The organism is Lysinibacillus sp. CTST325, assembly GCF_054665055.1.
This window is the reverse complement of the sequence record NZ_BAAFHO010000003.1, coordinates 57,672-115,342: the sequence shown is the minus strand read 5'-3', so window position 1 is coordinate 115,342 and position 57,671 is coordinate 57,672. Positions and strand designations below refer to the sequence as shown.

The window sequence follows — 57,671 nt, the reverse complement described above, 5'->3', positions numbered from 1 at the left end:
TTACCGTTAAGCAGAGCATTCGTAAATTGACCTAATATGCCAGGAATGCTAGCCATTGGCAAAACGTTTGTTACAAAGTTACGTGTATGGTAAGGATGTCCTTGCATTAATTGCGTTAAATCATTCACAACCTGATCAAGTCCGACACCTGAAGTTGGTACTTGATTTTCTTGCATTAACTCTTTATAGAAATTGTCAGAGCGCTCCTCCATTGGCCCAAGAGTTGTAGTTTTTGGGTTTTTTAACTCATCTAATGATGTAACAATTTTCTTTAATAGGGATAAAAAATTCTCTCTTTGTTCGATATTCCCATCTTCGCTTTGGAATAATTGTTGGATTTTTTTCATGTTCATCATCCTTTTTAGTTCGTTTTTCCCTTATTTTTTCATTTAACAAAAATAGGTCGTTTTACTAAAATTATAATAACATATTATAACAGGGAATGAATTTATATTTTGTAGGATAATTAATTTCAGTCATTTCAAAATAATCTGATTTAATTTTAAGCGAAATACACGGGAGAAATATTGTAAAAGAGTATGTTCGTAAATGTTGAATTTAAAGGGTTTTTATGACTTTTTTTGATAAATTATTGCAAAGCTAATGATGGGGAGGTGCTATAAGGAGGCCAACATTTTTATAATAAATACTATTCAAAAAATAATTTTAATTAATTTAAGAATGGTGAATATTTTAATACTTTATGACTATTAAGGGTGAAATATATATTAATCTACGTTTAGTTAAAGAAAAGTTCATTAACTTATATGTACCCACACCTAAAACAACAATGAATAATAGACCAAGACTTAAATAAGTCATTTTTTTTCAACATAAACACGCCTTACAATACCGATAATTTTTTCAATGATAAACCATACTAATATTGAGGTGAAAAAATGTATAAATTGCTATCGCATAATGATTTAGATGGAGTAGGTTGCGGGATTTTAGCCAAGCTTGCCTTTCAAGATCAAGTGAAGGTAAGGTACAATTCAATTTCAGCGTTGGACCGCGAAATTGAATATTTTTTAGACAATAACGAACAAGATACATTTTTATTTATTACCGATTTATCTCCAAATGAGGATAATGAAAGGCGATTAAATGATTATTATATCGCAACGGGAAATGTTCAATTGCTAGATCATCATAAAACGGCTTTTCATTTGAACGATTATGAATGGGGCAAAGTATTAATAGAAGATGAAAAGGGCTATTTAACATCAGCAACGTCTTTATTTTATCAGTATCTTGTTACACATGGATTTATAGAACAGAAGAATTCCATCACAGAATTTGTAGAGTTAGTAAGACAGTACGATACGTGGGAATGGGAAAAGAATGACAATCAGCAAGCACGTCGACTCAATGCACTCTTTTTTTTAGTATCAATCGAAGAATTTGAAGAAAAAATGCTGGAACGTTTAAAGACTAGCGAACATTTTGACTTTGATGAATTTGAAAAGAAAATTTTAAAAATGGAAGAGGAGAAGATAGAACGGTACATCCGCCGGAAAAAAAGGGAATTAGTGCAAACGTCGATAGGAGAGTACTTTACAGGTGTGGTTTATGCAGAATCGTATCATTCAGAGCTTGGCAATGAATTAGGAAAAGAAAATGTACACCTCGATTTTATAGCTATATTAAATATGGGGGGCAAAAAAATTTCATTTCGTACGATTCATGATCACATAGATGTTTCGGCAATTGCAGCCGAATTCGGAGGGGGAGGGCATCAAAAAGCAGCTGGTTGCTCTTTAATTGATGAAGCTTATGAGCAGTACGTGGCACAAATATTTCATATAGCACCAATACCAGAGGATGCGAAACGAAATCGCTATAATTTAAGGTTCTCTTCTTTTGGGACAATGTATAAAAATCTTAAACAAGAATTTTTCCTCCTATATTCAATAAGTGATTTTGATTGGGTAATTGAAAAAAATAAACTTCCATTAGATCAAATCTTTACAAGTTTTTATGAAGCAGAATGGTTTTTAAAAAGAAATTATCAAGCATGGTTAGTTAAAGATGAGTTATTTGTAGATTATTTAATGGACGAAGCCAAAAAGGTTCGGCATCAAGAGTAAGGGGATATATATTATTCCTTGTGAAAAAACTAAATAGTCAAGGGAATATGTAAATAAGGGTGATTTCTGTTCCGAATGGGCGACATAATTAAGAAAAAGGATTTACGCACAGTTTTGTGTGTGAATCCTTTTTTTACTCTTGGGAAGGTGGATGTCGATAAAATTCAGAAGTTGGTAGATAAAATTCAAAAGTTAGTCGATAATTCCCGAAAGTGTTTCGATAAAACTAAAAAGAATAGATACATAGTGAAATCAGCCAAACCTTGACATCGTTAGAGGTTATATAATGTCCAATTGAAAACTACAATAAATAAAAAGCATTTATTTTCATTCAACAAATGTTTTCTGTGCGAAAGCGTAGTGCTAACGTAGCGACAGCAAAGCGTCAGCTACAGTTACGCCAAGGCGAAATTGATGTAGACATACTTTCTTAAAATGAGGTGTACATGATGTCCAATGATATGCTTCTTGTCGAGAGTCAGCCTAAGGAAAATCGGGGGCGGAAAATATGGTTTATTGTAATGTTACTTTTATTGGTAGCTACTTGTGTAATTGTTTATTATTTTTTGTTTAAGAAGGAATTGAATTTTGAAGCCTACAAAACAGTAATCGATAAAACTACTGAAAATAGTCTCGGACGTTTAACGTTAAATGAAGTAATAATTGATGATAACCAAATACTATTGAATGCTACCTTTAAGCCAGTAAAAGGCTTAAATTTCGACTACCAAATCTTTTTCTTTCCACAGGTTTTGGTGAATGGAAAAGAGTTCACGGTTAGAAATGGAGGACAGACTATCCAACAATCTGATAAAACCTATACAATCTATAGTAGTGTGAAATTAAGTGAACTACCTGATGATAAAATAATAAACTTAGATATTCGTTATAACGACTGGAACAGTGAAAAAAAGATTGACGTGCCGTGGGAATTTCAATTGGAAGCTTCACAAGAGCATTTACAAGAAGATAGAAAGGTCTTCCCTGTTGAGAAAAAAGTAAAGCTTTTAGATGGTCAGGAAATAACAATAGAGGAGGTTGTTTCTACACCAATATCAACAACGATATACTTTCATTCTAAGAAAAGCTTACTAAATGAAGCATTGCATTTTAAAATCCAGTCAGCAACAGGGGAATCTTGGCCATTTAACGAAGCCTATCCTTTGAATGAAGAGTATACGAAGTGGGGTGTCCGCCTCGATGCATTATATTTAACAGGGAAGAGCTATGAGCTCATTCCGATAGCTGCAAATGGAAGTGAACTTGGTTCTGCCATCAAAATTGGAGATTAAGAAAGAAAACATGACTCCCTACGATAGCTATTTTTTTACCGGCATTTTTGCTAATAGTAGGGGCAATGCCTTTTTGGCTAGCTCTTAATCGTTTCGCTGGATTAAGAGGAGCGATGGCTAGTGCAAATGCAACAGTTGTAGGAATAGTAGCTGCAGCTTTTATTCATCCGATTCAAAATGGACTATGGTGCTTGATACGTTGGAAAGTTCAAGCCTATATGCTATGCTAGTCGGCATTTGCATAGGAATTGTATGCTATGAAGAAAACGACGAAAAAAATCAAAACCATTTTTTACCTTGGTTTTGATTTTTTATGGAAATGAATTGAATACCTAGGTAAACTCTTCTTTTCGAATGGCTAGTTTCTTCATATGATACTGCAAAGATTGGCGAGAAATATTTAATTGTTTAGCAGCGACTGAAATATTTCCTCCACACTGCTTTAAAGCTTTGCGGATATATTGCTCCTCATTTGTATGCATAAGTGCTTTTAGTGGACGTTTATTAGATGGGACGGTTTTCATTAATAGTTTATTTTTTAAATAGCGCGGTAGCATATCCTCTGTAATCCAATTTTCTGAGTTGGCTTGTATCACAAGATTTTCAATCAAATGCTCTAGCTCACGTACATTGCCAGGCCATTCATAATCTATTAGTAGCCGATGAAGCTCAGGTTTTATTGTAATATCTGCTTTCATGTACTTAAGAACATTTTTATGTAAAAAATGTTGGATAAAGAAAAGTATGTCATTTGGTCTCTCGCGTAAAGGCGGAATGTATATACTTGAATGAGCGATACGGTAAAATAAATCAAGACGCATTTTGCCGCCAGCTGTTAGTAGCTCAGGATCTTCGTTGGAGGCACTAATGACTGTACATTCGATGGGAATGAGTGTATTACTCCCTACACGTCTAACCGCTCGTTCTTGTAAAACACGCATTAATTTAGGTTGAAGTTCCATTGGTAAAGAGTTGATTTCATCAAGGAAAAGTGTGCCATCTTTCGCATATTCAAAAAGCCCTTCTTGATTTGTAGCACCTGTGAATGCACCTTTTACAGAGCCAAAAAGTGTGCTTTCTAATAGTGTAGATGGGATAGCAGCACAGTTTATAGCTACAAAGGGCTTTGCCATTCGAGGGCTCAAATTATGCATGCTCTGTGCAAATATTTCTTTACCTGTACCTGTTTCACCAATAATAAGTGTATCAGTATTATAACTCGCAATATTAGTGGCTTCATCAATAATTTGCAGGAGCTCTTGACTGGTCCCTTTTAAATCTTGAAATGTATAAATAGTGCCATTATTTCTTTTTACAACTTCTGGTACTTCCATAGATTCACGTTTTGAATTAATTGTTTGACGTAATTGATTACGCAGGCTTGTCTCAGTATGTGTAATGGAAAATACACCAATTGTTTTATTATCTTTCCGTATTGGGAATGAACTATAGCCAACACATTTCGGTTCATTTTCCGAATGGACAAGGGCTCGATATTTCGTATAGATTGGCTTCGCTGTTTTTAAAATATGAGAATGCTCCGATAAACGACGATCTTGATAATTGTAAGCATCCCAAAGCTTCTTTCCAATCATGTCTTCCTTGTTATACGCCTCCATTTTAGTAAGTGCCTCGTTGTAATAGACGATATCTCCATCTGCGTTACTGACAATAATTCCTTCATCTAAATGTTCTATAATTTCCTCCAGTACAAAAACTTTATTTTCTAATGAGTACTGGAAATCTGCTGAATTTTCTACTAAAACAAAATAATATTGCTCCGTAAAATAGAATGGTTCAATAGTAAAAGATAAATGCTGCTCATGCGTTAGTAGCTGTTGTGGGTGATGAAATAACATGACGTCAATGTCAGCGATTGCATCTATAGGCATATTGTTTTCTAAATCTAACGAGATACTATCGTTGAGATGCCACCATTTCACTTGAAAGGAACTATCTAATGCAATGATATTAGCTCCCGATATTGTTGCAAAGCGTCGTAACTCCTCGTTCACAAAAAAACCCTCTTCCTCGTTATTTTGCATGCAAAAAATTTCTGCTTTGTTCTAAATCGTATCACATTAATTCACTGAATAAAATCAATATACAGAAAATTCTACAAGTGCAAAATTTATCTGCACACAATTTTAAGGGGTTATAAAATTAGCGGTTAGCGAAAATTTTCGCAATTTATTATGTAAATACGATTCCTCATCACTTTTCAAAAGAATATTTAAAGAATTTTTAAAAGTTGGCATGCTATTTGCATTATTAAAATGTAGATACAAAGAGGAGGAATAGAAATGTCAACTACATTAAACATTACGAAAGAATTAGAGAAAATGGTTCCGCAAGTAATTCAGTGGAGAAGGTATTTACATGAAAATCCTGAACTGTCGTTTAAGGAATACTCAACTTCTGATTATGTCTATAACCAGTTAATATCTTTTGGGAATTTAGAGGTTACTAGACCGACGAAGACGAGTGTGTTAGCTGTTTTAAAAGGCGATATACCTGGAAAGTCCTTAGCTTTACGAGCAGATATGGATGCCTTACCTATACAGGAAGAAACAAATTTGCCATTCGCATCTAAAGTGCCTAATGTGATGCACGCTTGTGGCCACGATGGACATACTTCAATGCTACTAGGTGCGGCAAAAATTTTATCTTCTCTCAAGCAATCTATTAAAGGAGAAATTCGCTTTATTTTTCAACATGCAGAGGAAGTATTTCCTGGTGGAGCAAAAGAAATGGTGGCAGCCGGAGTTTTAGAAGGAGCTGATCAAATTATAGGATTGCATTTATTCTCTATGGTTCCTACAGGGAAAATAGGTATTTGCTCAGGTCCCTTTACATCAAATTCTGATACATTCGATCTTGAAATCATTGGCAAGGGTGGGCACTCTTCTGAACCGCATAATTCCATTAATCCTATTTTAATAGGTGCGCAAATTACTAATTTATTACATCAAATTGTACCACAGAAAATTGACTCAACAGAACGTGCTGTCATAGCTGTCACTGAATTTAATGCGGGGAGTGCTAAAAATATTATACCGGATCGTTCGCTTTTAGGAGGAAGTGTAAGAACTTTTTCGCAAGAAGTACGTGAGTTGATTGCGAAAGAAATTGAAACTCAAGTAAAGCACTTCACGGCGGTACTTGGTGCTGATTATAAATTTGACTATCACTATGGCTATTCATCTGTTGTAAACGATGAACATTTGACTTCTTTAATTGAAAATATTATTAGAGAAAATTTAGAGTCAGTAAATATTTTACACATTGATCCAATTATGGCTGGAGAAGATTTTTCGGCGTTTTTAACGAAAGTTCCTGGCGTATTTATAGGGATTGGTGCAGGCTTTGAGGATGAAACATTAAATTATCCACATCATCACCCTAAATTCAGAATCCAAGAGGACTCGTTAGAAGTTGGATTGAAACTATTAGTTTATACGGCGTTAACACTAAACTCTTAAGGAGGAGATACAATGCTTCAAGAACCAGTAATTGCAACAATGATCATACTAGGGTTAATTGCACTAGGGGAAATTATTTCAGTTATTAGTAATGCTAGAGTACCAATGCTTTTTGTGGCAATGGTAGGTTATTTAGTCTTATTATGGCTAGGAATTTTTCCGCAAGATTTATTAGCTAACTCGACATTTTTAACAGTAGGAGCAGTGCTAGGGACAGCACCGATGTTAGTTCATATGGGAACGTTAATTCCGTTAAAAATGGTTCGCTCGCAATGGAGAGCAGTCATTATATCAGTGTTAGGTATGTTCTTTGCGTCACTCTTTATTTTAACAATTGTTACTTTCCTTTTTGACTATAAAACAGCTGTTGCTGGAACTGGGCCTTTAAATGGTGGAATTATTGCTGTTTTAATTACTTCAGAAGGATTGAAAGAGCTGGGGTTTGTCAGTTTACTTACAATTCCAGCTCTTATCATGGCGCTACAATCACTAATAGGCATTCCTATTGCAAGTCTTTTGTTACGAAAACATGCTGTGAAAATTCAAGAAAAAATCCAAAATGGCTCTTTTATTGCTTCCAATAATGACAGCTTTGAAGAGGGAGAAGAGAAATTAATCGTTCCTAAAAAATACCGAACGCAATTAGTTTTATTGTTTATGCTGTTTATTGGAGGTGCGATTGCAGTTGCTTTATCTAAAGTAACTGGTATTCCTTACAGCTTATGGGCCTTGGCAGTAGGTATGATTGGTCGCTTAGTGAATTTCTATCCTGAACGGGTAATGGAAAAAGCAAATGGTTTTAATATTGGGATGGCAGGGGTTATTTTCATGGTTATAGGGATGATGAACGATATTACATTTGATATGTTTATCGAACAGCTACCTGCAGTTGCCACTATTCTTATTGTAGGGGTACTAGGTATTCTTTTAGGCGGTTTTATAGGGGCAAAATTATTTAAATTGGATTATTTTCTAGGTATTCCAGTAGCGTTAACAGCTACATTTGGTTTTCCGGGAGACTACATCGTATGTGAGGAAGTAAGTAGAAGTATTGGCAAAACGGAGGATGAACAGAAAAAAATCTTCAGTGAAATTTTAACACCAATGTTAGTAGGTGGATTCACGACTGTCACTATTGGAAGTGTTGTTATTGCGAGTATTTTAATCAAAACCATATAAAATAAGTAACGATATTATAAGTATTGGATATATGGACTATCCAAAAGAGAAAATAGTATGCTTGAAGGTGCCTTCTAGCATACTATTTTTTGCTATTAAGAAGTTTATGAAGCCTATTTCTGCTCGCGAATGGGCGTATAGCCAAAATTACATTTATATAGAGGGAAATCGTATTCATGTAAGAACAATAGGATGGGCTGTAAAATCTATAATTCCTTTCGTTTGCTTGCTGCTGGTATTCCTAACTCCTCTCGATATTTGCTAATAGTACGTCTAGCCAAATGGATTTGAAAAGAGCTGGCAAGGCATTCAGTAATCTTTTGATCAGATAAAGGCTTTTGTTTATTTTCCATGGTGATTATATGTTTAATCAATTCTAAAATTGAAGTTTGAGAATGCTCTGTTTGAGTGCTTTCAATTTTAGAAGAAAATAGATCCTTCCATAAATACGTTCCAACAGGTGTTAGTATTATTTTATTCCGAATTGCTCGACTTACTGTTGACTCGTGCATATCGATTTGTGTTGCGACATCCCTTAGAGATAAAGGTTTTAAATAAGCTAACCCTTTGTAGAAAAATTGTTGTTGTTGCTGTAGAACTACTGCCATGATACGAATAATGGTTTGTCGGCGCCGCTGTAAACTATGGACGAGCCATTCATAATGCTTATAATGCTGTTTTACATATGCTTGTTCGGCTATGGGTAGTATAGATGCGACATTTCTATAGCTATCATGAAGCCGAATCGATGGCAGTGAGCGATCATTTAAGCTGAATTGTAATGTGCTATCTTCGATCACAACAACAATATCTGGTGTGACATAGTCTATATTATCTAATGAGTTCAAAGTGCAAGGTATTGGTGTTAGTTGCTGTAGCTGATTAATTAGTGCTAATAACTGTTCCTTAGAAAGTTTAAGAGATTTCATCAATTCAGGAAATTTACGTTCAGCTAATAGGAACAGCCCTTTTTGAATAAGTTGCTGTAAATCATAATTATTCTCTTCAATTTGCAGCAAAAGACATTCTTGCAGAGTACGTGCACCAATTCCCGGCGGACCGATTTGTTGCAAAAGCTGAATACCATAATAATGTTGTTCATCTGTAACAGTAGAAAGGTGTGTTGGAGAATAGCCTTTGTTATCTAACTGTTCAATAAGAAACAGTACAATTTGTAAATCTTCACCTGTAAAAGTGAGTGTAGCTAGTTGTAACAATTCTTCTCGGTAGTTTGGTTCTACAATTTTTGTATATAAATCATTCTCAATTGTTCGAAAGGGAGCAGGAGAATTTCCGAAAATACGCTCTTGAAATGATGGTGGTTGTAAGTCGATTAACGGATTCTCTAATTGCTGTTCATACAGAAATTGCTCAAGTTCAAGTGTTGAATATTGTAGTAATTCAATAGATTGCTGTAATTGAGGTGTCATCATTATTTTCTGCTGCTGCTGTTGCTGTAAAGTTATGTCCATCATGATCACTCCGTTTCTTGCTTTTAATTAGCATAACATAAAGGCGTGAATTTTCAGACAATAATACGGATAAATAATGTTAATGCGAAATAGTTTTGATTTAGTTATTTTGCTAACTTGATTCATGGCGTTCCATGCCGCTATTGTTTATAATAGGGAAATGGAAAAGACTAACGAGAAAGAAGGGATAGCTATGGCACGAGGTGTTTACATTCATATTCCTTTTTGTCATCAAATTTGTAACTATTGCGATTTCAATAAATTTTATTTTAAAAATCAACCAGTAGATGAATATATAGAAATGCTTGGCAAGGAGATGGAGCTTGCGACCAAAAAATATCCTGAGAGTTTTAAGCAAATCGAAACGATATTTCTTGGTGGCGGTACACCAACAGCACTATCACCTCAACAAATAGAAAGACTTCTTGAGCTTATTCGTACGTATATTCCGATGGACAGTGTGACAGAATTTACATCAGAGGCCAATCCGGACGAGCTATCGGAAGCAAAAATGCATGCATTGTTTGATGGTGGTGTAAATCGCTTAAGTATGGGTGTACAATCCTTTGATCAAGAGTTGTTAAAGAAAATTGGTCGTACTCATAGCAACAATCATGTTTATGAAACAATTACCTTGGCGAAAAAGGTAGGCTTCAGAAATATTAGTCTAGATTTAATGTACGGTTTGCCGGGTCAGACGATGGCACAGTGGAAGGATACCTTAGAAAAAGCGTTCGCTCTTGATATACCACATTATTCTGCCTATTCACTAATAGTGGAGCCAAAAACAATTTTTTATAATCAATACACAAAAGGTAAGCTCCATTTACCAACTGAAGATCTTGAAGCGGATATGTACGATATGCTAATGAGCCAGATGGATGCGCATGGGCTTCGACAATACGAAATTAGCAATTTTGCTCAATCTGGTTTCAGTTCTAAACATAATAAAATATACTGGGAAAACGATGAATATGCAGGATTTGGTGCAGGTGCTCATGGGTATCTAGCTGGTGTACGGTATTCAAATCATGGACCATTGAAAAAGTATATGGATGCAGTAAATGCAGGGGAACTACCAATTGTATATGAACATGTTGTAACAAAGAATGAGAAACGCGAAGAGCAAATGTTTTTAGGTTTGCGTAAAACGGAAGGAATTCTACACTCTATATATGAAGAAAAATTTAAAGAATCAATGCAGAGGGATTACTCACATGTTATTGAAAAGTTAGTTTCAGAAGGTCTTTTAGAACATGATACTAAAGGAATTCGTCTTACGCGAAATGGTCGTTTTGTAGGTAATGAAGTATTTCAACAATTTTTACTAGAAGATTGAGCGATATCGTTGACATAAAATGTAGGATTTGATAACTTAATAATAGTATTAGCACTCCTCTTAGTTGAGTGCTAACAGAGGTGATAATCATGCTAACAAATCGGCAATTACAAATATTGCAAGCTATTGTAGATGACTTTATTATGTTTGCACAGCCGGTAGGTTCTCGCCAAATCTCCAAAAAGAAAGAGATTACATTTAGTCCAGCCACAATTCGAAATGAAATGGCGGATTTAGAGGAATTAGGCTTCTTAGAAAAAACGCACACTTCCTCTGGTCGAGTGCCTTCGGAAAAGGGTTATAGATTTTATGTAGATCATTTGTTGAACCCACAAGGCATTAATTCAAGGGATATTCAGCAAATCCAATCAATTTTCAACGATCGTTTAGTAGAAGTAGAGCATATTATCCGAAAGTCAGCCAATATTTTATCAGAGCTGACATCGTATACATCGATTCTTTTAGGACCAGACGTTCAAAGACATCGTGTTAAACGGTTTTCAATTGTGCCACTCTCTATCGATACAGCAGTAGCGATTATCGTAACGAATAACGGACATGTTGAAAATCGCATGTTTAGTTTACCACCTAATTTTACCGCTTCTGATTTAGAGAAAATGGTTAATATCTTAAATGAACGACTAGTAGGTGTGTCATTAGAGGATATTCATAAAAAACTCGAAGCTGAAGTGCTAACAGTATTACAACAGCATGTTCGATCAGCGGATGATTTTATTCACGCTCTCGTGACAGCGACGATGCATAATTCGGAAAGTAAAATTTTCTATGGTGGTAAAACAAATATGTTCAACCAACCGGAATTCCACGATTTAAATAAAGTCCGTATGATTTTGGACTTAATGGAAACGACTAGCCAAGTGCAGTCACTCTTCCATCCTAATGAATCGGGCATTCAAATTCGTATTGGTTCAGAAAATAAACAACTAGAAATGGAAAACTGTAGTGTCATTACGACCACTTATTCTATTGGTGAAGATCAGCAAGGGGCTATAGCAATTATTGGTCCTACACGAATGGATTATAAGCGTGTTGTTGCTTTACTAGACGTAATACGTATGGATTTAACACAAGCCTTTACGAAGAATCGTAGTGATTGATAATGAGGAGGATTAAAGTGACGGAAACAACTGAAAACAAAGACCTTGTACAAGATGTACAAGATGAAAATGTAGTAGAAGAAACAGAAGTAGTAGAAGAACAAAAAGCTGAATTAACAATCGAAGAACAGTATGAAGCAAAGCTAGCTGAGTTACAAGCAAAGCTAGACGACGAGGAAAATCGTCATCTACGCTTACGTGCTGACTTCGATAATATTCGCCGCCGCAATCAGCTTGATCGTGAGGCTGCTGAAAAGTATCGCGCTCAGAGCTTACTGTCTGATTTACTGCCAGTAATCGATAATTTTGAGCGTGCCTTACAAGTTGAAGCGACTTCTGAAGAAACTGCTTCCATCGTGAAAGGTATTGAAATGGTGTACCGTTCTCTGATAGAAGCTACTGAGAAGGAAGGCTTACAGATTATTAAAGCTGAAGGTGAGCAATTTGATCCTAATGTTCACCAAGCTGTCATGCAGGAGCAAGATAGTGAAAAAGAGACGGGTGTTGTCTTACGCGAGCTTCAAAAAGGTTATATGTTAAAGGATCGCGTACTACGCCCAACAATGGTATCTGTAAACGAATAGACTTAGTACTATTTTGTTAATTACATTTAGTTAGAAAACGCATCATTTGCGTTTAAAAATAGGAGGAAATTTTTATGAGCAAAATTATCGGTATTGACTTAGGAACAACAAACTCTTGTGTTTCTGTACTTGAAGGCGGAGAACCAAAAGTAATTCCAAATCCAGAAGGAAACCGTACAACACCATCTGTTGTTGCGTTTAAAAATGGCGAACGTCAAGTTGGTGAAGTAGCAAAACGTCAATCAGTAACAAATCCTAACACAATCATTTCTATTAAATCTAAAATGGGTACATCTGAAAAAGTTAAAGTGGAAGATAAAGAATATACTCCACAAGAAGTTTCTGCAATGATTCTTCAATACTTAAAAGGCTATGCTGAAGACTACTTAGGTGAAAAAGTAACAAAAGCAGTTATTACTGTACCTGCTTACTTTAACGACGCTCAACGTCAAGCTACTAAAGATGCTGGTAAAATCGCAGGTTTAGAAGTAGAACGTATTATCAACGAACCAACAGCTGCTGCACTTGCTTATGGTTTAGACAAACAAGATACAGATCAAAAAGTATTAGTATTTGACCTTGGTGGCGGTACATTTGACGTATCTATTCTTGAATTAGGTGACGGTGTATTTGAAGTATTAGCAACAGCTGGTGATAACAAACTAGGTGGGGACGATTTCGACGATGCTATCATCGAATATCTTGTAGCAGAATTCAAAAAAGAAAACGGCATTGACCTTTCTAAAGATAAAATGGCTATGCAACGTCTAAAAGATGCGGCTGAAAAAGCGAAAAAAGACTTATCGGGTGTAACATCTACTCAAATTTCTTTACCATTCATCACTGCTGGTGAAGCAGGTCCATTGCACTTAGAAATTTCTTTAACTCGTGCAAAATTTGACGAAATTACATTACCATTAGTAAACCGTACAGTAGGTCCAGTACGTCAAGCGTTATCTGATGCAGGTCTTTCAACATCTGAAATTGACCAAGTAATCTTAGTTGGTGGTTCTACTCGTATTCCAGCTGTACAAGAAGCTGTACGTAAAGAAACTAATAAAGAGCCACACCGCGGTGTAAACCCTGACGAAGTTGTAGCGATGGGTGCTGCTGTTCAAGGTGGCGTATTAACTGGTGATGTGAAAGACGTAGTTCTACTTGACGTAACTCCACTTTCATTAGGTATCGAAACTATGGGTGGCGTATTCACAAAATTAATCGACCGTAACACTACGATCCCAACATCTAAATCACAAGTATTCTCAACTGCAGCTGACAACCAACCAGCAGTAGATATTCACGTATTACAAGGTGAACGCTCAATGGCAGCAGACAACAAAACATTAGGTCGCTTCCAATTATCGGATATTCCACCAGCACCTCGTGGTGTACCACAAATCGAAGTAACATTCGATATTGATAAAAATGGTATCGTATCTGTTAAAGCGAAAGACCTTGGTACAAACAAAGAACAAACAATTGTTATTCAATCTGATTCTGGTTTATCTGAGGATGAAATCGAGCGTATGGTAAAAGATGCTGAGGCAAATGCTGAGGCGGATACTAAACGTAAAGAGGAAGCAGATCTTCGCAACGAAGCTGACCAATTAGTGTTCCAAGTTGACAAAACAATTGCTGACTTAGGCGAACAAATAACAGAAGACGAGAAAAAATCTGTTGAAGATGCTCGTGATGAACTGAAAAAAGCGCTTGAAGCTGGCGAATTAGAAGGCATTAAATCTGCTAAAGAAAAACTAGAAGGTGTATTACAGCCATTAGTTATGAAAGTATATGAACAAGCTGCAGCAGCTGCTCAAGCAGCTCAAGGTGGCGATGCTGGTACAGATGCTGGCGCTGGTAAAAAAGATGATATCGTAGACGCTGACTTTGAAGAAGTAAAAGACGATAAATAATAGTAAGTAACACAGTTAAGTGAAGAAGCCAAAGACCGCTTGCGGCTTTGGCTTTTCTCTTTATCTTTTAGATATATCCTACTCACATTTAACTTTTTTCAGCAAGTGTGTTGGTAGCGAAAGCGAAGCGTCAGCTACAATTATGCAAAGGTATAATTGATTCGTCTAGTTACATAGGCTAACTGCGAGAAAAGTGAAAAACATGTGTGTAACATTTTTAATGAATATTTAATAATAAAAATAGAGGCAGTTTTTTTAACTGCGTGATACAATAGATTTTATGCAAAAAGAGCGGAGTGTGAATCATGGAGAAACGCGATTACTACGAGGTGCTTGGTTTAACGAAATCGGCTTCTAAAGATGAAATTAAAAAAGCATACCGTAAATTATCAAAACAATACCATCCTGACCTTAATAAAGAGCCAGGTGCTGATGAAAAATTCAAAGAAATCGCTGAAGCTTATGAAGTGTTAAGTGACGATCAGAAAAAAGCACGCTATGATCAATTTGGCCACGAGGATCCAAATGCAGGCTTTGGTGGTGGCTTCGGAGGCGGCGGCTTTGGCGGCTTCGAGGATATTTTCAGCTCATTCTTTGGTGGTGGCGGTCGTCGTCAGGACCCGAATGCACCGCGCAAAGGTGATGACCTTCAATATCGTATGAATATTACATTTGAGGAAGCGATTTTCGGGAAAGAAACAGAAATCGAAATTCCAAAAGATGAATTATGTGATACTTGCCACGGTTCAGGTGCAAAACCAGGTACTAACCCAGAAATATGTTCAACATGTCAAGGTGCAGGTCAAGTAAACCAAGCTGTAGATACACCTTTCGGCCGTGTGATGAATCGTCGTACTTGTTCAACATGTCAAGGTGCAGGTAAAATCATTAAAGAAAAATGCTCAACTTGTCGTGGAGAAGGAAAAGTTCAAAAACGTAAGAAAATCAAAGTTAACATTCCAGCAGGTGTTGATGATGGTCAGCAAATTCGTGTGTCTGGTCAAGGTGAGCCAGGTATAAATGGAGGACCAGCGGGGGATTTATATATTATGTTCCGCGTTCAAGGACATAAAGAGTTTGAACGTGATGGCGATGATATTTATTACGAACTAAAACTGACATTCCCACAAGCTGCTCTAGGTGATGAAATTGAAGTTCCAACGGTTCATGGAAAAGTAAAACTACGTATCCCAGCAGGCACACAGTCAGGTGCACAATTCCGTCTAAAAGACAAAGGTGTCAAAAATGTACATGGCTATGGTACAGGGAATCAATATGTAACAGTGAAAGTTATAACGCCAGAAAAATTAACTGAAAGACAAAAGCAATTACTACGTGAATTTGCGGAAATCAGTGGTGACATTCCTGAAGAGCAAGGAAGCTCACTATTCGATAAAATTAAGAAAAAATTCCAAGGTGAATAATTAGAGGAGCTGAAGAGCTACGTGAAGTGGTCAGAATTATCCATTCATACAAAAAATGAAGCGGTAGAAGCAATTTCGAATATTTTGCATGAAGCAGGGGCAAGTGGTGTGGTTATTGAGGATTCTGCAGAATTTGCGAAGCCACGAGAGGATCAGTATGGTGAAATTTATGCGCTAAATGAAGCGGATTTTCCGAGAGATGGTGTTATTGTTAAGGCTTACTTATCGGAGTCTAGTTTTTTAAATGAAACAGTCGAAGAAATTAAGGCAGCTATAACAAATCTAACGAACTTCAACATCGATATTGGTGAAAATGTTGTATCGATTGTGGAGGTTAACGAGGAAGACTGGGCAACAGCATGGAAGCAATACTATCATCCTGTAAAAATTTCTGAACGCTTTACAATTGTGCCAACATGGGAAGAATATGTACCAGTATCAACAGATGAATTAATTATTGAATTAGATCCTGGTATGGCTTTTGGTACAGGAACACACCCTACAACTGTTATGTGCTTACAAGGGCTTGAGAAGGTCGTAAATGAGGGCGATACGGTTATCGATATCGGGACGGGTTCAGGCGTTCTATCAATTGGTGCAGCCTTACTAGGAGCTAAAAGCGTACATGCACTTGATTTAGACGAAGTAGCTGTACGTTCAGCACAAGAAAATGCTGCATTAAACAAAGTAGATGATAAAGTATCTGTATTCCATGGAAATCTATTGGATACAGTTAAAGAACCAGCTGATGTCGTTGTGGCTAATATTTTAGCAGAAATTATTATGTCCTTTACTGACGATGCATTTTCAGTTGTTAAACCGGGTGGATTATATGTCACTTCAGGCATCATTGGCGCAAAACGTGATGATGTAAAAGCAGCACTTGAAGCTTCAGGGTTTGTAATCGAAGAAGTATTACTAATGGAAGATTGGGTAGCGATCATTGCCCGTCGACCACAATAAATTGATTGAGGAAGCGCCAAATCGTGAGCCGAGTGCTGGCGATTTGGCGTTTTCTCTTCTTGCTATAAAGGAGTATGGTGACATGCAACGTTATTTTATTAAGACGACTATTGAGGAAGCACGTATTAGCGGAGAGGATGCGCGACATATTGAACGAGTAATGCGTATGAAAGAAGGCGACAAAATCGTTGTAGTTGCACAAAATACCGCCCATATTTGTGAAATTGTAGCCTTTGAAGCAGATGAGGTACACGTCCAAACTACAGGTGGAATTATTCCTTCTCCCGAGTTACCTGTTCATGTAACAGTGGCATGTGGTTTGCCAAAGGGCGATAAACTAGAACTTATTACACAAAAGGCAACAGAACTTGGAATGTTTGCCTTATTGCCTTTTGAAGCAGAGCGTTCCATCGTTAAATGGGATAAAAAGAAAGGTGCCAAAAAGCAAGAGCGTCTACAAAAAATTGCAAAAGAAGCAGCTGAGCAATCCCATCGTACACATATCCCGGAAATTTATGAACCAATCTCTTTTAAACAGCTAGTAGAACAAGTTGACAATTTCGACGCCGTTTTTATAGCGGATGAAGAGGATGCAAAAGCGGAACAACGCACAAGATTTGCGGAGAAGTTAAAAAATGTGTATGACCAGAAGTCGAAATCAATACTTATTATCTTTGGTCCAGAAGGCGGCATTGCTAGAAAAGAAGCAGATGTTCTGCTTCAAGCCGGTGCTCAAACGATGTCATTAGGACCCCGAATTTTACGAGCAGAAACAGCGCCACTATATGCACTGTCTGCAATATCTTATGAATTTGAATGAAATAGGCATTTAGCCTTGTCAAAAGAGGCTTTTCAAACAATGGCTGTGCATGGGTAAAGTGCAATGTAATTACGTGTAAGTGCAGTCATTGCAAGGTTTGAAGGAATAGGCAAAAACCACAATCAATGACTGTTTTTTATTAATAATCCTAACAAAAAGAGCCGATTTGAATCGGCTTTTTTACATTGTCGTCCAAATAAACTCGTTAGAATAGGTTTGATTTTTTAGTAAAATTCCCATTTAAATATTGTAGTATTCTTACTTAAATGGGGTGGATATTCGCCCTATATTTGTGATTATTTCATAAATCATATTTTTCAAAATATAGGGCATTCACCTTTTTGTATAGTTTAGTTTCGTCGCTACAAACATACCGAATTTAGGGAGAAGCCGTTTTTTATTGTTTTATCTCTCGTGATGAACTTAAGTAAATATCTTAATCATTTATTTTTTTGTAATTGCTTCTATGATCTATTCTGCAACCTTTATTGCTACAGGACTATATACTAATTCATTTCCTGAATTATTTAGTATTCGTTTACTTGAAGTAGGTAAAATACCAATTACCGTTTCAATATTAGCTTTAGTTAATGGGGTTGGATTTGGCATTTTACATATATGGGAAAATAAATAAAATACGTATTATTGGAAAAAGTAAGTGAATAATTCAGCGATCTAACTGTAGCGTCCAGATGAGGTCCGAGTTTAAAGAAAAGCTTTAAAACACAACAATGCTCAACTCAAAAATCCCATTTCTATATATAAGTAAAAAAACTAGTATACAAGTCCATGTATAGTTTTAAGTGCTTCATATTCTAATATAGAGCGCTCCCTAATACTAAAAAATGAAAAGAGGGAATTTTTTGAGTGATCAATTAGATAATCAAGTGAATCAAGTCGAACCTTGTCCAGTAACATCAACAGAACAAATACCATTAACTAATGATACTACTCCATTAGTCGCAACACCGTTAACGACTCCAACTATTAAAATTCCAGTTGTACTTGCAGAACCAACACTTCAAATTGTTGTGGAGTCGGATATTACGCTTAGTCCTGCGGCAACTGAAATCAAAAGAGTGAAAAAAAATGTATTCCTGAATCAAGTGAAACTAGTACCGGTTGCTTTTGCACGTATTGCTGGCACTGACTTTTTTAGGGTAACAAGAGCTAAATTATTTGTAGCGGGACATATTCGCAAAAATATAGAATATGCTTCAGCAGCATGTAACGCGGCACTCCAAGATAGAATTGCCGATGTTCCGTTTTCTGGTTTTACAGATCTTACTTTCCCACAAACAACAGGAGGCCCTACTCCGATTTTAGGAATTTCCGAGTTTGCCGAAGTGAACTTCCTTAATGAAACTACGCAAATGGATGCTCGTTTGGATAAAGCATTCTTCCAAAATCTAGTTAAATACAATGAACAACCATTTGGCGAGTTAGTAGCTGCAAACTTCTTTGAACTTGATTTTTCACCGGTTATGGCAGCACCAGAAGGCACTTTCGACACATTACGTGAAAAAATCGTGCTAGAGCTTACTGTAAAAGTATTGCAAGTTCAACAAATTCGCCTTGGAGCTGGTTCTAATGTAATAATTCCTGTTTTTTCAGAATTGACTCCTCCACCTAGTCCAACTATTACACCTCCTCCTTCTAATCCTTGTTGTTAATCACGGTTTTTAGAGGAGCAAAACCGATAAGAAAGGGCATTTCGAGAGCACTGAAAAAATCTAAAATTTATGTTGGCAGTTGAGAGTTCGGTTAAATCGAACTTTCAACTGCTTTTGTATTAAAAGATGCTATTAAATAATCGAGTTGAAAACAAAATAGTGGATAGATAAAATTTTGGGTGCTATCGTCTCTCAAACACATGGATATCTTAATTGCTACCTGAGATTTGGAGAGTACTCTGTGACAAAAGTGGAAATAAAGCATAATATGGATTGTAATTATAAGTGCAAAACTTAGATCAAAATAAAAGTAGCTCATAGTGATGTTGTTTGACAATATTCGAAAAAAGGGGGCATTCATTAAAAGCTATACACATCTATCATCTATTCGAACAAAAATAGAAGAAAAAAGTGTTTAGCTGTTATCAAACATTAGAAAAAATGAAAATGGCAATTTTTTCACCAATCCCTATTCATCATAGCAACGTAACGTAAGTAAATGAAAACGGGTTACTTCATGAGTTTTTTCCCTGAAGAAAACGATTTTGAACATGTTTCTCTTATCGTAGGATTTTACGAATGAAATGTTGCACAATATTTTTCCAAAACATTATTTGGGAGTGAACTAATGCAAACTCCATGGATTAACTATAAAGAGATGAAAGAGATAAGTTCCAAACAAAAATATAATTGTCAAATTGAACCCATCGAAATGGATCAAGCAACGCAACAAAATTCTCCTTACTCCGATTTTATAAATGATCTCCTTGATATAGATAAAGAAAATGAAACTAGCCTTGCATCACATTTAGATTCCGATTGTGAACTACTCATTTCTTCTGAAACTAATGTAGGGGATGAAATGAATGATCCTCTTGATACAGACGATGTAGATGAAACCAAGCCTGTGGAAGAACAGAATTATGCATCTCATCTAGATTCCGATTGTGAACTACTCATCCCTTCTGAAACTAATGTAGGGGATGAAATGAATGATTCTCTTGATACAGAAGAAGCAGATGAAGCCAAGCCTGTGAAAGAACAGAATTTTGTAGCCCATCTAGATTCCGACCGTGAACTACTTATCCCTTTTGATAATGATCGCCTTTATTCAGAAGATACAGACGAAAACAAGCCTGTGGAAGAACAGAATTTTGTAGCCCATCTAGATTCCGATCGTGAACTACTTATTCCTTTTGAAACTAATGTAAGGGATGAAATGAATGATCTTCTAGATGCAGAAGATACAGATGAAACCAAGCCCATGGAAGAGCAGAATTTTGTAGCTTGTCTAGATTCCGATCGTGAACTACTCATTCCTTCTGAAACTAATATAGAGGATAAAATGAATGATCTCCTTAATATAGAAGATGCAGAAGAAACCAAGCCTGTGGAACAGGATTTTGCATCTCATCTAGATTCCGATCGTGAACTACTCATTCCTTCTGAAACTAATGTAGGGGATGAAATGAATGATCCCCTTGATTCAGAAGATGCAGAAGAAACCAAGCCTGTAGAAGAACAAGATTTTGCACCCCAACTAGACTCTAAACGTGATATTTGCAGTCCTTCTGAATCCGATATTGGAAAGAAAATAATATGTCTTATGGATACAGAAGAGATGGAGAATAACAATTTTACAGATCGTGTTAATGCATTTCCTGAGTCGGTACAAGGGAAAGTATATTCTAAAACCAAAAAAAGCCCATTCTCTACTCACGTAGAAATTGATAATTTTCTTCATGCTCCTATCTGTGGTGAGGCTGTTAAAAATACATTTGATTTTCTTGATCCAGACAATCATCTTACTCCGCAATTTGAAACCAAACTATTTAGTACTACAACGGATTATCCTGAACAACCTGATTGTCGGTTGGTTCACTCAAAAATTAATCAAATTATATTTTTAATGAAAACTGATACTTATGATAAAAATAATCAGAAGAGTAATCCGTCTAAATCAGTTGTAGTTCCCTTACATAACACACAATCAATTAATAAAGGAGAAACCAATCATCACTCTTACAGTTCCGATGACTTTTTGCACATTAGAGCTCCAGTTGTAATAGGAGAATATAAAATAGAAATATGTCTTGAAGAGAATACCGTATTCGAAAAAGGAATTGTGGGAGTTAAAGATATCTCGAACGAGGTAGTATTAACCAATTGTAGATTCGTTCCTACTCAGTTTTCTCAATCATTAGGTAATGGGACATGTTCAGCGTTGAGGGGGAATTTATTTATTGAAGGGTATATTCATCAGAGTATTAAATATACAGCCTCTCACATTGGGAATGCAGTACCTGCACAAAATGAGTCATTAATTCATTCAAATCAAATGTGTCAAAACATAGTATTAGAAATAATCATTCACTTGCTACAGGCACAGAAAATTCGAGTGCCAAAGATCTAAAGGATGGTTGAACTTTTATCTCTGCTCAAAAAACTCTTTTTTAAAAAAACTAGTGTAAATGTCCATGTATGGATTAATTCCCTACATATTCTAGCGATATGAGTAACCTCATAAAAAAAATGAAAAGAGGGAACATTTTGAGTGAACAATTAGATAGTCAAGTGAATCACGTTAGTAAGGCCGAACCTTGTCCGGTGGCATCAACTGAACAAATGCCATTAACTAGTGCTACTACCCCAGTAGTAGCTACACCGATTACGGCTCCAACTATTAAAGTTCCAGTGGTACTTTCAGAACCAACACTTCAAATCGTTGTGGAGTCGGATATTACGCTCACTCCTGCAGCAACTGAAATCAAAAGAGTGAAAAAAAATGTATTCTTAAATCAAGTTAAATTAGTACCGGTTGCTTTTACACGTATTGACAACACTGATTTTTTTGCGGTAACAAGAGCTAAGTTATTTGTAGCGGGACATATTCGCAAAAATATAGAATATGCTTCATCGGCATGTAATGGGGCGCTTCGTGATAGAATTGCCGATGTTCCATTTTCTGGTTTTACAGACCTTGCTTTCCCACAAACACCTGGAGGCCCTACTCCAATCTTAGGGATATCCGAGTTTGCCGAAGCGAATTTCCTTAATGAAAAAACGCAAATGGATGCTCGATTGGATAAGGCTTTCTTCCAAAATCTCGTTAAATACAATGAACAACCATTTGGCGAGTTAGTAGCTGCAAACTTCTTTGAACTTGATTTCTCACCAAAAATGGCAGCACCAGAAGGCACTTTCAGCACATTGCGTGAAAAGATTGTGCTGGAGCTTACTGTAAAAGTACTGCAAGTTCAACAAGTCCGCCTTGGAGCTGGCACTAATGTAATAACTCCTAATCTTTTCGGACTTACTCCTCCTACTAGTCCTTAATAATCTCTAGTTTTTAGAGGAGTAGAACAAAGAAAAAAGGCACTTTACTGCAAAAAAATGTAATAAAAAAATGAACCATATAATATTAATTATGCACTAATAAAAATCCAATATTTGAGTAGGCAGTTGAAAGTTAGGTTGAATCTAATTTTCGACTGCCTTTTTACAATTTTATAACCAAAGGAATTGATTTCTTTCGAGGGTTTATTGGGAGGAGCTAGAGGGTTGTAAAATGATGTGGGGATAACAGGTGTCTTAATTGAAATAAATGGAGCAAGAAGGATAAAAAGGATGTTTTTGATTTTAGTGGAACAGCCTTTTAACAAGCAGGTACTCGATACTATGGTGCTTGTTTTTTTATTCAAAAAATAAGCTTAGCCAAAAAGCTAGGCTCATTATCTTTATTTGTGCTATTATAAGACACGTTAATAATTTTATTTATTGTAGTGTACTCTTGAAAGGATGATATATATTATGAGTAACGAGCGACCGAAAATCGTGAGTTTCCATACTCTAGGTTGTAAAGTAAATCATTATGAAACAGAAGCAATTTGGCAACTATTTAAAGAAGAAGGTTATGAACGTACGGAGTTTGATCGTCAAGCAGACGTTTATGTCATTAATACATGTACAGTAACAAATACAGGGGATAAAAAATCACGTCAAGTTATCCGTCGAGCTATTCGTCAAAACCCTGACGCTGTCATTTGTGTAACAGGATGTTACGCTCAAACATCTCCAGCTGAAATTATGGCGATTCCTGGTGTTGACATTGTTGTAGGAACGCAGGATCGTACAAAATTACTTGGCTACATAGACCAATATCTTACTGAACGCCAACCAATTAATGCTGTACGCAACATTATGAAAAATCGTGTTTATGAGGAATTAGATGTGCCTGCATTTACAGACCGTACACGCGCGTCTTTAAAAATACAAGAAGGCTGTAATAACTTCTGTACGTTTTGTATTATTCCATGGGCACGTGGGCTAATGCGTTCTCGTGATCCTCAAGAAGTATTGAATCAAGCCCAACAACTAGTTGATGCGGGGTATCTTGAAATTGTTCTAACAGGTATTCATACAGGTGGCTATGGACAAGACTTAAAAGATTACAATTTAGCTCAGCTACTACGTGATTTAGAGGCAAATGTGAAAGGCTTAAAACGTCTTCGTATTTCATCGATTGAGGCAAGTCAATTAACAGATGAAGTGATTGAAGTTTTACGTGAATCAAAAATCGTTGTGAATCACTTACACATTCCAATCCAATCTGGCTCTGATACAGTTTTAAAACGTATGCGTCGTAAGTATACAATGGAGTTCTTCGGTGAACGCTTAACTAAACTACATGAAGCTTTACCAGACTTAGCTGTCACTTCTGACGTAATCGTAGGTTTCCCAGGAGAAACAGAGGAAGAGTTCATGGAAACATATAACTTTATACGTGATCATAAGTTTTCTGAATTACACGTATTCCCGTTCTCTCCACGGACAGGTACACCAGCAGCGCGCATGGAGGACCAAATTGACGAAGACATTAAAAACGAACGTGTTCACCGATTAATCGCATTAAATGACCAATTAGCAAAGGAATATGCTTCTCGCTTTGAAGATCAAGTACTAGAAGTAATTCCTGAAGAATTCGTGCATGATGGAAGCGAAGAAGAAGGGCTTTTAACGGGTTATACAGATAATTACTTAAAAGTAGTCTTTGAAGGTCCTGAAAGCCTAATCGGTCAGCTTGTGAAGGTGAAAGTTACTCAAGCTGGATATCCGCATTCTAAAGGGCAATTTGTTCGTGTTTTAGAAACTGTAAAATAAAATAGAGTAACTACGAAGAGAAACACCGTTCGAACTTTGGACGGTGTTTTACTTTATTTTTGATTAAAGATATCACGTATTTATTTTATAGGTACTCTTATAGAAATCGCCTAACTATAAAAGAAATTAGACGGCACCGTTAAAAAATGTTATGATGCGAAAGAGGTACGTACAACTTGTTGATAGAGGAGAGTTTAATAAAAATGGAACAAAATTTCGCGCGTATGATTGATCACACATTATTAAAGGCTGAAGCAACAAAAGAACAAATCGAAAAACTGTGTGCAGAGGCAAAACAATTTAACTTTGCTTCTGTTTGCGTAAATCCAACTTGGGTAAATTATAGCAGCGAGCTATTACAAGGCTCAGAGGTTTTAGTTTGCACAGTAATTGGCTTTCCTTTAGGCGCTAACACGCCAGCTGTTAAAGCATTTGAGGCGAAAGATGCGATTGCTAACGGTGCTAAAGAGGTAGACATGGTTATAAATATAGGTGCGTTAAAGGATAAAAACTATGACCTTGTTCAAGCAGATATTGCTGCAGTTGTTGAAGCGGCGAAAGGCAATGCACTTGTAAAAGTAATTATTGAATCTTGCCTTCTAACTGACGAAGAAAAAGTAAAAGCATGTGAGCTAGCTGTGGCAGCAGGTGCTGATTATGTGAAAACATCAACTGGTTTTTCTACTGGAGGCGCAACAGCAGAAGATATTGCATTAATGCGTAAAACAGTAGGTCCAGATTTAGGTGTAAAAGCCTCTGGTGGTGTACGAAGCTTAGAGGATATGAAAAAGATGATTGAGGCAGGAGCAACTCGTATTGGAGCAAGCTCTGGTGTTGCTATTATGAACGGATTAATTGCAGATTCTAATTATTAATAGTAATGGAAATCCTTATATAGTAAGGGATACGGGGCTGTTCTTCACGAACTAGCCCCCTTTTCATTGGAAATTTGATAATGTCCAACCTAGCTGAAAGAAGTTAAAGCCTCCGTGTTGCAGATAATGCTTGGGGCATGTTTACAACTTTTCTTAGATACCAGTTAGAGAAGCAAGGAAAAAAGTTGTTTAAAATAGACAGATGGTTTCCTTCCTCCAAAACTTGTTCCAATTGTGGTTAAGTAAAGGAGTCTCTATCTCTTTCGGATTGTACGTTCTACTGTGAGTGTGGGTTTGTAGCAGACAGAGACTGGAATGCTGCTATCAACTTCAAATATGAAGGAATGCGTTTATTAGCGTTAGCATAATAAAAAGAACTTTTGGAACAAGAGGGATAGTTGGCTACTAAAAGAAACGATGAGTTGAGAAGCTCCCACTTCAAAAACTGTTAGGTTTTAAGTGGTGGGTAGTTCACCTTATAGTAGATGATGTATTATGAAGAGTGATTGCAAAAATGTATAGGGAGTAATATTATAATCTTTATGGTTTATCATTAAGATTTTTATAAATATAAGAATCTTGATGATTGGATCATTTTACAAGAACATTGTATAGATACGAACCGAATTCTTACATAACTTAGTAACATCGATAACATAAAATATCGTAAAATTAACGTGTCAATCATTCGTTAACTACTATATTTTAATCTAAATTGCCTCTCAATTTTTTAACTTCTTTCAACAAGTGTTTTGTAGCGAAAGCGAAGCTTCAGCTACAAAAGTCTCCCACCTCTATAGGTGGTGAGATCATGGGATTAGTTACTTTTTAGCGGGTGTACAAACATCTGTTATTATGTCGAGGCATAATGGATTCATCATTCCGGTGTTTAATAAGCAAAAATGGGGTAATATATGATATTTGAAAAAGGTAACGAATTGTATTAAAAAAAGGAGAAACTATTCGTGGAATTCATAAGCAGTTTTATAAGTCAATATGGATATCTTGCTATATTTTTACTTTTATCTTTAGGGATAATTGGCTTACCCGTTCCCGATGAGATCTTAATGACGTTTGTGGGATTTATGTGTCAAGAGGGGCATTTAAACTATCTATTGAGTATACTTTTAAGTTTTCTTGGCTCATCTACTGGTATGATCATTAGCTATTTAATTGGTAATAAATTAGGGAAACCTATAATATTAAAATATGGAAAATGGATTGGTCTCAATGATAAACGGTTTATTAAAGTTGAACGATGGTTTCATCGTTTTGGACCATGGACAATAATTATAGGATATTATGTTCCGGGTATTAGACATGTAACAAGTTATATGTCTGGAATAACCCAGATGAGCTTTAGGACTTATCTTGCTTTCGCTTGTTTTGGAGCGTTGACATGGGTAATTATTTTTATTTCTATAGGATATTTTCTTGGTGTAACTATATAAAAATGCATAAAAATAGGTACAAAATACAGCTCGCGTTTTCAAAATGCGAGCTACTTTTGTGTTCTTAGTACATGAGTGTTACCAATCTTGTTATGTGACTTCCCCCTGATCATAACACTACTCTGAATAAAAATTTTACATACCTCATATACTCCACTGATGTAATTGATTACAGAAGGGAGGATGCAATGTTTACTCAATATAAATATTGGAAGCCTTATATTAGCCCATTCGATCCATGTCCACCAATAAGGGTTAAAAGTTTTTCTACACCGCCCCAATTGTATATGAGTTTTCAACCACCTGGGCTACCACAATATCAAACTCCTCAAGAAGCTCTCAGATCCGGCACATTATGGCCTCAATTATTTAGCCCCTATCCAAATCCCCAAGAAGGAGGGATGAAGAATGAGTAAAGAGATGCCACCAGAATTTTATAAGCTACTTGAAGAAATACAAGCCATTGATTTTGTAATAGTGGAATTAAATCTTTATTTAGATACTCATCCTCACGATTATGATGCTATCCGGCAATTTAATGAAAACACTGAAATAAGTATGCGACTTAAGGTTGCATTTGAGCAAAAATTTGGTCCGCTTATGAATTTTGGGAGAAGTTATTCAAATTATCCTTTTAATTGGGTAGATACACCTTGGCCATGGCAAGTTTAACTTCTATCAGCACATGTTTTGGTAGCGTTCCGGATGCAATTATGCCGCGGCATAATTGATTTTGAGTAACTAGGAGGAATTTTTTTGTGGTATTACGAAAAGAAGCTCCAGTATCCAGTAAGGGTGAGTACGTGTAACCCAATGCTAGCTAAGTATTTAATTGAGCAGTATGGTGGTGCAGATGGAGAATTAGCAGCAGCACTTCGATATATGAATCAGCGCTATACTATTCCTGATAAAGTGGTTGGTTTGTTGACAGATATAGCTACAGAGGAATTTTCTCACTTAGAAATGATTGCCACGATGGTTTATAAACTTACGAAGGATGCCACTCCAGAGATGCTTAAAGAGGCAGGTCTTGGAGAACATTATGCCAATCATGACAGGGCATTATTTTATCAGAATGCAGCTGGATCACCGTTTACGGCAACTTATATTCAGGCTAAAGGGGATCCGATTGCTGATTTGTATGAGGATATTGCAGCTGAAGAAAAGGCACGAGCGACATATCAGTGGATTATTGATTTATCAGATGACACTGATTTGAATGATAGCTTGAAATTTTTACGCGAACGAGAAATCGTCCATTCTCTACGTTTCAGAGAGGCGGTAGAGATTTTAAAAGACGATAGGGATAGCAAGAAAGTTTTTTAATTTCTTTCAGCCATTATTTTTTGTAGTGAAAGCAAAGCGTCAGCGGCAATTATACCGAGGTATATTTGATAAAATATAGCAGGCTGTTACAAAGGGAAATTGCCTTTTGATGCAGCCTTTTTTAATTGATTCCTTTTTCTATTCAATATTTGAAAATACAGTGAGATCCTTTCTATGCCCAATCATAACTAATATATCTTTTTCCTTAATAATCTCATCTGGAGAGGGTGAAATGGTAATATTACCCTCTCGAACTATGGCGATAACACTGACATTATATTTAGCTCGAATGTCTAAATCACGTAGATTGTGACCAGCCATTTTAGAAGGAATCATAATTTCTTCTATACTGTATTCTTTTGACAATTCAATGTAATTTAGCATATTCGGTGAAAGTAGCTGATTGGCTACACGTTCCCCCATATCTCTCTCAGGGTAAATAACCCATTGAGCACCCACTTTATCTAAAACTTGTCCATGTCTTTTTCCAAGAGCCTTTGCGATTATTTTTTTGATACCAAGCTCCTTTAATAAGGAGACAGTTAAAATACTTGATTGCATATCAATACCTATAGCAACAATGACACAATCGAAATTTCTTATCCCAATGGAGTTAAGCGCTTTTTCTTCTGTCGTATCAGCAACTACTGCATGTGTAACATATTGTTCGGCATCTTCGACTCTTTCCTCGTTAATATCGATTCCTAAAACTTCATGTCCAGCTTCATGCAATTTGCGGGCTACGCTTACTCCAAACCTACCAAGACCTATAACAGCATATTGTTTGATAGTCATTGTACTCATCGCTCCTTTATCATGGTTACCCGATCATAATATTTCCTTTTGGATGACGGAAAGCCTCTTTTTTTCGTCGATTTGTAATGGCAAAAGCAATAGTTAAAGGGCCTAATCTTCCGATAAACATAGTTAATATAATAAGAAGACGGCCACCAGTTGATAGCTCGGGAGTTAGCCCCATTGAAAGTCCAGCGGTTCCAAATGCAGAAGTAGCCTCAAATAAATACATCATAAAACTATGACGTTGTTCAATAATACTTAAGACAATGGTAACAAGTACGACAATCATCATCCCACACATTGTGACTGTTAATGCTTTTAAAATTGTTTCATGAACGATTCTACGTCTAAAAAGCACAACATCTTCTTGCCCTTTTAATTGAGACCACATCGTAGCAACTAAAACAGCAAAAGTCGTTATTTTAATACCACCAGCAGTTGATCCTGAACCGCCTCCGATGAACATTAGCCAAATTATTAAAAATAATGTTGAATGTGTTAAATCACTAATAGGAAGGGTATTAGAGCCAGCAGTTCTTGGTGTAACTGCTTGGTATAATGAACCAAGAATTTTGCCCCATCCAGACAGTTGCCCAAGAGTTTTACTATTTCCGTATTCAAATAAGAAAATTAAAAATGTCGAGCCGACTGTTAAAATAAGCGTTGTAGTTAATACAATTTTTGTGTGCACTGAAAGTCGTTTCGTTTCACGGTATTCATATAGTTCATTTATAACAATAAACCCTAAGCCTCCAATCGTAATAAGTGCACAAATAGTTATTACGACGAAAGGATCGTCTACGTACTCTGTTAAGCTCTTAAAGCCACCCATCAAATCAAACCCTGCATTATTAAAATTCGATATGGCGTGGAAAAATCCGAAATAAATGGCTTTACCTACAGGCATATCGAACGAAAAACGAATAGATAAAATGAAGCCACCTATAAATTCAATCAGTGCGGTAAATAACAGTATCCTTTTAACCAATTTAACTAGACCAGCAATTGTAACGTTATTAAATGCCTCCTTTAACAAAAGCCTTTCTTTTAAAGAAATCTTTTTTCCTAGTAGCAAAAATAAAAACGTCGCGAACGTCATAAAGCCCAATCCGCCAATTTGGATAAGAAGAAGAATAACTAGTTCTCCAAATATCGAAAATGTATCACCGGTATCTACAACAACCAGTCCAGTAACACAGGTAGCTGAGGTAGCGGTAAATAAAGCATCTAAAAATGAAAGACCTTTACCATCGACAGTTGCAATGGGGAGCATTAACAAAAATGTTCCGATTAAAATGATGACGGCAAAGCCTAGCACTAGTATTTTTGGAGGATTTAATTTATTTTTAAATGTTTTCATTTTTTCTCCTCAATGAACCAATAATTAAAAACTATGTGTGTTTATTGTTGTCCAAAAGCAAGCTGAAAATTCTTAAGTTAATAAAACCAAAAATTCATTGGATTAATTCGTATACTTTCTATTGACCATTTTTAGACAATACGTTATAATTCTTTAGTACACAACAGTTGGTTATTTGCCTATTTGTGTATTGACGTGTGTTCGGAGGGAGGGAAAGAGAGATGTCAAAAACTGTCGTTCGCAAAAACGAATCGCTTGAAGATGCTCTTCGCCGCTTCAAACGTACTGTATCAAAAAGTGGTACAATTCAAGAAGTTAGAAAGCGCGAGTTCTACGAAAAACCTAGCGTTAAACGTAAAAAGAAATCAGAAGCTGCACGTAAACGTAAGTGGTAATTTAATTTCCCATTAAAAATCCCTACGTTCATAACACGCAATTGTATGATTCACTGAGCAGACAAAGATATACCTGGAATTAATCGCATGTCGGTTAATTTCAGGTATTTTACTTTAAGCTCTCAAATTTACGTACATATTGAAGAAGCCGAATGTGATCCCTGAGATTCATTCGGCTTTTATGTTATATACTGATTGTATAAATACGTTTATTAAACGAAAAATAAAAAATCACTGTATAATAAAATTATTAGGATTTATGAAACTTTTTGCATAGTCAGTCGTATATACAGGAGAGAAGCATGATTAGAAGGAAGGGAAAAAGATGCGGAGACGAAGAATCCTCAGTTATTTATTAGTTATTTGGGTGACATTTTTGTTAGCGTTTCCATTAACGTCGGCTTTTGCAAGTAGTAAGGTCTACCACATACCTATTCATAATGAAGTAGAACGAGGACTTCACGCATTTTTAGAACGAGCTTTTAAAGAGGCGGAAGAAAACTATGCAGAGGCGATTATTTTAGACATTCATACGCCTGGCGGTTTCGTGAATGCGGCTGGTGATATTGCTATGCTAATGGATGCAACGGATATACGTAAGATTGCGTATATCAACAAAGATGCGCATTCTGCAGGTGCTTTTTTAGCCTTACATGCGGATGAAATCTATATGGTGCCAAATGGAACGATCGGGGCGGCTGCAGTTATTGACTCAGCAGGAAATGCGGCAGATTTAAAAGCTCATAGTGCATGGGTTGCTCAAATGGAGGCAGCTGCAGAATCAAAAAAACTTGATCCGAAATATGCACGTGCAATGGCTGATGCATCTGTTGATTTACCAAAATTCCGAGCGGGAGAAGGGAAGTTATTAACTTTATCTGCTTCGGAGGCAGAAAAGGTAAAGTATTCTAAAGGAACGGTTTCGAATTTCCAAGATCTTTTAAAAGTAACGCAATTAAATGGTAGTGATATCGTTCCAATTGAACCTACTTTTGCTGAAAAACTTGCTCGTTTTATTACGAATCCGATTATAGTTCCGATTTTATTGTCGATTGCAAGCTTGGGACTTGTAGTTGAGCTATATTCGCCAGGTTTTGGTGTTCCAGGTATAATGGGATTGTCAGCATTTGGATTATTTTTCTTCGGCCATATGGTAGCAGGCTTGGCAGGTTATGAAACATTACTTTTATTTATTGTAGGCTTGGCGCTTGTTATTGCGGAATTTTTTGTCCCCGGAGGTATTGTTGGTATTTTAGGTGGTTTGTTAATCTTACTAAGTCTAATACTGGCAGGTGCGAACATGATGCAAATGATTATTGCGATTTTCATTGCGCTTGTTGTAGCGATAATAGGAATGGTGATCCTGATGAAATTTTTTGGTAAAAAATTGCATGTTTTAAACAAGCTTGTCTTGATGGATGCGACTACGACGGAAGAGGGCTATGTATCTAACGTGAATCGCACAGAGCTGCTCGGAAAAGTGGGGACAACGATTACACCACTTCGTCCAGCAGGTACAATGCTATTTGGTAATGAACGCATTGACGTAGTATCGGAAGGTGGCTATGTTGATGCGGAGAAACATGTAGAAATTATTAAAGTAGAAGGCTCACGTATTGTTGTGAGACAAACAGAAAAAGAGATGGAGGAATAGCAAATGGGATTTGATTTAGCTTTAATAGGTCCAATTGCAGGGCTAGTCATATTATTTATTGTTGTCGCGGTATTCTTTACCTTTGTACCAGTGGCACTGTGGATTTCTGCACTTGCTGCAGGTGTCCGCGTTAGTATTTTCACATTAATCGGTATGCGATTACGTCGTGTAATCCCATCACGAATTGTAAACCCATTAATTAAAGCGCATAAAGCAGGTTTACCTGTGACGATTAATCAACTAGAAAGCCACTATTTAGCAGGTGGTAATGTTGACCGAGTTGTCAATGCGTTAATCGCAGCCCATCGTGCAAATATCGAGTTAACATTTGAACGTTGTGCGGCAATTGATTTAGCGGGTCGTGATGTATTAGAAGCTGTACAAATGTCTGTTAACCCGAAAGTCATTGAAACACCATTTATTGCGGGTGTTGCTATGAACGGGATTGAAGTAAAAGCGAAGGCGCGTATTACAGTGCGCGCAAACATTGAACGTTTAGTCGGTGGTGCTGGTGAAGAAACGGTTATTGCCCGTGTAGGTGAGGGGATCGTTTCTACAATTGGTAGCGCCTCTAGTCATACGACAGTTCTTGAAAATCCTGATATGATTTCTCAAACTGTATTAGCAAAGGGCTTAGATTCTGGGACAGCATTTGAAATCTTATCGATCGATATTGCAGACGTGGATATCGGCAAAAACATTGGTGCTGAATTACAAATTGAACAAGCGCAGGCAGATAAAAACATTGCCCAAGCGAAGGCTGAAGAACGTCGTGCGATGGCTGTAGCGAACGAGCAAGAAATGATTGCACGCGTACAAGAGATGAAGGCAAAAGTAGTAGAAGCAGAAGCTGAAGTACCACAGGCGATGGCAGAAGCTCTACGTTCGGGTAATCTAGGTATTATGGACTACATGAACTACCGCAACATTCAAGCAGATACAGCTATGAGAGACTCCATTTCTAAAGTAAGCTCAGATAAATCAGATACAAATGAACATAACGAATAAAAAACGGAAAGGAGCAGGTACTAATAAATGGAACAATTAATTATATTTGTGATAATTGCCATAGTCAGCTCTATTTTCGGTAAAGCAAAAAAGAAAGAAGAAAAACCAATGCCTCCTTTTAATAAGGATTCGCATGTTGATCCTCCTGTTATACAAAAAGCAGAGATGGCTTCAGAGCAACGTCCTGCTTCTAAATCACAGAGCTTTGAGGATTTTGCACGTGAATTTTTAGGTGAATGGAAAAATGAACAGCCTAAAGTGGAAGAGCCGAAAAAAATTGTCGAAGAAACAGTGAATAAGGATGTTCCAAGCTATGCAGCTCCACCGTTAATCCCAACTGAGAAAGTGGGGCGTACTTCGAATAGAGAAAGTATCGGTCGTTTGACAGCCGGGAAAAAAGTTGTGGGAGTAACTGAATCACCATCTGCTTTTCAATTACCAAAATCAAAAAAATCATTCATGCAGGCTGTTGTAATGGCAGAAGTTTTAGGTCCTCCAAAAGCAAAAAGAAAATAACTAGCATGTCCTCCTTTTTCGATGCATATATTGCCGAAGAAGGAGGCATTTTTTATGAGAAAACTATTTCAATTAACGCCACTACTTGAATTATTACAATATGAAACATTAAAAATCATTGGTCCATATCGTTTTCTACATGCAGATGCTTCATCATGCTCTTTTATTTATGCAGACTACCATATTACTGTACGTGGAAAATCAGTGGAAATTAATGCTCTTAAAGATGAAATGCTTCATCTTTCCGTAGAGGATTTGCAGGAGCTTCATCTGAAAATGACAAAGGATATGGGTGTGAGTGATAATGTGGAATAATCGGCCAATTATCATACGTATAAAGCGCCATGAAAATGTTCATCCTTTTATTCAAGCATTGCATGCACAACAGGTGCCATTAAAGCGGATTGTCTTTCGTGAGCAAGAGGTTGCTTTTGAAACAACGATGCATTATCTACCGAAGATTCGCCGTGTACGTAGCCGTTATCGACTTAAAATGGCGGTCTATTATGCAGATGAGCTTCAAGTTTTTCGAGCGCAACTTTGGACTATGCTTGGTCTAGCGTTGATGATATTAATTCCATTGCTATGTGCACAGGTTATTTGGCGTATTGATATTAAAGCGGCAACGCCAGAGTTAGAGGAACGTCTAGGAAAGACCTTTCAAGATAGATTTCAACTAGAAACGCCCATTTCTAAAAAAGACTTACCCTCAGATGCTGTCATTCGACAGAAGCTATTAGAAGGGCATCGAGATCTTTCATGGGTGCATATTGAAAAGCATGGTGGACGTGTAACTTTACGACCTCAGGAATCCCCGAAACAGACTAAACAAACGAATGAGAAACTAGCGACGCATTTAGTGGCAACAAAAAGTGGTGTTATTACTCACTTTAATATTCAAAATGGGGAACGAAAAATTTCAGTCAACGATACTGCTTACGAAGGTGATGTTCTCGTAAGTGGCGTAATTGAAAGTGGTGAAGATCAAGTCTTTGTTGGGGCAAAGGGAGAGGTCTACGCTGATTATTGGCTCGAATGTTCATTTAAAATTCCAAGAAAGCTAACGATGGAAACGCTACAACAGAAGCAGTGGCGTGTATTAGTGAAAGGCATTCATCAAGAAAATGAAAAAGTTGACTATGTGCAAAAGAAAGATTTACCAAGCTGGCTCAATCCATATGTTTCAATTGTTGAAGAGCAGTACACTAAAAAAATGCAAGTAGAGCTTGATGAATCCAAAATAGATTCATTACTCATACCATTACTTCATGAAAAGGTAATACGTTCATTACCTGCGAAAACGGTTATAAAAAAAGAAAACCTTTTACAGGTAAAGTGGGGGAATGGTACAGTTGAAGGGAAAGTTCTATTTTTAGTCAATGAAAACATTGCCAGTCCAATACAAGGCCTACAAGGAGAATGATTATGTCAGAACATTTAACTGTATTACAAGTGGATAATCCAAATGAAGCGGTAATGCTACTCGGAATTTCCGATGCAAATATGAAGTTAATCGAAGAGGCTCTAAAAGTCCACATTATTACACGTGGTGAACAAATTCAGCTTGCTGGTGAAGAGGATGCAAAGGAACAAGCGACATTCCTGTTACATGCTCTTCTAAAGGTCATTCGTAAAGGAATTAATATTGATCAGCGTGATGTTGCAACTGCTATTGAAATGACACAAAAAGGAACGATTGAATATTTTGCAGAACTTTATGATGAAGAAATTGCACGCACGACGAAAGGGAAGCCTATTCGTGCAAAAACAATCGGTCAACGAGAATACATACAAGCAATCCGTCATAAAGACGTTGTTTTTGGTATCGGTCCAGCGGGTACTGGGAAAACGTATTTAGCGGTAGTCATGGCAACGCAGGCGCTAAAAAATGGGCTCGTTAAGCGTATTATTTTAACACGCCCTGCAGTAGAGGCAGGAGAGTCTCTAGGCTTTCTTCCGGGGGATTTGAAGGAAAAGGTAGATCCTTATTTACGACCTCTTTATGACGCTTTAAACGATATTTACGGGACAGAACAAACTCAAAGACTTATTGAACGAGGCACAATTGAAATTGCACCTTTAGCGTATATGCGCGGCCGTACATTAGACGACGCCTTTGTTATTTTAGATGAAGCTCAAAATACGACACATCAGCAAATGAAGATGTTTTTAACGCGACTAGGCTTTGGCTCAAAAATGGTCATTACAGGCGACAAAACACAAATTGACCTACCGAAAAATACGGAATCTGGGTTAATCGTAGCAGAACGTACACTAAAGTATGTAAAATCAATACATTTCCAAATTTTAGAACAAGGCGATGTAGTACGCCACCCAATCGTAGCCAAAATCATCAAAGCCTACGAAGAACAGCAACTTTAGAATTGCGCATAGCGCAATTCTAAAGTCTGCACCGAAAGTGGAGTGAAACGGAACGGCAGGTGCAACTGGTTTAAAAAGTCTGCGCCGAAAGCGGAGCGGCAGTGCAACAGGGTTAGAGCTAATGCGACGTGTATAAAATTTAACAAACATGAAAATGCTTGGAAAATGGAAAAATTTGTGACAGCTATACAAATTGTATAGCTGTTTTTTTGCTTTCTTATACATTTTTCGGGAAAAATGTTTTTTGAATTGGTATGATAGTAGATAGATAGAGGAGGTGCCAGATGGAGAAACAATTAAAAAAATTTACAGAACTTATTGGCTTCCGCTACTTTTTAATTGTCGTTCTCATCTTAACAGGAGCCATACAATTTGCTTTTATGTATGGCAATGTAAAAGGTGTTACATATGATTTTAAACCATTACAACTAGCGCCTGAAACAGTACGATCTACCAAAACGATAGAAGATACTTATAAAACACAACAGGAACGAGAAAAAGCAGCGAATGCGGTTGAACCAGTCTATCAATTTTCTGCGGATGTTGCGAAACAGCGAGCTGCGATTGTAACGTCTTTATTTGACTATGTTCTTGACGTAAAGGTGGATGTTGAGAGTAGCAAAGAACCTATTCCGATTGCCGATCAAGTGGCGAAGCTCCGCAAAAAGTTTGAATCCATAGATTCAGAGCAAATGCCAATTATCTTTACTGATTCACAGCTAGAGGGTTTGTTAATACAAAGTGAAGCAGATTTAAAAAGAACAAGTACGCAACTATCAAAATCTGTGCAGGAATATTTGCAAAAATCCATTCGATCAGAAAATGTGTTTGCGGGTCAAAATGATTTTGAGACAAAAATTCGAGGACAACGAGGATATCCAGATAAAATATTTAATACGGTAGTGTTAATTGGACGTACGAGTATTATCGAAAATGAAACGATAAACGAAGAACAAACGAAAATTCGAAAGGAACAAGCGAAGGAATCGGTTGAACCAACTCGAATTCTTCAAGGTCAAATCATCGTACAGGAAGGGCAAATTATTGATAATGAGGCGTTTCGCCAATTAGAGCTTCTAGGTATGGTGAGTAATAAGGCATCGATGAAACCGATTGCAGGGCTGATTATTTTAATACTTCTGGAAATGACGTTTATGTTTGTTTTATTTGAACGTTGGAAAACAGATGAACACAAGAAACGTAATGCCTTGTTGGTGACAGTAATTGTTTATAGTTTATCCATCTTGCTGATGAAATTTATAAGTCTAGTCTCTGATGGCTTCGATGTTACTGTTGCTTTTCTTTTCCCAACAGCATTAGCAACAATGCTTGTACGGCTATTAGTGGATGACCGTGCTGCGGTACTTATTACGGTTATGACAGCGGCATCTGCGGGTGTTATTTTTCAAGAGGGTTATTCATCTGTTATGCAGATGGAAATTACACTGTATATAATTTTTGGAGGCTTTGCAGGCTTATTCTTTTTGGGTAGTATGGAAAAGCGTTCGCATATTCTACATGCTGTAGGTATTATAGGGCTAGTAAATATGTCGTTTATTGCATTTTATTTACTGATGACACAATCTACTTACGGTTTGTCAGAGTTAGTGTATTACTTTATAGCAGCATTGATATCGGCTCTATTATCAGGTGCTCTTACAATGGGTCTTTTACCATTCTTTGAATCAGCATTTAGTTTATTGTCGTCGTTGCGTTTAATTGAATTATCGAACCCAAACCATCCATTGCTGAAAAAATTACTAATGGAGGCTCCAGGAACATATCATCATAGTGTAATGGTAGCGAACTTAGCAGAGGCAGCATGTGAGGAAATTGGAGCAGATGGATTACTGGCTCGTGTAGGATGCTATTATCATGATATTGGCAAAACGAAGCGTCCTGCCTTTTTCATCGAGAATCAAATGTCTGGTATTAACCCACATGATTCATTGCCCCCAGAAAAAAGCGCGGAAATTATCATCGCACATACAACTGACGGAGCTGAAATGCTAAAACGTTATAAGATGCCACAGGAAATTATTGATATTGCCTTGCAGCATCACGGATCTAGTCTATTAAAGTTCTTCTACTTTAAAGCGAAGGAAGAAGGAAAATGTTTAGATGATACAAAGTACAGATATCCAGGTCCGAAGCCACAAACGAAGGAAGCGGCAGTTATTAGTGTTGCAGATAGCGTTGAGGCAGCGGTTCGATCGATGAAGGAACCGAATGCAGAGAAAATTCAAAAGTTGGTACGAGCAATTATTGATGATCGAGTACAAGACAATCAGTTTGATGAATGCGATATTTCAATAAAAGAGTTAAAATGTATAGAGCGAGTACTTTGTGAAACGTTGAATGGAATTTTCCACTCACGAATTGAATATCCAAAGGCAGAAAAGTAGGAGGATCTATGATTTTAACAATTGATTTTACAGATGAAACAAATGAAGTGGCTGCTGAGCATATGGAGCTTGTTGAAAAGCTTTTACAGCATGCTGCAAAAATAGAGAATATTGAGCCGGAAACAGAAGTGTCAGTGACGTTTGTTACAAATGAAGCGATTCAAGAAATAAACCGAGAATATCGTGACAAGGATCAACCGACAGATGTTATCTCGTTTGCCCTAGAGGAATTAGGTGAAGGAGAAATGGAAGTAACGTTTGAAGGGATGCCTCGTGTGTTAGGAGATATTATTATTTCAACGGACCGTACGAAAGAACAAGCTGAGGAATATGGGCATACATTTGAACGAGAATTAGGCTTTTTAGCGGTTCATGGTTTCTTACATCTACTTGGCTATGATCATATGGTGCCAGAAGATGAAAAGGTGATGTTCGGTAAGCAGGACGAGATTTTACAATCTTTCGGCTTAGGGCGAAAGTAAATGAATATTCGCAAATTTGTACGCTCTTTTGGGTATGCCTTTAAAGGTATTCTTACAGCCTGTACTGAGCAAAATTTTATATCCCACTTGCTAAGTGCGGGAATAGTTTTGATTGCTGGCTATTTTACGGATTTATCACGTATAGAATGGTATATTGTGTTGCTTTTAATAGCACTAATGTTTGCACTTGAAATGGTAAATACTGCAATTGAACGTGTAGTTGATTTAGCTTCACCCAATATCCATCCACTTGCTAAGCAGGCAAAAGATCTTGCAGCAGGCGCAGTACTTGTATTTGCGATATTCAGTGCTATAATCGGATTACTCATATTTATACCGAAATGGTTTTGATATTACTAAAATTATTAATCGGTCATGAAGTAGTAGCAGTTGTGCTGAAAAATTATGATTTATTCAATTACGCCAAGGCGAAATTGATTATGTAGAGGTGGACATTGATGACAATTGATATGCATGCATTATTAGAAGAATCAAAAAAAGCGCGCGAAAAGGCTTATGTTCCTTATTCAAAATTTAAAGTTGGCGCGGCGATTTTAACGAAAAATGGAGAGGTTATTCATGGCTGCAATATTGAAAATGCTGGCTATAGTATGACCAATTGTGCTGAGCGTACAGCCTTTTTCAAAGCTGTGTCAGAAGGTATTTATGATTTTGAGGCGATCGCTATTGTAGCTGATACGGATGGACCATGTGCGCCATGCGGAGCTTGTCGTCAAGTGATGATGGAATTTTGCAAACCAACTATGCCTGTATATTTAACAAACTTAAAAGGTGATGTCACGGTAACGTCTGTAGGCGAATTACTACCGTTTGCATTTACAACGGAGGATTTAGAGAATGCTGGAAAATAACAATGGCTATAAGTCAGGTTTTATCTCCATAATCGGTCGACCAAATGTAGGGAAATCAACATTTTTAAACCGTGTGATTGGTCAAAAAATTGCGATTATGAGTGATAAACCACAAACAACACGAAATAAAGTACAAGGTGTACTAACAACAAATGATAGCCAAATGATTTTTATTGATACACCAGGAATCCACAAGCCGAAACATAAGCTAGGGGATTTTATGCTAAAGGTTTCTAAAAATACATTGCGTGAAGTGGATGTTATTATGTTCATGGTAAATGCTGAGCAGAAACTTGGAAAGGGTGACGAATTCATCCTTGAAATGCTGGCGGGTAATCCAACGCCTGTCTTCCTAGTGATTAATAAAATCGATCAAATTCATCCTGATGAATTAATAGGGATTATTGAAAGCTACAAAGAGCGTTATGACTTCGCAGAAATAGTACCGATTTCTGCATTACAAGGGAATAATGTAGAAAATTTATTAGCATCACTAGCGAAGTATTTACCAGAGGGTCCACAATATTACCCAGCAGATCAAGTAACAGATCATCCTGAGCGTTTTATTATTTCAGAGTTAATTCGTGAAAAAGTGTTACATTTAACGCGTGAAGAAATACCTCATTCCATTGCTGTTGTTATTGATAAAATTCGCCGTGATGAAGAAAATGAAGATAAAATTCGTGTAGCAGCAACGATTATCGTGGAAAGGGATTCTCAAAAAGGGATTGTCATTGGTAAACGTGGAGCGCTATTAAAAGAAGTAGGGATACGTGCAAGAAAAGATATTGAAATGCTTCTTGGTTCAAAAGTGTATTTAGAGCTTTGGGTAAAGGTACAAAAGGATTGGCGAAATAAATCAACACATTTACGTGACTTCGGTTTCCGTGATGATGAATATTAATCAGAAAAGCTGTTAAGTTCCAAAGTAACTTACCAACATTCCTGTTTGTCGCTGTAGTTTTAAATGGAGCTGTCCAATAATTATTGGAGAGCTCTATTTTCACTTCTTTCAGCAGGTGTTTTTTGTAGCGAAAGCAAAGCGTCAGCTACAGCTACAGGTATTTGGACACTGCTGAAATAGAGGAACTCAGTCTAAGAACGCCACGTCCTATGGCAACGACTGAGTGACCAACATTGTGCTGTCGCCGTCGCTTCGCTTTTGCACATACAAAAACACGTTGCTGACGCTGCGTTAGCACTACGCTTTCACGCAAAAAACATTTGTTGGCCTAAAGTCTCCGGACGCAATTATGCTCGGCATAATTGATTGCGAAGCTTGTAGAAAGGAGGGGAATCGATGCTTCATAAATGGGAAGGGATTGTCCTAAAGGTGCGTGCCTATGGAGAATCAAATAAAATTGTAACATTACTAACAAGAGAAGCAGGGAAGGTTGCAACGATGGCTCGAGGAGCGAAGAAACCTTCCAGTAGGTTAGCATCTGTGACACAGCCATTTACGTATGGCATGTTTATGGTACAGCATCATACAGGTATGGGGACATTGCAACAAGGAGAGCATCTAAATTCAATGCGTCATATTCGTGAGGATATAATGGCAACGGCCTATGCAAGTTATATAATGGAACTTGTCGAGCGTGTAGTAGAAGAGGGGAAACCTGAGCCATTTGCATTTGATGTGCTCCTTCAAGCATTACAAGCAATTGAGGAAGGTTACGACCCGGAGGCCATTACATTGTTCGTTGAATGGAAAATGCTGCCCTATACAGGTGTGCAGCCTATATTACATGCTTGTGCTGCTTGTGGAGCAGTAGACGGCGAATTTGCATTTTCTTTTGTGCAGGGAGGTTTTTTGTGTCATCGTTGTTATCATCATGATCCTTATATTATTCGATTAACACCGACTCAGCTTAAGCTTATCCGAATGTTCTATACTGTACCGATTGACCAGATTGGGAAATTAGAATTAAAAAAGGAAACAAAATATTTTATTAAAAAAATAATTACAACAATTTACGAGGAACAAACAGGAATTCGTTTTAAGACTAAAAAATTTATTGAACAGCTTGAAAGAACGCCAGAATTTCAGTTAAGAACGAGTGCTGATCAAGAAAAAACGCCAGAAGACCATTAATATTGATCTTCTGGCATTTTACTTTTTTACATTATTATATATTAATATTCTTCTGGATCTTCCATGAACTCGTAAGAAGTACTCCATTTATTAGCGATTTTTAGAAAATCAATATATAGGTAAGCAGTTTCACCATTTTTACCTGTAATATGTAAAATAGATGTACCTTCTGCTAATGGTGTAACATTTACTTCCTTATCCTTTATTGTAGCTTTCACAGTTGCTGGCTCAGAATTAAATTTTTCTAAGGCAACATGTGTTGGTTCAAACGATAAATCGTTACTTGAAAACGTTAACTCATCTGCAAGTTGATACAAATCAATACTACGCACGAAATCATATGTATTGACATCAGCAGCCATCGTTTGTTGTTGAGTACCGTTAGTGAAAGTAAGCATATATTGACCATTTTTAAAGATAGAAATTGTAGCTGAATTATTCGTTGATTTAAAATTATATAATTCAGGAGATAAGGCTTGACCATCTGCAGTTTGAATACTTACATTAGTAGGAACAAATTTTAAATTACTTTCCTTTAAGTTGAGCGGTAAGTTTTCTGCATAATCCTCTTCTTTCACTTTTTGAAGTGTTGTTTGTAGCTTTCCGTTTACATTCTTCACTTGTACTAAGTAAAAGACATCCATAAATTCTTCAGAATCTTCTTTAAAGCCCGTAATTACTAATTTTCCCGTGCCTTCTTTTAGCGGTTTAATTGTAGTGGACTCTGTCATATAATCTTCTTCATCTTCAACCCATGTAAAGATATCCTCTGCAGGATTAATGCCGCCATAAGAAGCAAAGATATAGTCTTGCTTAAATTGGCTAGCAAAAACTGTGACGTTGCCTTGAGCTTTTTCAGAACGTACAACAAAAAGTGCTAACTGCGAGCGCTTTACATTAGTTTGTGGTCCAAAGGTAGTAGGGGTTGTACCTTTTGTGATGCTGTTGGCAAAAAGTGTTTTTATATATGGTTCGTATTCACTACCTTCATTGACATCATCGAAAGGAATGTAAATGCCGTTTGTAATTGGTAATTTAAAACCTTTCACAATCATTTTTGACATTTGTCCACGAGTAATATTTTTATTTGGGTTGAAATAGCCATTGGTTCCGCTAATAATACCTGCATTTGCTAAAGCAGCAATCGCACCATAATTTGCATCGCCAGGTTTTATATCCTTAAAATTAGGATTTTTTACATGAACCGTATCTAGCTTTAAAATACCAGCTAAAATTTTTGCAGCTTGTGTACGAGTAATTGAATTCTCAGGTTTAAATGTGCCATCAGGGTAGCCTGAAATAATGCCGCGTTGAGCTAAGTTAATAATAGCTTGACCTTCCTCACTTGACACATTTTTTACATCAGAGAATCCCGATGCAGCATGTGCTGGGGGTGCAATGACAATAGCGCTTGTTGCTAGTGCTGATGCCATTGCGATGTGATAAAAACGATTGCTCTTCAAATAAATTTCCTCCAAAGTACATAAAAAATTTTTACAGCTAGGACCAACCTATTAAATAGGTTGGAATCTCCATGGATTGTTAAATTATTGTTATTTAACATTTAAGATTAACTATAATACTTTATTTATATCAAAATGATGAAGATGAGAATACAGGGAATTTTATGATGTAAAAAATTAACATGGAAAAATGCTTGTTCATCAACATGGAATGGATATTATTTCTGCCTCGATTGGGGTGCTTTCAGGGCAGAACAATGAGCTGTTTAGGGATAGGGGATTTATCACTGATCCTATATACCAATTAATAAAATACGTTTTAACAAATGTCATCTCCGACTTTTGATGGTGAGAAAAAAGTTGGATAAATAATTAATTTTCAACGTTTCCTAATGTAAAAATGAGTAGTTATTTTCCTGGATGGTAATGTTTGTATATTAACATTGAATTTTTGCTAGTAGTATTAGGACAAATTGAGTAATCCTTTATAATTTACAGAAATATTATTTATGAGATAAATCTAACGATAAATTATAAAAATGCGCTTTTAATTCTTTTATATAGGACTTTATATCTTTTATGTTTATAATTAATAGCTGTTGTTAAAGGAATGGGTTAGATATAAACTACTAATTCCTCGATAGTTTTTAACATAAACATAGTAGTAACTATTCATTCGAATACCATAAACTAGTTGAAAAGGCATTTTAATCTATGCTATTGTAAATGATATAGATGATATTTAACTTCTTTCAGCGTGTGTCCAAACATCTGTACCTGTTACGCTTTCGGTACAAAAGACATCCGCTGAAATAGAGGAACTCAGTCTAAGAGTGCCATGTCCTGTGGCAATGATTGAGTGACCAACTTCGTGTTGCTACCGCTACGTTGCGCTACGCTTTCGCACAGAAAACATCTGTTACTGACGCTACGTTAGCACTACGCTTTCACGTAAAAAACATCTGTCGGCCTAAAGCCTCCGGACGCAATTATACCGATGCATAATTGATGAACAACGCAGTCTTATCGAAGAAGGAGGGAGTCACATAATGCTTGGACATTGCGTATGTGGCAAAAAATATGCTAAGAAAAGTGACGTTAAGTATTGATGAAGTTGAAGCCAATGATATTTTAGCTGAAGATATTTTTTCTGATTATCGTTTACTAGCTAAAAAAGATCTAGTTTTAACGGAACGAATTATTGCCTTACTTAAACTTAGGAAAGTAGACGAACTATCTGTATATTTACCAACTGATTCAGTCCGAATTGTTCATGATTTAAGTGTCCAGCGTACAAGGGATTACGAGGATGTATTTGCACCACTTATGGATAAAAAGGATGAGATAGATGAGTATAAAGATACGGTAAGTAACCTTTTTATGACTACATTAGAAAATGTTGTGCATGAATTGCGTTATGGTCAAATTTTAAAAAGCATCGAAGATACTGCTTATGTACGAGGTGTTTTTGAACAAATTTTAGAAAAAAAACATCGCTATGAACTAATCATGCGTTTAAAAGAATGGGATGAGTATTCTTTTGTTCATTCATTTGATGTTTTTGTTTTAGGTACAATCTTTGCGCGTTACCTAGGCTTAACAGATATTGAAACACTAGCAAGGGGCTATTTGTTCCATGATATTGGGAAGGTATTTATCCCACAAGAAATATTAAATTTAAAACGAAAATTATCAGAAGATGAGTTTGACATTGTTAAAACTCATACGACTAAAGGTTATGAGTTGCTCATAGAAAATGGGGAAGAGGATATTGCCTATTTAGCACGTGATCATCACGAACGCTTTGCAGGTAAAGGTTATCCGAATCAGCTTTGTGAGGATGATATGTGTGAGGGAGTTCAATTACTGCAAATTATTGATGTTTATTCAGCTATGACATCAAAGCGTGTATATCATTCAGGATATGCTGCAACAGATGCATTAGCTGTTTTATATCGTGATCGACATCTATATAACGAGAAATTTATGCATAAATTTGTAGAGTGCCTAGGGATTTATCCTGTCAACTCAGTCGTTCAATTATCTGATAATCGGAGTGCACAAGTAGAACTTGTCTATGATTTATTTCCAACGTTACCCAAAGTTAAGTTGTTGGATGAGCAAAAGTCTATGATTTTACCTTTGAATTATAGTGTGAAAATTACGAAAATGATTGATTACCGTGCTAACAGCTTTGAAGAAATTTTTAACTTATTTATAGAACAATTAATTCGCTGTGACGAAAATAGCTTAAGAGTCTACTTTAATAAATTAATAGATCATTTACATCCTAAAGAAATTATTTTAAAAATATTTTTGCCTGCCTTTCGAATTCTACGTTTATTAACAAGAGAAATTCAAACGGATGTAACAAAATATAGGAATTCTATTAATATATTAAAGAAACTATTAGAAGATCAATTACATGTATTGTATATGGATTATCAGCATGAGAAAACAACTATATTAGTTGTGGAAACTTCACTTCGTGAAAATTTCTTCATAAAACTTGTGCAAAGTATATTGTATATTGATAAAATTGTGCCGTTCTTTATTAATCCAGATGATGAACAGCGCATTACGCAATTAATGGAACATTGTAACGTAAATATAGCGTACTTTATTGGGGAAGAGCTTACAGTCGATAAGAGAGTTCGCTCAATGCGAGAAGGGACATTCCTTTTTTATTCGCTTGTAGATATCGAGGAATTACTTATTAGCTTAGTAGGCACGCATATGAAAAGGTTTTCATTTGAGGAGAAGATGCGAGAAAGCTTGTTTTCATTATTAAAGACATAATAAGAGGGAGTCGTTGAAAATCCGACTCCCTCTTTATATATTGATGAATTTTAGAATTGAAGATGTTTTTCGATGTATGCTTTAACATCTGTAATTGGCATACGAACTTGTGACATTGAATCGCGATGACGCACTGTAACTTGACCATCCTCTTTTGAGTCGAAGTCATATGTGATACAGAATGGTGTACCAATTTCATCTTGACGACGGTAACGTTTACCAATTGATTGTGACTCGTCAAAATCAACTGGGAATGATTTACGAAGATCTGCCCAAACATCAGTAGCTTCATCCGAAAGCTTTTTAGAAAGTGGTAGGACTGCTGCTTTAAATGGTGCTAGAGCAGGGTGGAAGCGTAAAACTGTACGCTTATCATCGCCTTCAAGTTCTTCCTCGTCATAAGCATCGCAAAGGAATGCTAATGTTACACGGTCTGCACCTAAAGAAGGCTCGATACAATATGGAACATAACGTTCGTTTGATACTGGGTCAATGTAAGTGAAATCTTCACCAGAATGCTCCATATGCTGTTTTAAATCGAAATCTGTGCGATCTGCTACGCCCCATAGCTCGCCCCAACCGAATGGGAATTTAAATTCAATATCAGTTGTAGCATTTGAGTAGTGAGACAATTCGTCGTCTTCATGATCACGAAGACGCATAGAATCTTCCTTCATGCCTAAATTTAATAACCAATTTTTACAAAATTCTTTCCAGTATGCGTGCCATTCAAGGTCCTCGCCAGGTTTACAGAAAAATTCAAGTTCCATTTGTTCGAATTCACGTGTACGGAAAGTGAAGTTACCTGGTGTAATTTCGTTACGGAATGATTTACCGATTTGTGCAATACCGAATGGCGTACGTTTACGCATTGAACGTTGTACGTTTTTAAAGTTTACGAAAATACCTTGTGCTGTTTCTGGGCGTAAATAAATTTCATTAGTAGAAGATTCTGTTACACCTTGGAACGTTTTAAACATTAAATTAAATTGACGAATATCTGTAAAATCAGCTTTACCACAATCAGGGCACACTACGTCATACTTAATCATCGTTTCTTTCATTTGATCAAAAGTCATACCATCGACAATGATTTCATCGCCTTTTGCTAGCGCAGCGTCCTCGATGATTTTGTCAGCACGATGGCGCGCTTTACATGCTTTACAATCAATCATTGGGTCATTAAAGTTGCCAACGTGACCAGAAGCAACCCAAGCTTTTGGGTTCATTAAAATTGCAGCATCTATCCCAACATTGTGCTCTGATTCTTGGACAAACTTTTGCCACCATGCTTTTTTAACATTGTTTTTTAATTCAACACCTAGTGGACCGTAATCCCAAGTGTTTGCTAAGCCTCCGTAGATTTCAGAACCAGGGAAGACAAAGCCGCGATGCTTCGCTAAAGATACGATTGTTTCCATTGATTTGTTTGCCATAAAAATAGCCTCCTTCATAGTTTTCACAGAGTGAACATTAATTTTGTTTAAGCGAATTTATACAATTCGCTAGAGATATTTTTTAATTTAGGTAGGACTAAATTAAAAATAGCACCCGTCTCCGGGCACAATGAATGCCCAGGGACGAGTGCTATAACCCGCGGTTCCACCCTGATTGTTTTAAACGTGTTGTTTAAAACCTCTTTTCAAAAAGTTAGCTCAAGGAGTGCCTTTTCTCTGTTACTATGTAGACTTTCACCATCTTCTACTCGCTTTAAAGTGGAACAGATACTTTTTTTCCCATCATCGCCTATATAACGCTAAATCGCTCGAAAATACATTTAGAGCAAGCGTATGTGTCAATATTGTAGCATGTAGTTCTTTTCTTCGCAATAATTATTAAAATAGTATATAATAATTGAGCATAAGTATAACACTATTAGATTTGAGGCGGTGAGTCCAATCGAACTCAATAAACGTCAGGAAGACATTTTACAAATTGTGAAAGAAAACGGCCCAATCACAGGCGAACATATTGCAGAACGTCTCAATTTGACAAGAGCAACTTTAAGACCAGATTTAGCAATACTTACAATGGCGGGCTTTTTAGATGCTCGACCTCGTGTTGGCTATTTCTATTCAGGTAAAAAAACTTCCGTTACATTGACGGACAGTATTAACAATTTAAAGGTGAAAGATTTTCATTCAGGACCAGTTGTTGTACCGGAAACAATGACTGTTTATGATGCGATTTGCTTCATGTTCTCAGAGGATGTTGGAACACTCTTTGTCGTAGATAAGAATAAATTTTTGACAGGGGTACTTTCTCGTAAAGATTTACTACGTACAAGTATTGGCACGCAGGATTTAAACAAAATTCCTGTACATATTATTATGACACGTATGCCAAATATTTCATACTGTGAAAGATCAGATTCTTTAGTTGTCGCAGCGAATAAATTAATTGAACGAGAAGTTGATTCGCTACCAGTAGTAGAGCCACAAGATGGTGGATTGAAAATCGTTGGTCGTCTTACAAAAACGACGATTACACGGGCTTTCCTATCACTTGCACAGAATGTCTAAATAGTTGAAGGAGAGCAGCATGAAAAGACTACGGGTTTTTGTTGTATCTGATTCAGTCGGCGAAACTGGTGATCAAGTAGCGAAAGCGGTTATTAGCCAGTTTCGACCTAGTTTGGAAAACACGGTAATTCGTCGTTTTCCTCATATACAATCAGAGGAGCTCATTCGGAAAATTGTATGCCTTGCAGCAAAACAGAATGCATTTATTGTGTACACGCTTGTTCGCCAGGAGATGCGATCGTTATTACATGAACTATGTGAGCAAGAAAAGGTCTATGCCGTCGACATCTTAGGGCCAGCTTTAAAAACAATGACAACATTTGTGGAAGAATTCCCATTAGAAGCACCAGGAATTGTTCACCAGTTAGATGATGATTATTTTAAAAAAATAGAGGCTATTGAATTTGCGGTAAAATATGATGATGGTAGAGATCCACGTGGTTTATTACAGGCTGATATTGTGTTAGTCGGTGTTTCACGTACCTCTAAAACACCATTATCACAATATTTAGCACATAAACGCTTTAAGGTGGCGAACGTACCTTTAGTACCAGAAGTGGAGCCACCGGAAGAACTATTACAAATTGATCCGAAAAAATGTTTTGGTTTAATTATTTCTCCTGATAAATTAAACTCAATTAGAAAAGAGAGATTAATGTCTCTTGGATTGAATGATGATGCTATCTATGCGCAGCATAATCGAATATTAGAAGAAATCCAGCATTTTGAAAAAATTGTCGCTAAAATCGGTTGTAAGGTTATTGATGTGACAAACAAAGCCGTTGAGGAAACAGCGAACGTCATTATTGAACATATCTCGAATTGTAAATAAGAAACGAATGATGATAAACCACCTCGATTGTAAGAGGCGGTTTTTTTGAGTCGGTTTTGAAAATAGTATAGATAAAAACTAATTTTTGTTTTATAATAATAAAATTGTGGTAAAAATATTTATTAAGAGAAAAATCCTGTTTTTTTGTCGAGAAATAAAGGATTTTTAAATCGGATAGCGAATTGTGTTTTAGAACGTAATTTAAAGATGGTGATGGATTTGGCAGGGAAGATTCCTGAAGAAGTGATTGAACAGATTCGCTCACAATCGGAGATTGTTGATGTCATAAGCGAATACATGCAGCTTACAAAGCGTGGGCGCAATTGGTTTGGGCTCTGTCCATTTCATGGAGAACAAACTCCATCTTTTTCTGTGTCATCAGACAAACAAATTTTTCATTGCTTTGGTTGTGGTGCAGGCGGTAATGCTATTACTTTTGTCATGGATATAGAAGGTATTTCTTTTCCTGACGCAGTCGTGAAACTTGGTGAACGTGTTGGCATACAGTTAGATATTGGGCCAAGTTTACCTGAAGTAACGAAAAAGGTATCTAAAGCGGAAGAAAGGATGAAAGAAGCTCACGCTTTTGCAGCAGATTTTTTTCATCATTTACTGTTAAATACTGAAGATGGTGAAGAACCTTTAAATTATTTACTAGAAAGAGGATTTACAAGGGAGCTTATAGAATCTAATAGCATTGGATGGTCTCTTCCAAGCTTTGATGCATTAACGATATTGTTTGAAAGAAAAGGTTATAACTTACAAGAAATCGCGGAAAGTGGTTTGATAATCAAGCGTGAAGGGGAAGAACGCTATTTTGATCGTTTTAGAGGGCGTATTATGTTTCCCATTCGTGATGAGAACGGTAAGATTATAGCATTCTCAGGACGAATCCTTGCATCAAATGGTGAAGAGGCAAAATATTTAAATAGTCCAGAATCACCAATTTTTCAAAAGAGTGAAGTGCTATATAACCTAGATAAAGCACGAACCTCGATTAGAAAAAATCGTCAAGTAGTATTGATGGAAGGATTTATGGATGTTTTAGCAGCAACCTCTGTGGGTGTAACGAATGCTGTAGCAACAATGGGCACTTCGCTTACGAATCAGCATATTACAAAGCTAAAGCGCTTAGTAGAGCAGATTACGATTTGCTATGACGGTGATAATGCTGGGTTTGATGCGGCGAAAAGAGCGGCACAGTTACTTCAAACGGAACGAATGAAAGTCAATATTGCGGTGTTACCAGATAAGCTAGATCCCGATGAATACATTCGTAGTTTAGGTGGACAAGCATTTAAAGAACAAATTTTGGAAAACCCTCATGCGTATATTGCTTTTATGATGATGCATGCTAGACGAAATAAGAACTTTCAGTTTGAAAATGATACGCTTCAATATATTCAAGAAGTTCTTGAGCAACTGGTAGGTAGATCATCACCAGTTGAACGAGATTTGTATATAAGACAGCTATCGAATGAAACAAACATATCAGAAGAAGCAATTTATGCTCAATTCCGAAAGCTAGAGGCAAATCAGGTTCGTTCTGCAAAAGTAGAAATGCCTGTTCAAACGCCTTCGATGCCGGTCACTCAGCAACATAAGCCTATGGACGCAGCTGAACGTGCCGAACGTTTATTACTGGCTCATATGCTTCATAATATAGATGTAGTGGACAGGGTATTACGTAGTGAGCAAAAAGATCCGTTTGTACGAGATGCCTATATGGCAGTTTTTGTTCGCTTAGTAGGATTTTATGAGGAATATGGTCATCCTGATTATCAACGTTTTGTTGAGATATTAGATGACTCTGAATTACGCAAGATTGTAATGGAAGCGGCTTTAGCGGAACGGGATCCCGACCAAGCAGATGCAGAGGTCACAGACTCAATACGTCAGCTGCAAAAATATAGAATTGAGCAAGAAATTCAACAAAAGATGCATGAGTCAAAGGAAGCGGAGAAGATGCATGAGTATGCGCGTGCACTTGAAATCGCCCAACAGATTATTCATTTAAGAAAATCGTTATCGGCGATTTAACCCGATTCGGTTGTTTAGAAGGAGGAAGGTTTATGGCGGACAAGTCAGAACGTTCAAAAGAGGTAGAAGTAGAAATTACATTAGATGAAGCAAAAAAAATACTACAAGAAAAAGCAAAAACAGAAGGTGAAATTTCTATGAAAGAAATTTCAGAGAAACTAGCGCCTTATGAATTGGAGAACGAAGAGATTTTCCACTTTGCTGAGGATCTTGAAAAGGCTAAAGACATTCAAATCATTGGAAAAGAAGAGTTTGAAGAAGAAAGCTTAATGAAAGAAGAAGCAAACGAAGAGACTTTTGATTTAAATGATTTGAGTGTACCACCAGGTGTTAAAATAAATGACCCTGTACGTATGTATTTAAAAGAAATTGGTCGAGTTGATTTACTTTCTGCCGAGCAAGAAATTGCCTTAGCTGAGCGTATTGAGCAAGGTGACGAAGAAGCACGTAAACGCCTAGCTGAAGCGAACTTACGTCTTGTTGTATCGATTGCAAAACGATATGTTGGCCGTGGCATGCTATTCCTTGATTTAATTCAAGAGGGGAATATGGGGCTTATCAAGGCTGTTGAGAAATTTGACTACCGTAAAGGTTTTAAATTCTCCACTTATGCAACATGGTGGATTCGCCAAGCGATTACACGCGCAATTGCGGACCAAGCACGTACAATTCGTATTCCAGTGCATATGGTAGAAACAATTAATAAATTAATTCGTGTACAACGCCAATTACTACAAGACTTAGGTCGCGAGCCATCTCCAGAAGAAATTGGTGAGGAAATGGATTTAACACCTGAAAAAGTACGTGAAATTTTAAAAATTGCACAAGAACCAGTATCTCTTGAAACACCAATTGGAGAAGAAGATGACTCACATTTAGGAGACTTTATTGAGGATTCTGAAGCTCAATCTCCATCTGACCATGCAGCTTATGAATTGTTAAAAGAGCAATTAGAGGATGTGCTAGATACATTAACTGACCGTGAAGAAAATGTCCTTCGCTTACGTTTCGGTTTAGATGATGGTCGCACACGTACATTAGAAGAGGTAGGGAAGGTATTTGGTGTAACACGTGAACGTATTCGCCAAATTGAAGCTAAAGCACTTAGAAAGCTACGTCACCCTTCTCGCAGCAAACGTTTAAAAGACTTCTTAGAATAAAGATAAAAATTTGGGCTATCTAATTAGTAATGACTAATTGGATGGCCCTTTTTTAAGCTACTATTATATTCGCATGAAATAGGAGAATACCTGTGAATGTGAAGTAAATACCCGCGCAAAATTTTCATCATTTTTCCCTAGAACATACTAAACATAGTAAATATTTTTTCGATAAATGTTATAGCGAGTAATTAGAATGAGACAGTCTTAATATTTTTGCTACTTTATACAGATGTGTTATTAAAAATTTTAAGATAAAATTGTAATAATAACCATTATTAAGCAATGTTTGGAGTATACACTATGACAAATCCTCGAAAAAAAATAATCTTGAATGAGATATTGTTTTGGAAGCAGAATAAGTTATTACCAGAGCATTACTGTGATTTTTTAGCGGCTCTATATGCAGAGGGGGCAGATATAGAGGAGCTAGAACCAGTACATCATAAACAGGCTATATTGCCTTCAGAAAAGAGAAGGCTGCTACTTATAATTGCAAGTATATGTATTGCAATGATTACGCTGCTGTCTATTTATTTTACAATATCATCCTTGATGATAATTTTAACGGTTGTCGTTGGAATAGCTGCGGTGATATTATTTCTGACGGCGTTTCGAATGGCAAGAAAAAATGATTTATTAGCACCTGTTTTTCATTTGTTAGGTGCTGTTTTATTGTTTAGTATGTCTATTCGAATTTACACTACATATTTTAATGGAAATAATATTGCATTGTTTTGCTTGATTGCAGCAAACTGCGGGGTTTGGCTTTGGTCAGGTTTAAAAATGAAGCTACTTTATTTCACAGTCTCAGGTGTCCTAGGTTTACTGGCATTGATTAGCTATTATATCATAAACTTATTATAGGAACTCATTTTGTAAAATAGTTTCGCTGACAAAGACAAGAATCTGTTTGCTTTCAAATAGCTAACGGATTCTTTTTTGTATTAAAATTGTATCTGTAATTTTAATACATAAACTTAAATGCTCTGTTGGTAAAGACTATAATCGTATAGCTTATTTAGCTAATGGATTATTACATAAAGAAATTTTGATTTTCTTGGTATATGAATGTGCAAAGAGAGGAAAGATAACAGCGTGTAAGGAAGTCGTTAAGAAGATAATAGATAGTCCAAATATTGGGGATTTCAAGACATATTTTATCCAATAGTTACAGAAATGTCGAATTTGTTACAAACAAAGGAAAACTTAGCGAATGGTCTTTTCGTTTCATGGTTAATGAAGTACAATATTAGATGTTGACTGATTCTATATTATCATAGAAGTAGATTTACAATGAGGAGGGGAAACATATGAAAAGCAATCCAGTCGTTCCTTACATCTTAATTCTTGCATTTGGTATTGGTCTTATTTTCTTCATGTCTTTAACCGGTGCAGAGAACAAAAAAGAAATTGCTGCTGAAAAAGAGGGCGGTGGCGAAAAAACAGAAGCTACTGATGACTCTGCATTAGTACAATCTTGTATTGGCTGTCACGCTGCTGACTTAACTGGTGCTGTGGGTCCAAATCTACACGGCAAAGATGAAGCTCGTATCGTAGATGTTTTAACAAACGGAATCCCAGGAACTCCAATGACTCCTGGTATGAAAAACGAAGCGGAAGCGAAAGCAATCGCTAAGTACATTTCAACTCTAAAATAGTCTGAAAAAAGTAGCTGTACTGAAAGCGTTTAATCGTAATCGGTACAGCTACAATTTATTTATTTTCATTTCAGTTAATGAAAAATGGAGTTGCTCAAAATTTGAGTCAACTCCATTTGTTTTTTTTCACGACATCATACATACTAAGAAAGAACACTATTTAAGACAGGCGGTAAAAAAATGAACGCACAAAAATTATCAAAGCGATTAGAAGCAGTAGCAAAATATGTACCCTCTGGTGCGGTTGTAGCTGATATTGGCAGCGACCATGCATATTTGCCATGCTACTTAATTCATAAAGGTATTGCTTCTTATGCAATCGCAGGGGAAGTTGTGAAAGGACCATTTGAATCAGCAGTTGGACAAGTACAAAAAGAAGACTTAACAGAAAAAATTACAGTACGACTCGCGAATGGCTTAGCGGCTGTTGAAGAAGCTGACCATGTAGATACAGTTACTATTGCTGGAATGGGTGGACCTCTTATTGTCTCCATTTTGGAGAACCACCCTGAAAAGTTGCAAGGGGTAACAAGGCTTATTTTGCAACCAAATATTCATGCTAAAGTGATTCGCGAATGGGCATTAGCAAATAATTGGGCAATCCAGGACGAAGAGATTTTAGAGGAAGACGAAAAAATTTATGAAATTCTTATTTTGCAAAGAAGCACAATGACGTTATCGGAACCAGAAATTTTATTTGGACCGAAATTAATGCAACGAAAATCACCATCATTTATAAAAAAATGGTCACGTGAAAAAGAAAATTGGCAGCGTGTATTAAAGTCCATTGAAGGGGCAGATCAAACACCTGAAATTGAAGAAAAACGTGCAGAGTTAGTAGCGCTACTCAATTTAGTGGAAGGGGTTCTATGAGATGAAAACAGTTAACGGTCAGGAAATTATCCAATTGTTCGAATCATGGTCGCCTAAAAAACTAGCATGTATGGAAAATGACCCAATTGGTCTTGCAATCGGTACATTAAATAAACCTGTAAACAAAGTATTAGTCACATTAGATGTTAATGAAGCAGTAGCTGAGGAAGCTATTGCTCAAGGATGTGAGCTAATAATAGCGCATCATCCACCGATTTTCAGACGACTTTCGAATATTCGTACTGACAATCCAGCCGGGCGTTTATATGAAAAGCTTATAAAAAATGATATTGCCGTTTATGCTGCACATACGAATTTAGATGTAGCTGAAGGCGGTGTTAACGATTTACTAGCGGATGCTCTACAGCTTGAAAACCGTTCTATTTTAGAAGAAACATATGCGGAAAATATGTTGAAGCTAGCAGTTTTTATACCGACTACAAATGCCAATGATTTACGTGAGGCATTAGCAAAGGCAGGAGCAGGTCGTATTGGAGATTATGAAGCGTGTAGCTATACTACATTAGGAGAAGGGCGTTTCCGTGCACTAGAAGGTGCAAATCCACATGTAGGTTCAATTGATGAATTACATGTTGAAGAAGAAGTGAAGATAGAAGTAGTACTTCCGGAATCTATTAAAAATCGTGTATTAAAGGCAATGTTAAATGCACATCCATATGAAGAACCTGCCTATGATATTATCCGTTTAGACCAGCAAACGAATATAATGGGCTTAGGACGAGTTGGTTATTTACCACAAGAAATGACTCTTCATGAATTTACACAATTCGTGAAACAGCAGCTAGAAGTGCCTGCTGTCCGCGTTGTTGGCGATTTACAGTCGAAGGTGAAAAAAGTTGCGCTTGTCGGCGGGGACGGCAATAAATATATCTATTCTGCGAAACGTGCTGGGGCAGATGTATTTTTAACAGGAGATATGTATTTCCATACTGCACAGGACGCTCAAGCAATTGGTCTACAAATCGTAGATCCAGGACATCATGTGGAGAAAGTGATGATTGCAGGAGTAGCTAAAAAGATGGCAAGAATGTGTGAGGATAAAAAATACTCTGTTGAATTTGTACAATCTACTATTCATACAGAACCGTTTTTATTCGTGTAAGAGAGGGGAATATCTATGGCGAATGAAAGACCTGCCGGTAATAAGGCTGGCAAGTTATGGATGATGATTGGTTTGCTGATTGTTGTATTTGGGGTAGGTATGACATTTATGACGAATACGATGAATGCCAAAAAAATTGATACTATGACAGAGCAATGCGAAAAAGACGGTGGAGAAGCCATCGTCTCAAAGGAAAAGAGTTTTCTATCAACAAACTATTCATTTAAATGTAAACAGTAATAATAACAAGACTGAATTATAGAATTTAATATAATTCAGTCTTTTTATGTAGAAAACAAAACGCTTAAGGAAATCTTTGTGAATGTTTTGCTCTAAAAATGAGGGTGATTTCCGTTCCAGGCTACTCGCTTTCCTGTGGGCGAGCGTCGAGCCGCTTCCTCCGCTGCGCTCCGTGCAGGGTCTCGCCTGTCTCGCTTTCCCACGGGAGTCGAGTAGCCTTCCACTCCAATCAGCAATAGCGTATAACTTTTATAAATCTTAATCATTTCAAAAGTGAACACTATCACTATTCACCATAATCAAACAGAAAAGACTTATAACAGTGACAGAAATTGTAAACCTATTATTGATAACGCTTAGATTTCGCACAAAGATGCCGTCGCTGTTTCGTTGTATCATTATTAATTAGAGTAACATGCCAATAGATACATGCTAAATGGTTGATTGTAGTGGAGGCTGGGCGACTCCTTGGGGATCAGCGGCTCATCGGACGCCCCCAGGAAAGCGCCCAGCCGGAACGGAAATCAACCCCTCGTTTTGCCGAAGAGTCAAACATAATTTATTGTGAAACTTTAATATAATTCAGTCTTTTTGTGTATGCATTGATTAATTTTAGAGGGTTATGATAGGGGAGTATAATTTGCAATGAGAGGAGAGATTTGGATTGTTTATTCGATTAACAAAAGAACAACAAGAAACAATAATAGCTGATATTCAACGATTTTTCTACAATAATCGTGATGAGGATATTACAGAATTTGAAGCAGAAAGAGTATTAGAGTTTATAAAGGAAAATATTGCTCCACATATTTATAATGCGGCTATCTCGG

53 protein-coding genes and 1 pseudogene (2 of these 54 cut by a window edge) are annotated in these 57,671 nt (G+C 36.7%); 46 read left to right on the top strand and 8 right to left on the bottom strand.

The window, feature by feature from the left end; translation table 11 throughout:
* Nucleotides 1-347, bottom strand: partial view of a pyridoxal phosphate-dependent decarboxylase family protein gene (locus tag ACYQ73_RS10315; protein ID WP_460012420.1) — the start only. 1,303 nt of this gene lie to the left of the window's left edge; only the first 347 of its 1,650 coding nucleotides appear in the window; the start codon lies at nucleotides 345-347; its stop codon lies off the left edge, out of view.
* A gap of 552 nt (nucleotides 348-899) precedes the next feature.
* Between ACYQ73_RS10315 and ACYQ73_RS10310 the strand changes: the two genes are divergently transcribed.
* The 3 genes from ACYQ73_RS10310 (at nucleotide 900) to ACYQ73_RS10300 (ending at nucleotide 3,612) form a co-directional block, all read left to right on the top strand.
* On the top strand, nucleotides 900-2,090 hold the full coding sequence (locus tag ACYQ73_RS10310; RefSeq protein ID WP_460012419.1) for a DHH family phosphoesterase: 1,191 nt from the start codon (nucleotides 900-902) through the stop codon (nucleotides 2,088-2,090).
* A gap of 449 nt (nucleotides 2,091-2,539) precedes the next feature.
* Nucleotides 2,540-3,382, top strand: coding sequence for a DUF4179 domain-containing protein (locus ACYQ73_RS10305; RefSeq protein ID WP_460012418.1), 843 nt, complete (start codon nucleotides 2,540-2,542; stop codon nucleotides 3,380-3,382).
* Between the two features lie 47 nt (nucleotides 3,383-3,429).
* Nucleotides 3,430-3,612, top strand: a complete 183-nt coding sequence (locus ACYQ73_RS10300; protein WP_460012417.1) for a hypothetical protein — start codon at nucleotides 3,430-3,432, stop codon at nucleotides 3,610-3,612.
* 102 nt (nucleotides 3,613-3,714) lie between these two features.
* On the opposite strand, the gene ACYQ73_RS10295 is transcribed toward ACYQ73_RS10300, so the two are convergent.
* Nucleotides 3,715-5,397: a sigma-54 interaction domain-containing protein gene (locus tag ACYQ73_RS10295; RefSeq protein ID WP_460012416.1), complete on the bottom strand. Its 1,683-nt coding sequence runs from the start codon at nucleotides 5,395-5,397 to the stop codon at nucleotides 3,715-3,717.
* A gap of 288 nt (nucleotides 5,398-5,685) precedes the next feature.
* Between ACYQ73_RS10295 and ACYQ73_RS10290 the strand changes: the two genes are divergently transcribed.
* Both ACYQ73_RS10290 and ACYQ73_RS10285 read left to right on the top strand, forming a co-directional pair.
* On the top strand, nucleotides 5,686-6,864 hold the full coding sequence (locus tag ACYQ73_RS10290) for an amidohydrolase (protein ID WP_460012415.1): 1,179 nt from the start codon (nucleotides 5,686-5,688) through the stop codon (nucleotides 6,862-6,864).
* A 12-nt stretch (nucleotides 6,865-6,876) separates the two neighbouring features.
* Entirely contained in the window at nucleotides 6,877-8,043 is a 1,167-nt protein-coding gene (locus ACYQ73_RS10285) for a hypothetical protein (RefSeq protein ID WP_460012414.1), read from the top strand.
* A gap of 206 nt (nucleotides 8,044-8,249) precedes the next feature.
* On the opposite strand, the gene rpoN is transcribed toward ACYQ73_RS10285, so the two are convergent.
* Nucleotides 8,250-9,515 carry an RNA polymerase factor sigma-54 gene (gene rpoN, locus ACYQ73_RS10280; RefSeq protein WP_460012413.1) on the bottom strand — a complete coding sequence of 422 codons (1,266 nt, stop codon included), beginning with the start codon at nucleotides 9,513-9,515 and terminating at the stop codon, nucleotides 8,250-8,252.
* A gap of 193 nt (nucleotides 9,516-9,708) precedes the next feature.
* Here rpoN and hemW point away from each other — a divergent pair, with 193 nt between their 5' ends.
* The 17 genes and pseudogenes from hemW (at nucleotide 9,709) to ACYQ73_RS10195 (ending at nucleotide 28,161) form a co-directional block, all read left to right on the top strand.
* Nucleotides 9,709-10,854 carry a radical SAM family heme chaperone HemW gene (gene hemW, locus ACYQ73_RS10275; protein ID WP_460012651.1) on the top strand — a complete coding sequence of 382 codons (1,146 nt, stop codon included), beginning with the start codon at nucleotides 9,709-9,711 and terminating at the stop codon, nucleotides 10,852-10,854.
* 89 nt (nucleotides 10,855-10,943) lie between these two features.
* Nucleotides 10,944-11,972: a heat-inducible transcriptional repressor HrcA gene (hrcA, locus tag ACYQ73_RS10270; protein ID WP_460012412.1), complete on the top strand. Its 1,029-nt coding sequence runs from the start codon at nucleotides 10,944-10,946 to the stop codon at nucleotides 11,970-11,972.
* Nucleotides 11,973-11,974: 2 nt separating this feature from the next.
* Entirely contained in the window at nucleotides 11,975-12,556 is a 582-nt protein-coding gene (gene grpE, locus ACYQ73_RS10265) for a nucleotide exchange factor GrpE (RefSeq protein WP_460012411.1), read from the top strand.
* A gap of 74 nt (nucleotides 12,557-12,630) precedes the next feature.
* Nucleotides 12,631-14,469 (top strand): molecular chaperone DnaK, encoded by a 1,839-nt coding sequence (gene dnaK, locus ACYQ73_RS10260; protein ID WP_460012410.1) that lies wholly within the window; start codon nucleotides 12,631-12,633, stop codon nucleotides 14,467-14,469.
* A gap of 305 nt (nucleotides 14,470-14,774) precedes the next feature.
* On the top strand, nucleotides 14,775-15,893 hold the full coding sequence (dnaJ, locus tag ACYQ73_RS10255; protein WP_460012409.1) for a molecular chaperone DnaJ: 1,119 nt from the start codon (nucleotides 14,775-14,777) through the stop codon (nucleotides 15,891-15,893).
* A 21-nt stretch (nucleotides 15,894-15,914) separates the two neighbouring features.
* Nucleotides 15,915-16,856 carry a 50S ribosomal protein L11 methyltransferase gene (gene prmA / locus ACYQ73_RS10250; protein ID WP_460012408.1) on the top strand — a complete coding sequence of 314 codons (942 nt, stop codon included), beginning with the start codon at nucleotides 15,915-15,917 and terminating at the stop codon, nucleotides 16,854-16,856.
* An 82-nt stretch (nucleotides 16,857-16,938) separates the two neighbouring features.
* Nucleotides 16,939-17,676 carry a 16S rRNA (uracil(1498)-N(3))-methyltransferase gene (locus ACYQ73_RS10245; protein ID WP_460012650.1) on the top strand — a complete coding sequence of 246 codons (738 nt, stop codon included), beginning with the start codon at nucleotides 16,939-16,941 and terminating at the stop codon, nucleotides 17,674-17,676.
* Between the two features lie 863 nt (nucleotides 17,677-18,539).
* Entirely contained in the window at nucleotides 18,540-19,349 is an 810-nt protein-coding gene (locus ACYQ73_RS10240; RefSeq protein ID WP_460012407.1) for a CsxC family protein, read from the top strand.
* A gap of 628 nt (nucleotides 19,350-19,977) precedes the next feature.
* On the top strand, nucleotides 19,978-21,762 hold the full coding sequence (locus ACYQ73_RS10235; RefSeq protein WP_460012406.1) for a BC_2427 family protein: 1,785 nt from the start codon (nucleotides 19,978-19,980) through the stop codon (nucleotides 21,760-21,762).
* 137 nt (nucleotides 21,763-21,899) lie between these two features.
* Complete coding sequence (locus ACYQ73_RS10230) at nucleotides 21,900-22,685, top strand: CsxC family protein (RefSeq protein ID WP_460012405.1); 786 nt, start codon at nucleotides 21,900-21,902, stop codon at nucleotides 22,683-22,685.
* A 474-nt stretch (nucleotides 22,686-23,159) separates the two neighbouring features.
* Nucleotides 23,160-24,509, top strand: coding sequence for a tRNA (N(6)-L-threonylcarbamoyladenosine(37)-C(2))-methylthiotransferase MtaB (gene mtaB / locus ACYQ73_RS10225; protein WP_460012404.1), 1,350 nt, complete (start codon nucleotides 23,160-23,162; stop codon nucleotides 24,507-24,509).
* 203 nt (nucleotides 24,510-24,712) lie between these two features.
* Nucleotides 24,713-25,384, top strand: coding sequence for a deoxyribose-phosphate aldolase (gene deoC, locus ACYQ73_RS10220; protein WP_132356836.1), 672 nt, complete (start codon nucleotides 24,713-24,715; stop codon nucleotides 25,382-25,384).
* Between the two features lie 116 nt (nucleotides 25,385-25,500).
* A pseudogene (locus ACYQ73_RS10215) lies at nucleotides 25,501-25,752 on the top strand (zinc ribbon domain-containing protein); the annotation flags it as partial.
* Nucleotides 25,753-26,349: 597 nt separating this feature from the next.
* Entirely contained in the window at nucleotides 26,350-26,835 is a 486-nt protein-coding gene (locus ACYQ73_RS10210; protein ID WP_460012403.1) for a DedA family protein, read from the top strand.
* A 188-nt stretch (nucleotides 26,836-27,023) separates the two neighbouring features.
* Nucleotides 27,024-27,251 carry a spore coat associated protein CotJA gene (locus tag ACYQ73_RS10205; protein WP_460012402.1) on the top strand — a complete coding sequence of 76 codons (228 nt, stop codon included), beginning with the start codon at nucleotides 27,024-27,026 and terminating at the stop codon, nucleotides 27,249-27,251.
* On the top strand, nucleotides 27,244-27,507 hold the full coding sequence (locus ACYQ73_RS10200; protein ID WP_460012401.1) for a spore coat protein CotJB: 264 nt from the start codon (nucleotides 27,244-27,246) through the stop codon (nucleotides 27,505-27,507). Before ACYQ73_RS10205 ends, ACYQ73_RS10200 begins: the two co-directional genes overlap by 8 nt.
* A gap of 84 nt (nucleotides 27,508-27,591) precedes the next feature.
* Entirely contained in the window at nucleotides 27,592-28,161 is a 570-nt protein-coding gene (locus ACYQ73_RS10195) for a manganese catalase family protein (protein WP_053484665.1), read from the top strand.
* A 138-nt stretch (nucleotides 28,162-28,299) separates the two neighbouring features.
* On the opposite strand, the gene ACYQ73_RS10190 is transcribed toward ACYQ73_RS10195, so the two are convergent.
* The gene (locus tag ACYQ73_RS10190) at nucleotides 28,300-28,956 is read right to left on the bottom strand and encodes a potassium channel family protein (protein ID WP_460012400.1); all 657 of its coding nucleotides are present in this window, start codon (nucleotides 28,954-28,956) and stop codon (nucleotides 28,300-28,302) included.
* A 25-nt stretch (nucleotides 28,957-28,981) separates the two neighbouring features.
* Complete coding sequence (locus tag ACYQ73_RS10185) at nucleotides 28,982-30,319, bottom strand: TrkH family potassium uptake protein (RefSeq protein WP_460012399.1); 1,338 nt, start codon at nucleotides 30,317-30,319, stop codon at nucleotides 28,982-28,984.
* A 221-nt stretch (nucleotides 30,320-30,540) separates the two neighbouring features.
* Here ACYQ73_RS10185 and rpsU point away from each other — a divergent pair, with 221 nt between their 5' ends.
* The 12 genes from rpsU to era all read left to right on the top strand — a co-directional run bounded on the left by rpsU (nucleotide 30,541) and on the right by era (nucleotide 40,937).
* On the top strand, nucleotides 30,541-30,714 hold the full coding sequence (rpsU, locus tag ACYQ73_RS10180; protein WP_004227078.1) for a 30S ribosomal protein S21: 174 nt from the start codon (nucleotides 30,541-30,543) through the stop codon (nucleotides 30,712-30,714).
* A gap of 325 nt (nucleotides 30,715-31,039) precedes the next feature.
* On the top strand, nucleotides 31,040-32,368 hold the full coding sequence (locus ACYQ73_RS10175; RefSeq protein ID WP_460012398.1) for an NfeD family protein: 1,329 nt from the start codon (nucleotides 31,040-31,042) through the stop codon (nucleotides 32,366-32,368).
* 3 nt (nucleotides 32,369-32,371) lie between these two features.
* The gene (floA, locus tag ACYQ73_RS10170; RefSeq protein WP_460012397.1) at nucleotides 32,372-33,376 is read left to right on the top strand and encodes a flotillin-like protein FloA; all 1,005 of its coding nucleotides are present in this window, start codon (nucleotides 32,372-32,374) and stop codon (nucleotides 33,374-33,376) included.
* Nucleotides 33,377-33,403: 27 nt separating this feature from the next.
* Entirely contained in the window at nucleotides 33,404-33,892 is a 489-nt protein-coding gene (locus tag ACYQ73_RS10165; protein WP_460012396.1) for a hypothetical protein, read from the top strand.
* A gap of 54 nt (nucleotides 33,893-33,946) precedes the next feature.
* A complete protein-coding gene (locus ACYQ73_RS10160; protein ID WP_460012395.1) occupies nucleotides 33,947-34,207 on the top strand; it encodes a hypothetical protein in 261 nt (86 codons plus the stop codon).
* Entirely contained in the window at nucleotides 34,197-35,315 is a 1,119-nt protein-coding gene (locus tag ACYQ73_RS10155; RefSeq protein WP_460012394.1) for a sporulation protein YqfD, read from the top strand. Before ACYQ73_RS10160 ends, ACYQ73_RS10155 begins: the two co-directional genes overlap by 11 nt.
* Nucleotides 35,316-35,317: 2 nt before the next feature.
* Nucleotides 35,318-36,274 (top strand): PhoH family protein, encoded by a 957-nt coding sequence (locus tag ACYQ73_RS10150; protein ID WP_460012393.1) that lies wholly within the window; start codon nucleotides 35,318-35,320, stop codon nucleotides 36,272-36,274.
* A 284-nt stretch (nucleotides 36,275-36,558) separates the two neighbouring features.
* Nucleotides 36,559-38,679, top strand: a complete 2,121-nt coding sequence (locus ACYQ73_RS10145) for an HD family phosphohydrolase (RefSeq protein ID WP_460012392.1) — start codon at nucleotides 36,559-36,561, stop codon at nucleotides 38,677-38,679.
* 8 nt (nucleotides 38,680-38,687) lie between these two features.
* Entirely contained in the window at nucleotides 38,688-39,161 is a 474-nt protein-coding gene (gene ybeY / locus ACYQ73_RS10140) for an rRNA maturation RNase YbeY (protein ID WP_460012391.1), read from the top strand.
* Nucleotides 39,162-39,512: a diacylglycerol kinase family protein gene (locus tag ACYQ73_RS10135; RefSeq protein WP_460012390.1), complete on the top strand. Its 351-nt coding sequence runs from the start codon at nucleotides 39,162-39,164 to the stop codon at nucleotides 39,510-39,512.
* Between the two features lie 107 nt (nucleotides 39,513-39,619).
* Nucleotides 39,620-40,033 (top strand): cytidine deaminase, encoded by a 414-nt coding sequence (locus tag ACYQ73_RS10130; RefSeq protein ID WP_460012389.1) that lies wholly within the window; start codon nucleotides 39,620-39,622, stop codon nucleotides 40,031-40,033.
* The gene (gene era / locus ACYQ73_RS10125) at nucleotides 40,020-40,937 is read left to right on the top strand and encodes a GTPase Era (protein WP_460012388.1); all 918 of its coding nucleotides are present in this window, start codon (nucleotides 40,020-40,022) and stop codon (nucleotides 40,935-40,937) included. Before ACYQ73_RS10130 ends, era begins: the two co-directional genes overlap by 14 nt.
* A 151-nt stretch (nucleotides 40,938-41,088) precedes the next feature.
* Here the strand turns inward: era and ACYQ73_RS10120 are convergent, their stop codons facing one another.
* Entirely contained in the window at nucleotides 41,089-41,250 is a 162-nt protein-coding gene (locus ACYQ73_RS10120) for a hypothetical protein (RefSeq protein ID WP_460012387.1), read from the bottom strand.
* Between the two features lie 83 nt (nucleotides 41,251-41,333).
* On the opposite strand from ACYQ73_RS10120, the gene recO reads away from it, so the two are divergent.
* On the top strand, nucleotides 41,334-42,128 hold the full coding sequence (recO, locus tag ACYQ73_RS10115; protein WP_460012386.1) for a DNA repair protein RecO: 795 nt from the start codon (nucleotides 41,334-41,336) through the stop codon (nucleotides 42,126-42,128).
* 41 nt (nucleotides 42,129-42,169) lie between these two features.
* Here the strand turns inward: recO and ACYQ73_RS10110 are convergent, their stop codons facing one another.
* Entirely contained in the window at nucleotides 42,170-43,591 is a 1,422-nt protein-coding gene (locus ACYQ73_RS10110) for an S-layer homology domain-containing protein (protein WP_460012385.1), read from the bottom strand.
* Between the two features lie 1,053 nt (nucleotides 43,592-44,644).
* Here ACYQ73_RS10110 and ACYQ73_RS10105 point away from each other — a divergent pair.
* Nucleotides 44,645-46,390 (top strand): HD-GYP domain-containing protein, encoded by a 1,746-nt coding sequence (locus ACYQ73_RS10105; protein WP_460012384.1) that lies wholly within the window; start codon nucleotides 44,645-44,647, stop codon nucleotides 46,388-46,390.
* A 50-nt stretch (nucleotides 46,391-46,440) separates the two neighbouring features.
* Here ACYQ73_RS10105 and ACYQ73_RS10100 read toward each other — a convergent pair whose 3' ends face one another.
* Nucleotides 46,441-47,826: a glycine--tRNA ligase gene (locus ACYQ73_RS10100; RefSeq protein ID WP_460012383.1), complete on the bottom strand. Its 1,386-nt coding sequence runs from the start codon at nucleotides 47,824-47,826 to the stop codon at nucleotides 46,441-46,443.
* 453 nt (nucleotides 47,827-48,279) lie between these two features.
* On the opposite strand from ACYQ73_RS10100, the gene ACYQ73_RS10095 reads away from it, so the two are divergent.
* The 10 genes from ACYQ73_RS10095 to ACYQ73_RS10050 form a co-directional block, all read left to right on the top strand.
* Nucleotides 48,280-48,912 (top strand): helix-turn-helix transcriptional regulator, encoded by a 633-nt coding sequence (locus ACYQ73_RS10095; protein ID WP_460012382.1) that lies wholly within the window; start codon nucleotides 48,280-48,282, stop codon nucleotides 48,910-48,912.
* A 19-nt stretch (nucleotides 48,913-48,931) separates the two neighbouring features.
* On the top strand, nucleotides 48,932-49,744 hold the full coding sequence (locus tag ACYQ73_RS10090; RefSeq protein WP_460012381.1) for a pyruvate, water dikinase regulatory protein: 813 nt from the start codon (nucleotides 48,932-48,934) through the stop codon (nucleotides 49,742-49,744).
* A gap of 207 nt (nucleotides 49,745-49,951) precedes the next feature.
* Nucleotides 49,952-51,784, top strand: coding sequence for a DNA primase (gene dnaG, locus ACYQ73_RS10085; protein ID WP_460012649.1), 1,833 nt, complete (start codon nucleotides 49,952-49,954; stop codon nucleotides 51,782-51,784).
* 32 nt (nucleotides 51,785-51,816) lie between these two features.
* A complete protein-coding gene (gene rpoD, locus ACYQ73_RS10080; RefSeq protein ID WP_049663796.1) occupies nucleotides 51,817-52,944 on the top strand; it encodes an RNA polymerase sigma factor RpoD in 1,128 nt (375 codons plus the stop codon).
* 303 nt (nucleotides 52,945-53,247) lie between these two features.
* A complete protein-coding gene (locus ACYQ73_RS10075; protein WP_460012380.1) occupies nucleotides 53,248-53,811 on the top strand; it encodes a hypothetical protein in 564 nt (187 codons plus the stop codon).
* A gap of 446 nt (nucleotides 53,812-54,257) precedes the next feature.
* The gene (locus ACYQ73_RS10070; RefSeq protein WP_460012379.1) at nucleotides 54,258-54,605 is read left to right on the top strand and encodes a c-type cytochrome; all 348 of its coding nucleotides are present in this window, start codon (nucleotides 54,258-54,260) and stop codon (nucleotides 54,603-54,605) included.
* A gap of 180 nt (nucleotides 54,606-54,785) precedes the next feature.
* Nucleotides 54,786-55,478 (top strand): tRNA (adenine(22)-N(1))-methyltransferase, encoded by a 693-nt coding sequence (locus tag ACYQ73_RS10065; protein ID WP_460012378.1) that lies wholly within the window; start codon nucleotides 54,786-54,788, stop codon nucleotides 55,476-55,478.
* A gap of 1 nt (nucleotide 55,479) precedes the next feature.
* Entirely contained in the window at nucleotides 55,480-56,601 is a 1,122-nt protein-coding gene (locus tag ACYQ73_RS10060; RefSeq protein WP_460012377.1) for a Nif3-like dinuclear metal center hexameric protein, read from the top strand.
* Nucleotides 56,602-56,616: 15 nt separating this feature from the next.
* Nucleotides 56,617-56,841 (top strand): hypothetical protein, encoded by a 225-nt coding sequence (locus tag ACYQ73_RS10055; protein WP_460012376.1) that lies wholly within the window; start codon nucleotides 56,617-56,619, stop codon nucleotides 56,839-56,841.
* Nucleotides 56,842-57,505: 664 nt separating this feature from the next.
* Nucleotides 57,506-57,671 carry the 5' portion of a DUF2164 domain-containing protein gene (locus tag ACYQ73_RS10050; RefSeq protein ID WP_460012375.1) on the top strand. 83 nt of this gene lie beyond the right edge of the window, so 166 of the gene's 249 nt are visible here — the first part of the coding sequence; the start codon lies at nucleotides 57,506-57,508; its stop codon lies off the right edge, out of view.

Coding starts and splice junctions, on each gene's coding strand:
- dnaJ (WP_460012409.1), top strand. CDS start 14,775: ATGGAGAAACGCGATTACTACGAGGTGCTTGGTTTAACGAAATCGGCT.
- dnaG (WP_460012649.1), top strand. CDS start 49,952: ATGGTGATGGATTTGGCAGGGAAGATTCCTGAAGAAGTGATTGAACAG.
- ACYQ73_RS10135 (WP_460012390.1), top strand. CDS start 39,162: ATGAATATTCGCAAATTTGTACGCTCTTTTGGGTATGCCTTTAAAGGT.
- ACYQ73_RS10055 (WP_460012376.1), top strand. CDS start 56,617: ATGGCGAATGAAAGACCTGCCGGTAATAAGGCTGGCAAGTTATGGATG.
- ACYQ73_RS10160 (WP_460012395.1), top strand. CDS start 33,947: ATGAGAAAACTATTTCAATTAACGCCACTACTTGAATTATTACAATAT.
- floA (WP_460012397.1), top strand. CDS start 32,372: ATGGGATTTGATTTAGCTTTAATAGGTCCAATTGCAGGGCTAGTCATA.
- ACYQ73_RS10060 (WP_460012377.1), top strand. CDS start 55,480: ATGAAAACAGTTAACGGTCAGGAAATTATCCAATTGTTCGAATCATGG.
- grpE (WP_460012411.1), top strand. CDS start 11,975: ATGAGGAGGATTAAAGTGACGGAAACAACTGAAAACAAAGACCTTGTA.
- ACYQ73_RS10190 (WP_460012400.1), bottom strand. CDS start 28,956: ATGACTATCAAACAATATGCTGTTATAGGTCTTGGTAGGTTTGGAGTA.
- ACYQ73_RS10150 (WP_460012393.1), top strand. CDS start 35,318: ATGTCAGAACATTTAACTGTATTACAAGTGGATAATCCAAATGAAGCG.
- hemW (WP_460012651.1), top strand. CDS start 9,709: ATGGCACGAGGTGTTTACATTCATATTCCTTTTTGTCATCAAATTTGT.
- dnaK (WP_460012410.1), top strand. CDS start 12,631: ATGAGCAAAATTATCGGTATTGACTTAGGAACAACAAACTCTTGTGTT.
- ybeY (WP_460012391.1), top strand. CDS start 38,688: ATGATTTTAACAATTGATTTTACAGATGAAACAAATGAAGTGGCTGCT.
- ACYQ73_RS10100 (WP_460012383.1), bottom strand. CDS start 47,826: ATGGCAAACAAATCAATGGAAACAATCGTATCTTTAGCGAAGCATCGC.
- rpsU (WP_004227078.1), top strand. CDS start 30,541: ATGTCAAAAACTGTCGTTCGCAAAAACGAATCGCTTGAAGATGCTCTT.
- ACYQ73_RS10205 (WP_460012402.1), top strand. CDS start 27,024: ATGTTTACTCAATATAAATATTGGAAGCCTTATATTAGCCCATTCGAT.
- ACYQ73_RS10165 (WP_460012396.1), top strand. CDS start 33,404: ATGGAACAATTAATTATATTTGTGATAATTGCCATAGTCAGCTCTATT.
- ACYQ73_RS10175 (WP_460012398.1), top strand. CDS start 31,040: ATGCGGAGACGAAGAATCCTCAGTTATTTATTAGTTATTTGGGTGACA.
- ACYQ73_RS10075 (WP_460012380.1), top strand. CDS start 53,248: ATGACAAATCCTCGAAAAAAAATAATCTTGAATGAGATATTGTTTTGG.
- ACYQ73_RS10235 (WP_460012406.1), top strand. CDS start 19,978: ATGCAAACTCCATGGATTAACTATAAAGAGATGAAAGAGATAAGTTCC.
- ACYQ73_RS10305 (WP_460012418.1), top strand. CDS start 2,540: ATGTCCAATGATATGCTTCTTGTCGAGAGTCAGCCTAAGGAAAATCGG.
- ACYQ73_RS10310 (WP_460012419.1), top strand. CDS start 900: ATGTATAAATTGCTATCGCATAATGATTTAGATGGAGTAGGTTGCGGG.
- ACYQ73_RS10155 (WP_460012394.1), top strand. CDS start 34,197: ATGTGGAATAATCGGCCAATTATCATACGTATAAAGCGCCATGAAAAT.
- ACYQ73_RS10245 (WP_460012650.1), top strand. CDS start 16,939: ATGCAACGTTATTTTATTAAGACGACTATTGAGGAAGCACGTATTAGC.
- mtaB (WP_460012404.1), top strand. CDS start 23,160: ATGAGTAACGAGCGACCGAAAATCGTGAGTTTCCATACTCTAGGTTGT.
- rpoD (WP_049663796.1), top strand. CDS start 51,817: ATGGCGGACAAGTCAGAACGTTCAAAAGAGGTAGAAGTAGAAATTACA.
- ACYQ73_RS10130 (WP_460012389.1), top strand. CDS start 39,620: ATGACAATTGATATGCATGCATTATTAGAAGAATCAAAAAAAGCGCGC.
- ACYQ73_RS10285 (WP_460012414.1), top strand. CDS start 6,877: ATGCTTCAAGAACCAGTAATTGCAACAATGATCATACTAGGGTTAATT.
- ACYQ73_RS10090 (WP_460012381.1), top strand. CDS start 48,932: ATGAAAAGACTACGGGTTTTTGTTGTATCTGATTCAGTCGGCGAAACT.
- rpoN (WP_460012413.1), bottom strand. CDS start 9,515: ATGGACATAACTTTACAGCAACAGCAGCAGCAGAAAATAATGATGACA.
- deoC (WP_132356836.1), top strand. CDS start 24,713: ATGGAACAAAATTTCGCGCGTATGATTGATCACACATTATTAAAGGCT.
- ACYQ73_RS10065 (WP_460012378.1), top strand. CDS start 54,786: ATGAACGCACAAAAATTATCAAAGCGATTAGAAGCAGTAGCAAAATAT.
- ACYQ73_RS10290 (WP_460012415.1), top strand. CDS start 5,686: ATGTCAACTACATTAAACATTACGAAAGAATTAGAGAAAATGGTTCCG.
- ACYQ73_RS10185 (WP_460012399.1), bottom strand. CDS start 30,319: ATGAAAACATTTAAAAATAAATTAAATCCTCCAAAAATACTAGTGCTA.
- ACYQ73_RS10200 (WP_460012401.1), top strand. CDS start 27,244: ATGAGTAAAGAGATGCCACCAGAATTTTATAAGCTACTTGAAGAAATA.
- era (WP_460012388.1), top strand. CDS start 40,020: ATGCTGGAAAATAACAATGGCTATAAGTCAGGTTTTATCTCCATAATC.
- ACYQ73_RS10070 (WP_460012379.1), top strand. CDS start 54,258: ATGAAAAGCAATCCAGTCGTTCCTTACATCTTAATTCTTGCATTTGGT.
- ACYQ73_RS10145 (WP_460012392.1), top strand. CDS start 36,559: ATGGAGAAACAATTAAAAAAATTTACAGAACTTATTGGCTTCCGCTAC.
- hrcA (WP_460012412.1), top strand. CDS start 10,944: ATGCTAACAAATCGGCAATTACAAATATTGCAAGCTATTGTAGATGAC.
- recO (WP_460012386.1), top strand. CDS start 41,334: ATGCTTCATAAATGGGAAGGGATTGTCCTAAAGGTGCGTGCCTATGGA.